The organism is Micromonospora sp. NPDC005305 (assembly GCF_040607315.1).
GTDB lineage: Bacteria > Actinomycetota > Actinomycetes > Mycobacteriales > Micromonosporaceae > Micromonospora.
The window spans coordinates 57672-115342 of the sequence record NZ_JBEXGL010000017.1 but is presented as its reverse complement, the minus strand read 5'-3'; the positions used below and the strand labels follow the sequence as shown (position 1 = coordinate 115342).

General features: G+C 69.8%; 48 protein-coding genes and 2 pseudogenes (2 of these 50 cut by a window edge). 21 read left to right on the top strand and 29 right to left on the bottom strand.

The window, feature by feature from the left end:
- A protein-coding gene (locus tag ABZS80_RS24775) for an MFS transporter (protein WP_355059417.1) crosses the window boundary here: on the bottom strand, positions 1-471 show its beginning. 882 nt of this gene lie to the left of the window's left edge; 471 of the gene's 1353 nt are visible here — the first part of the coding sequence; it begins with the start codon at positions 469-471; its stop codon lies off the left edge, out of view.
- Between the two features lie 53 nt (positions 472-524).
- Here ABZS80_RS24775 and ABZS80_RS24770 point away from each other — a divergent pair, with 53 nt between their 5' ends.
- Entirely contained in the window at positions 525-1289 is a 765-nt protein-coding gene (locus ABZS80_RS24770; protein ID WP_355059415.1) for a helix-turn-helix transcriptional regulator, read from the top strand.
- A 736-nt stretch (positions 1290-2025) separates the two neighbouring features.
- Here the strand turns inward: ABZS80_RS24770 and ABZS80_RS24765 are convergent.
- Positions 2026-3024, bottom strand: a complete 999-nt coding sequence (locus tag ABZS80_RS24765; protein ID WP_355059413.1) for an EamA family transporter — start codon at positions 3022-3024, stop codon at positions 2026-2028.
- An 80-nt stretch (positions 3025-3104) separates the two neighbouring features.
- Here ABZS80_RS24765 and ABZS80_RS24760 point away from each other — a divergent pair, with 80 nt between their 5' ends.
- Both ABZS80_RS24760 and ABZS80_RS24755 read left to right on the top strand, forming a co-directional pair.
- Positions 3105-4004, top strand: coding sequence for a LysR family transcriptional regulator (locus ABZS80_RS24760; RefSeq protein ID WP_355059411.1), 900 nt, complete (start codon positions 3105-3107; stop codon positions 4002-4004).
- Positions 4005-4083: 79 nt separating this feature from the next.
- The gene (locus tag ABZS80_RS24755; protein ID WP_355059409.1) at positions 4084-4395 is read left to right on the top strand and encodes a hypothetical protein; all 312 of its coding nucleotides are present in this window, start codon (positions 4084-4086) and stop codon (positions 4393-4395) included.
- An 86-nt stretch (positions 4396-4481) separates the two neighbouring features.
- Here the strand turns inward: ABZS80_RS24755 and ABZS80_RS24750 are convergent, their stop codons facing one another.
- From ABZS80_RS24750 to ABZS80_RS24735, 4 genes are all read right to left on the bottom strand, one after another.
- Positions 4482-4694, bottom strand: coding sequence for a hypothetical protein (locus tag ABZS80_RS24750; RefSeq protein WP_355059407.1), 213 nt, complete (start codon positions 4692-4694; stop codon positions 4482-4484).
- 35 nt (positions 4695-4729) lie between these two features.
- On the bottom strand, positions 4730-5383 hold the full coding sequence (locus ABZS80_RS24745) for an HAD family hydrolase (RefSeq protein ID WP_355059405.1): 654 nt from the start codon (positions 5381-5383) through the stop codon (positions 4730-4732).
- A 114-nt stretch (positions 5384-5497) separates the two neighbouring features.
- The gene (locus ABZS80_RS24740; RefSeq protein WP_355059454.1) at positions 5498-6631 is read right to left on the bottom strand and encodes an IS5 family transposase; all 1134 of its coding nucleotides are present in this window, start codon (positions 6629-6631) and stop codon (positions 5498-5500) included.
- A 92-nt stretch (positions 6632-6723) separates the two neighbouring features.
- Positions 6724-8004 (bottom strand): DUF4386 family protein, encoded by a 1281-nt coding sequence (locus ABZS80_RS24735; RefSeq protein WP_355059404.1) that lies wholly within the window; start codon positions 8002-8004, stop codon positions 6724-6726.
- Positions 8005-8116: 112 nt separating this feature from the next.
- On the opposite strand from ABZS80_RS24735, the gene ABZS80_RS24730 reads away from it, so the two are divergent.
- Together ABZS80_RS24730 and ABZS80_RS24725 are read left to right on the top strand one after the other, a co-directional pair.
- The gene (locus tag ABZS80_RS24730; protein WP_355059402.1) at positions 8117-8779 is read left to right on the top strand and encodes a TetR/AcrR family transcriptional regulator; all 663 of its coding nucleotides are present in this window, start codon (positions 8117-8119) and stop codon (positions 8777-8779) included.
- A 688-nt stretch (positions 8780-9467) separates the two neighbouring features.
- Complete coding sequence (locus ABZS80_RS24725; RefSeq protein WP_355059400.1) at positions 9468-9881, top strand: DUF2267 domain-containing protein; 414 nt, start codon at positions 9468-9470, stop codon at positions 9879-9881.
- A 132-nt stretch (positions 9882-10013) separates the two neighbouring features.
- On the opposite strand, the gene ABZS80_RS24720 is transcribed toward ABZS80_RS24725, so the two are convergent.
- Entirely contained in the window at positions 10014-10151 is a 138-nt protein-coding gene (locus ABZS80_RS24720; protein WP_355059398.1) for a hypothetical protein, read from the bottom strand.
- Between the two features lie 62 nt (positions 10152-10213).
- Between ABZS80_RS24720 and ABZS80_RS24715 the strand changes: the two genes are divergently transcribed.
- Positions 10214-10546: a hypothetical protein gene (locus tag ABZS80_RS24715; RefSeq protein WP_355059396.1), complete on the top strand. Its 333-nt coding sequence runs from the start codon at positions 10214-10216 to the stop codon at positions 10544-10546.
- A complete protein-coding gene (locus tag ABZS80_RS24710) occupies positions 10503-10907 on the top strand; it encodes a hypothetical protein (RefSeq protein ID WP_355059453.1) in 405 nt (134 codons plus the stop codon). The genes ABZS80_RS24715 and ABZS80_RS24710 overlap by 44 nt, the downstream gene beginning before the upstream one ends.
- Before the next feature lie 72 nt (positions 10908-10979).
- Here ABZS80_RS24710 and ABZS80_RS24705 read toward each other — a convergent pair.
- Positions 10980-11846, bottom strand: a pseudogene (locus tag ABZS80_RS24705) (sugar kinase); the annotation flags it as partial.
- A 141-nt stretch (positions 11847-11987) separates the two neighbouring features.
- Between ABZS80_RS24705 and ABZS80_RS24700 the strand changes: the two are divergent.
- Together ABZS80_RS24700 and ABZS80_RS24695 are read left to right on the top strand one after the other, a co-directional pair.
- Entirely contained in the window at positions 11988-12809 is an 822-nt protein-coding gene (locus tag ABZS80_RS24700) for an IclR family transcriptional regulator (RefSeq protein ID WP_355059394.1), read from the top strand.
- On the top strand, positions 12806-13435 hold the full coding sequence (locus tag ABZS80_RS24695) for a bifunctional 4-hydroxy-2-oxoglutarate aldolase/2-dehydro-3-deoxy-phosphogluconate aldolase (protein ID WP_355059392.1): 630 nt from the start codon (positions 12806-12808) through the stop codon (positions 13433-13435). Before ABZS80_RS24700 ends, ABZS80_RS24695 begins: the two co-directional genes overlap by 4 nt.
- A 67-nt stretch (positions 13436-13502) precedes the next feature.
- Here ABZS80_RS24695 and ABZS80_RS24690 read toward each other — a convergent pair whose 3' ends face one another.
- From ABZS80_RS24690 to ABZS80_RS24665, 6 genes are read right to left on the bottom strand one after another with little or no spacing between them, the layout of a single operon-like run.
- Positions 13503-14690: a mandelate racemase/muconate lactonizing enzyme family protein gene (locus ABZS80_RS24690; protein WP_355059390.1), complete on the bottom strand. Its 1188-nt coding sequence runs from the start codon at positions 14688-14690 to the stop codon at positions 13503-13505.
- A complete protein-coding gene (locus tag ABZS80_RS24685) occupies positions 14687-15655 on the bottom strand; it encodes a glycoside hydrolase family 88 protein (protein ID WP_355059388.1) in 969 nt (322 codons plus the stop codon). Before ABZS80_RS24685 ends, ABZS80_RS24690 begins: the two co-directional genes overlap by 4 nt.
- Positions 15652-16935, bottom strand: coding sequence for an extracellular solute-binding protein (locus tag ABZS80_RS24680; protein ID WP_355059386.1), 1284 nt, complete (start codon positions 16933-16935; stop codon positions 15652-15654). The genes ABZS80_RS24685 and ABZS80_RS24680 overlap by 4 nt, the downstream gene beginning before the upstream one ends.
- Before the next feature lie 26 nt (positions 16936-16961).
- On the bottom strand, positions 16962-17807 hold the full coding sequence (locus ABZS80_RS24675; protein WP_355059384.1) for a carbohydrate ABC transporter permease: 846 nt from the start codon (positions 17805-17807) through the stop codon (positions 16962-16964).
- Positions 17804-18751 carry a sugar ABC transporter permease gene (locus ABZS80_RS24670; protein ID WP_355059382.1) on the bottom strand — a complete coding sequence of 316 codons (948 nt, stop codon included), beginning with the start codon at positions 18749-18751 and terminating at the stop codon, positions 17804-17806. The genes ABZS80_RS24675 and ABZS80_RS24670 overlap by 4 nt, the downstream gene beginning before the upstream one ends.
- A complete protein-coding gene (locus ABZS80_RS24665) occupies positions 18748-19554 on the bottom strand; it encodes an IclR family transcriptional regulator (RefSeq protein WP_355059380.1) in 807 nt (268 codons plus the stop codon). The genes ABZS80_RS24670 and ABZS80_RS24665 overlap by 4 nt, the downstream gene beginning before the upstream one ends.
- A gap of 115 nt (positions 19555-19669) precedes the next feature.
- Here ABZS80_RS24665 and ABZS80_RS24660 point away from each other — a divergent pair, with 115 nt between their 5' ends.
- The 8 genes and pseudogenes from ABZS80_RS24660 (at position 19670) to ABZS80_RS24625 (ending at position 32483) form a co-directional block, all read left to right on the top strand.
- A complete protein-coding gene (locus ABZS80_RS24660) occupies positions 19670-22936 on the top strand; it encodes a hypothetical protein (RefSeq protein ID WP_355059378.1) in 3267 nt (1088 codons plus the stop codon).
- Positions 22936-24096 (top strand): mandelate racemase/muconate lactonizing enzyme family protein, encoded by a 1161-nt coding sequence (locus ABZS80_RS24655; protein ID WP_355059376.1) that lies wholly within the window; start codon positions 22936-22938, stop codon positions 24094-24096. The genes ABZS80_RS24660 and ABZS80_RS24655 overlap by 1 nt, the downstream gene beginning before the upstream one ends.
- The gene (locus ABZS80_RS24650) at positions 24097-24993 is read left to right on the top strand and encodes a dihydrodipicolinate synthase family protein (RefSeq protein ID WP_355059374.1); all 897 of its coding nucleotides are present in this window, start codon (positions 24097-24099) and stop codon (positions 24991-24993) included.
- Positions 24990-25712, top strand: a complete 723-nt coding sequence (locus tag ABZS80_RS24645; RefSeq protein ID WP_355059372.1) for an SDR family oxidoreductase — start codon at positions 24990-24992, stop codon at positions 25710-25712. The genes ABZS80_RS24650 and ABZS80_RS24645 overlap by 4 nt, the downstream gene beginning before the upstream one ends.
- Positions 25709-26536, top strand: a complete 828-nt coding sequence (locus ABZS80_RS24640; protein WP_355059370.1) for an SMP-30/gluconolactonase/LRE family protein — start codon at positions 25709-25711, stop codon at positions 26534-26536. Before ABZS80_RS24645 ends, ABZS80_RS24640 begins: the two co-directional genes overlap by 4 nt.
- Positions 26537-26767: 231 nt before the next feature.
- A pseudogene (locus ABZS80_RS24635) lies at positions 26768-27046 on the top strand (hypothetical protein); the annotation flags it as partial.
- Between the two features lie 212 nt (positions 27047-27258).
- The gene (locus ABZS80_RS24630; RefSeq protein WP_355059369.1) at positions 27259-28299 is read left to right on the top strand and encodes a LacI family DNA-binding transcriptional regulator; all 1041 of its coding nucleotides are present in this window, start codon (positions 27259-27261) and stop codon (positions 28297-28299) included.
- 422 nt (positions 28300-28721) lie between these two features.
- On the top strand, positions 28722-32483 hold the full coding sequence (locus tag ABZS80_RS24625) for a carbohydrate-binding domain-containing protein (RefSeq protein ID WP_355059452.1): 3762 nt from the start codon (positions 28722-28724) through the stop codon (positions 32481-32483).
- An 869-nt stretch (positions 32484-33352) separates the two neighbouring features.
- Here the strand turns inward: ABZS80_RS24625 and ABZS80_RS24620 are convergent.
- Both ABZS80_RS24620 and ABZS80_RS24615 read right to left on the bottom strand, forming a co-directional pair.
- Positions 33353-34000, bottom strand: a complete 648-nt coding sequence (locus ABZS80_RS24620) for a CatB-related O-acetyltransferase (protein ID WP_355059451.1) — start codon at positions 33998-34000, stop codon at positions 33353-33355.
- A 147-nt stretch (positions 34001-34147) separates the two neighbouring features.
- Positions 34148-34636 (bottom strand): TetR-like C-terminal domain-containing protein, encoded by a 489-nt coding sequence (locus ABZS80_RS24615; protein WP_355059367.1) that lies wholly within the window; start codon positions 34634-34636, stop codon positions 34148-34150.
- A gap of 44 nt (positions 34637-34680) precedes the next feature.
- Here ABZS80_RS24615 and ABZS80_RS24610 point away from each other — a divergent pair, with 44 nt between their 5' ends.
- On the top strand, positions 34681-34815 hold the full coding sequence (locus ABZS80_RS24610) for a hypothetical protein (RefSeq protein WP_355059365.1): 135 nt from the start codon (positions 34681-34683) through the stop codon (positions 34813-34815).
- 40 nt (positions 34816-34855) lie between these two features.
- Here ABZS80_RS24610 and ABZS80_RS24605 read toward each other — a convergent pair whose 3' ends face one another.
- The 13 genes from ABZS80_RS24605 to ABZS80_RS24545 all read right to left on the bottom strand — a co-directional run bounded on the left by ABZS80_RS24605 (position 34856) and on the right by ABZS80_RS24545 (position 53367).
- Positions 34856-35317 (bottom strand): hypothetical protein, encoded by a 462-nt coding sequence (locus tag ABZS80_RS24605; protein WP_355059363.1) that lies wholly within the window; start codon positions 35315-35317, stop codon positions 34856-34858.
- A 31-nt stretch (positions 35318-35348) separates the two neighbouring features.
- The gene (locus tag ABZS80_RS24600; RefSeq protein WP_355059361.1) at positions 35349-35840 is read right to left on the bottom strand and encodes a hypothetical protein; all 492 of its coding nucleotides are present in this window, start codon (positions 35838-35840) and stop codon (positions 35349-35351) included.
- A 114-nt stretch (positions 35841-35954) separates the two neighbouring features.
- Entirely contained in the window at positions 35955-36395 is a 441-nt protein-coding gene (locus ABZS80_RS24595) for a DUF4190 domain-containing protein (protein WP_355059359.1), read from the bottom strand.
- Entirely contained in the window at positions 36392-36796 is a 405-nt protein-coding gene (locus tag ABZS80_RS24590; protein WP_355059357.1) for a hypothetical protein, read from the bottom strand. Before ABZS80_RS24590 ends, ABZS80_RS24595 begins: the two co-directional genes overlap by 4 nt.
- Positions 36793-39282, bottom strand: a complete 2490-nt coding sequence (locus ABZS80_RS24585) for an AAA family ATPase (protein ID WP_355059355.1) — start codon at positions 39280-39282, stop codon at positions 36793-36795. The genes ABZS80_RS24590 and ABZS80_RS24585 overlap by 4 nt, the downstream gene beginning before the upstream one ends.
- Before the next feature lie 433 nt (positions 39283-39715).
- Positions 39716-40534: an RNase H family protein gene (locus tag ABZS80_RS24580; RefSeq protein WP_355059354.1), complete on the bottom strand. Its 819-nt coding sequence runs from the start codon at positions 40532-40534 to the stop codon at positions 39716-39718.
- Positions 40535-40545: 11 nt separating this feature from the next.
- Positions 40546-41232: a hypothetical protein gene (locus ABZS80_RS24575; protein WP_355059353.1), complete on the bottom strand. Its 687-nt coding sequence runs from the start codon at positions 41230-41232 to the stop codon at positions 40546-40548.
- Positions 41233-41314: 82 nt separating this feature from the next.
- Positions 41315-41842 (bottom strand): DUF4352 domain-containing protein, encoded by a 528-nt coding sequence (locus ABZS80_RS24570; RefSeq protein WP_355059352.1) that lies wholly within the window; start codon positions 41840-41842, stop codon positions 41315-41317.
- Positions 41843-42999: 1157 nt separating this feature from the next.
- Positions 43000-44574, bottom strand: coding sequence for a serine/threonine-protein kinase (locus ABZS80_RS24565; RefSeq protein WP_355059350.1), 1575 nt, complete (start codon positions 44572-44574; stop codon positions 43000-43002).
- Between the two features lie 127 nt (positions 44575-44701).
- Positions 44702-47869 (bottom strand): DEAD/DEAH box helicase family protein, encoded by a 3168-nt coding sequence (locus tag ABZS80_RS24560; RefSeq protein WP_355059348.1) that lies wholly within the window; start codon positions 47867-47869, stop codon positions 44702-44704.
- The gene (locus ABZS80_RS24555) at positions 47866-49176 is read right to left on the bottom strand and encodes a restriction endonuclease subunit S (protein WP_355059347.1); all 1311 of its coding nucleotides are present in this window, start codon (positions 49174-49176) and stop codon (positions 47866-47868) included. Before ABZS80_RS24555 ends, ABZS80_RS24560 begins: the two co-directional genes overlap by 4 nt.
- Complete coding sequence (locus ABZS80_RS24550; RefSeq protein ID WP_355059345.1) at positions 49173-51161, bottom strand: class I SAM-dependent DNA methyltransferase; 1989 nt, start codon at positions 51159-51161, stop codon at positions 49173-49175. The genes ABZS80_RS24555 and ABZS80_RS24550 overlap by 4 nt, the downstream gene beginning before the upstream one ends.
- Before the next feature lie 76 nt (positions 51162-51237).
- Positions 51238-53367 (bottom strand): N-6 DNA methylase, encoded by a 2130-nt coding sequence (locus ABZS80_RS24545; RefSeq protein WP_355059343.1) that lies wholly within the window; start codon positions 53365-53367, stop codon positions 51238-51240.
- Positions 53368-53569: 202 nt separating this feature from the next.
- Here ABZS80_RS24545 and ABZS80_RS24540 point away from each other — a divergent pair, with 202 nt between their 5' ends.
- From ABZS80_RS24540 to ABZS80_RS24530, 3 genes are all read left to right on the top strand, one after another.
- Positions 53570-54796, top strand: coding sequence for a DNA sulfur modification protein DndB (locus tag ABZS80_RS24540; RefSeq protein ID WP_355059341.1), 1227 nt, complete (start codon positions 53570-53572; stop codon positions 54794-54796).
- 99 nt (positions 54797-54895) lie between these two features.
- Positions 54896-57355 carry an AAA family ATPase gene (locus tag ABZS80_RS24535; protein ID WP_355059340.1) on the top strand — a complete coding sequence of 820 codons (2460 nt, stop codon included), beginning with the start codon at positions 54896-54898 and terminating at the stop codon, positions 57353-57355.
- Positions 57352-57671, top strand: partial view of a hypothetical protein gene (locus ABZS80_RS24530; RefSeq protein ID WP_355059338.1) — the 5' portion only. Its footprint extends 67 nt past the window's final position; 320 of the gene's 387 nt are visible here — the first part of the coding sequence; it begins with the start codon at positions 57352-57354; the stop codon falls past the right edge of the window. The genes ABZS80_RS24535 and ABZS80_RS24530 overlap by 4 nt, the downstream gene beginning before the upstream one ends.

Sequence of the window (57671 nt, the reverse complement as noted above, 5' to 3'; positions counted from 1 at the left end):
GCTCAGCCCGCCGAGGAACGTGATGCCTGCGACCATCAGCGGGGCCAGGGCGAAACCGACGTTGCCGCCGGTGGAGAAGTACGCCATGGCGGCGTGGCTGCCTTCGCTGGCTTCACGAGCGATGCGTGCGGACTCGGGATGGTAAGCGGCCACACCGATGCCGGAGAGCGCCACGAACAGCAAGGTAAAGGTGTACTCGCCGCTCAGTCCGCTCATCGCGATGCCAGCCCCACCCAGCAGGGTGCTGACGGGCAGTAGCCACGGCATGGCCCAGCGGTCGGTGAGCGCGCCGAACAGCGGTTGGGCGACCGAAGACAGCAGCGATGCGGCAAGGACGATGCCGGATGCCGCCGCGTAGGTGTAGGCGCGTTCCGCGACGAACAGCGGTACCAGCGCCGCGACGCTCCCCTGATAGATGTCGACACAGGCGTGACTGACGGCGAGCAACGTGATCGAGGTTTTCCTTCGCACCATGCAAGGGTGGCAATACACCCCCTGTCTGACTTCCGATAAGCTGACAGACAATGCCGGAAATCCGCCACAGTCCCCTGGCTCCCACTCGCGCCCAGTGGCTCGCAGCCGGGAGCGAGATCGATGCACACCGCCACGACGACCACCAAATCGTCTATGCCGCCCGCGGCGTTCTGGCCGTCACGACCGACAAGGGCTCATGGATCACCCCAGGCACCCGTGCCATCTGGGTGCCGGCCGGCACCGTGCACGCCCACCGCGCCTACGGCGAACTCGAGCTTCACCTGGTGGGACTACCCGCCACGGACAACCCGCTCGCCCTGGACACCCCAACCGTGCTCGCCGTCGGCCCGCTGCTGCGCGAGCTGATCATCGCCTACACCCGCACCCCCGGCGAACATGGGCCGGAACGCGACCGACTGCGCGCCGTACTGCTCGATCAACTACGCGCCGCTCCTCAGCAGCCGCTGCACGTTCCCACACCCACCGAGCCCCTACTGCTCACCGTGTGCGCCCTCCTGCATGCCACCCTGGGCGAGAAGCGCACCCTCGCCGACCTCGGCCGTGAGGTCGGCGCCAGCGACCGCACCCTGTCCCGGTTGTTCCGCAGGGACCTCGGCATGACCTTCCCACAGTGGCGCACTCAGCTGCGCCTGCATCACGCCCTGGTCCTGCTGGCCAACGGGACGCCGGTAACCGCGGTGGCACATCAGTGCGGCTGGTCGTCAACCAGCGCCTTCATCGACGTGTTCCGCCGCGCCTTCGGCCATACCCCGGGCACCTACCCGGCTGGAGGCACCGACTTGAAAGGTCAGTGACGGGACCGCGGCTCGTAGACACCCACCGCCCGATGCCACCTCACCGAGGTACGAGATCACGTGCACGCACATGCCGCGACGCGCGCCTTCGACCAGGCTCTCGGACGTCCGACTCTGCCGACGCCCAAGTCGCACCGTTGAGCGAGCATCGATCATGGCGGTGTCGCTTCCTCCGGCCGCCGGCCCGACCCCTTTGGCTCACCCTCCCGATTTGACGGGCGTCGTGGCACCGGGGGCGGGCATGACGATCAGTATCCTGACCCGACGCGATGTCGTCGTGGTGGATCCGGACCGATTCTTGGCCGCGGCGCGGCAGGCGCTGCGCGATCGCCACCCGAGTCTGACCGACGCCGAGGCGGCCGAGGCAGAGTCCGGGCGAGGGGCAGCGGCGTGGGCACGCCGACATGCTCCACTTGCGAAGGTAACGCTTCGGGGTGGATTCACACCAGAGCTCATAACGCTGGTCCGCGCACCCCCGCAGGCGCTGCGGAACATAACCGGAATGATCTAGGCGTGCGGTTGCATGTAGTCGTATGCCTTTGTCTGGGGAGACTTCACCACCCAGACGGTCGTCCACCTTCTTGGCCACCCATCGCGCGACGTCGCCGACTTCGTCCGCGACCACGCCGCAGCGTTCACCTCGGCCGACGGCGACTGAAACCGGGGATTCAACTGCGGTACGGGGCCGTACGCCGGCCGCCTCCTATCTGGATCGAACGCCGCGTCAGGATGGGCGTCAGCGGCGCGTCGCGAGGACCACGCCGGTCAGGCAGAGCGAGCCGCCCAGCAGGGCGAGCGGCGCCGGCACCTCACCCAGCAGCGTCCACGACAGCAGCACGGTCACCGGCGGCGCCAGGTAGGTCGCGGCGGTGGTGCGACCCGCGGTCCAGCGGGACAAGACGTAGCCCCAGGTGAGGAAGCCGATGGCGGTCGGGAACACGCCCAGGTACAGCATGCCCAGGGTGGCCGACGGCGGGGCCGTGGCGAGCTCTCGGAGGAGCGTGGGGGCGAACGGCAGCAGCGCCGCGGTCCCGGCCAGCGCGCCGAGCCAGGTCATCGTCACGGCGTCCACCCGCGCCAGTAGGCGCTTCTGGAGCAGTACGCCGAAGGCGTACAGCAGGGCGGAGAGCAGCGCCAGCGCGACGCCGACCTTGTCGGCGTGCCCGGTGAAGCCGCTGGCCGCGATCAGGGCGACGCCTGCGAAGGCGATCGCCACCCCGACGCCGAGCCGGCCGGTGAGCCGCTCGTTCAAAACGAGGACCGCGGCGACCGCGACGAGGATGGGCGCGACCGCGACCAGCAGTGCCGCCGTCCCGGCGTCGACCAGCCGCTCGGCGGCGTTGAGCGCCACGTTGTATCCGCCGAACCAGGCCACGCCCCAGACCGCGATCAGCCCCAGAGTTCCGCCACGGGGCAGGGCAGCCCGGCGGGGAGCCGCGACGTCCGGCCCGGGCAGAGCGTGCTGCGGTCGTGTGCTGCGGCGTCGGACGCCGGCGGTGAATGCCACGAACGCGCTCAACGCGATGGACGCCGCTGCCATGCGGCCCAGCGCCATGGCGCCGGGGGAGTAGTCGTGCCCGGCGAAGCGGATGCCGACGAACGCCGACGCCCACAGGAACACGGTGGTCGCGGCGGCACCGACTGTCGGCCAGGAACGGGGGTACGCTGCGCGGGCGCGGTCGCCCTCGGTGATGGCCGGCCCGGTCGGGGTGGCGGTGAGCTGTGCGCGCCTCATGGAGCGATTTTCGTGCGCCCGAATGTTCAGCACCAGCGACTCTTTCTTCACAACTCTTCAGTGGGGCTTACTGTTGTGGCGTGCTCGACGTCCACCGCCTCCGTGTCTTCCGCTCCGTCGTGGCGTCCGGTTCCGTCCAGGCGGCCGCCGCCAACCTGGGCTACACCCCCTCCGCTATCAGCCAGCACCTCACCGCGCTCCAGCGCGAGACGGGCCTGACCCTCCTCGCCCGAGCGGGACGCGGCCTGCGGCCCACGGCCGCCGGGCATGCCCTCGCCGCCGAAGCGGACCGGGTGCTCGCCCGGCTCGGAGCGGCCGAGTCGCTGATCGCCGACCTGCGCACCGGCCGCACCGGCGCACTGTCCATCGCGTACTTCGCGTCAGTGGGCGCCGCGTGGATGCCGCTGGTGGTGCGGCGCATCCTCACCGAGCTCCCCGGAGTCCGGCTCGACCTGGAGCTGCGCGAACACATCCCGGACAGCCGGGAGGAACGCGCCGATGTCCAGGTGGTTGTGGCGGGCAACGGCTTCGACCCCGGTTCGGGTTTCACCGCCCACCACCTCCTCGACGACCCCTACGTGGCCGTGCTGCCCGCCGGGCACCGCCTCGCCGGGCAGGAGGAGGTGGACCTGGCCGACCTCGCCGACGAGCGCTGGATCGACAACGACTTCGCCCGGGGCTGGTGCCGCGCCAACCTCATCGAGGCCTGCACCGCCGCCGGATTCAGCCCGGCCTTCCGGGTCGAGGCGCACGACTATCCGACGGCGCTCGCCTTCGTGGCAGCCGGCATCGGTCTCACGGTGCTCCCCGCGCTCGGCGCCGCACACCTGCCCGACGGCGTGACCCGCGTCCGGGTGGTCCGCCCGACGCCGATCCGGTCGATACGGGTGGTGGTGCACGACGCGGTCGAGCACACCCCGGCGGTGCGCACGGCGGTCGCCGCGCTGCGGGAGGCGGCCGGCTCCGCGAGCGAGCAGTAGGACGCCGGTGCGCGGCGTGCCGGGCCGGCCTCGTGCGGCCTGCCGTTCTGAGCACGGGGGTGGCTGCGGCTGACCACGCGTGGGTGGGGAGAAACTTCTGACCACGGCGGGCCTGCTGGCCGACGTGACCGGCGCGCGCGAGGCCGCGCCCTATGGGTACGTGCTGGCGGTGGCGCTCGCCGCGGCCTCGATGTGGTGGTTCGGCCGGTGGATGGCATGCTCCGGGCCGATCGTCGCGGCCGCCGTCGTGGTTCCGGCGGCGCTCGCGCTGGGCGTCGCGGGCATCAGCGCCGTACCGCCTATCGGTGAGGTACTTGGCGAGGTCCGTGCCGGATCCCCGGCTGTCCGGTCTCGGGACCTGCGTGACACATCGGTATCAGGAGCTGCGTGACGCTGTCGACGGCTACGGCTTGGCCAGCTGCCCGGCCGAACGGGCCTAAAGGACGTCGAACTCGTTGCCCTCTGGGTCGGCCATCGTCACATGGTCAGGGGCGCCGTCCGGTGCGTCGACCCGGAGTACGTCCCGCCTGCTGCCACCAGTTTGTCGACGATCGCCTGGACCCGCGGCCAGCGCACCTCCAACGGCTCGTGCCGGCCGCCGCCGACGTGGATATCGAAGTGCATCCGGTTCTTGACTGCCTTCGGCTCGACTTCATGCTGGAAGAATCGGAGATCTTTCCCGAAGCGCATTGGGCAACCTCGACAAACCAGGAACCGAACCAGCTTCAGATTCCGGCCAACGCCAGCACCTGATCGAACCCGCGAAGCTGGGCTGGCGAACTCACCATCGGCAGCACCAGGGCCGGTATGCCGACGGCCACGGAACCGCCGTCGCATCCGGGATGGTCGCCAACCATCAACGTTCGATCTGGCTGTGCCGCCAGGGCTTCGACTGCGGTGCGCCAGATCCGTACATCGGGTTTGACGAAGCCGACCTCGTAGGAAAGAACGAATGCATCGATGTAGCGGTCAAGCCCGTGCCTCGCAAAGCAGATGCGAATGTCCCAGCCCACGTTGCTGACCACGCCAAGGCGAATACCGCGGGCACTCAGCGCGGCGAGAGTGGACGCCGTGTCCGCGTACGGCGCCAGCGCTTCGGCGCGCGTTTCGTGCAGGGCTCGCGCAAACGGCAAGTCCACCCCACGGATTTGCTGCAGGACAGCCAGAATCGCCCGGTCCCACACCTGTGGGTCCAAGTCCCGGGCGATGTGAGCAGGGTCCGTAGCCGTCGTCCGCAGCAACTCAGCGAAATCCGAGGCGATGCGCTCCGCCTCACCGGCGGCCACCTCCCGGCCGATCAAGGCCGCCGCGCTGCCGACCCAGCGGTTGGGGTCCCTGGCGAACAGGGTCCAAGCGAAATCGAACAGGACGGTTGTCACGGGTTTCGAAGGCACCAGGTCACCCTAGATCAGCGGGACGATTGACATTTGCCATGATGCTCCTGACTGCGCTCGACGCAGAACAGGTCGAGTTGCCCTCCGGGCCGGCCTTGGTCACCCGACCGGGGCCGCGGGATACCGGCAGTCCCTAGGTGGAAACCGATTCTTGGTTTGCGCGACACCGGCTCCAAGCGGCTGCCACTGCTGCCGGCTGATCCTGCTGACTTGGCGGGTGTCGGAAAACGCCTGCATGCTCGCGCGATTGCCGATGGCCATCCCGACGTCGCCGAGAAGCTGACCTACGTGTTTGGCCGCGCGGACTGCCCAGCATGCGGCGAGCGTTTCCGTGTTGAAGAGGCCATTACCGCCAGATGGTCCGGCTAGATTCTGTCGATCATCGTAGCCAAATGATGGCGGCGACGAGAACCAGGCAGGCGCGGCGGGCGCGCTTGGCATAGCGGGTGGCCAGGTCACGCCAGTGTTTGAGGCGATTGAAGCAGCGCTCCACGACGTTCCGGGCCCTGTAAAACGTCCGTGTTGAAACGTGGGTGGGCGTCCGCCGGTGCTGCCTTCGGCCACGCGGCGGGCGATCTGGTCGCTGCGTTCGGGGATGGTGTGTTGGGTGCGGCGGCGGCGTAACGCTCGGCGGGTAGGGTCGTGGGCGTAGGCCTTGTCGGCAATGAGCATGTCCGGTCGTTTGCGGGGCCGGCCCAGGCCAGGACCCTTGACGCGGATCGAGTCCAGCAGCGGCAGCAGTTGTGGGTTGTCGCCGGCCTGCCCGGGCGTGAGCAGGGTCGACAGCGGCCGGCCACGTCCGTCGACCGCGAGGTGGGTCTTCGTGGTCAGTCCGCCTCGAGACCGGCCGATGGCTTCACCGTCCTGCGCCCTGACCGTCGCACCGGCTGATCCGAACCTTGCAGAGCCCCCCTTTTGCGGGCAAGCGGGATCCTGATGCGCCCGCACGTTCGAGGAGTCCACGCTGACCACCCACTCCACCGGCTGGCCGTCGTCATAGACCTGGGCCCGGGCCAAGATGCAGTCCCAAGTACCGTCCGCGGTCCACCGGCGCAGCCGCTCGTGGCAGGTCTTCCACGGCCCGTACCGCTTGGGCAGGTCCCGCCACGGGGCCCCGGTCCGCAGCTTCCACAAGATCCCGTTGATGACCTGCCGGTGATCCCGCCACCGGCCCGAGCGCGCACCCGGCTTGGGCAGCACTGGCTCGATCGCCGCCCACGCCCTGTCCGTCATCTCACCCCGACCGACCACCAACGCATAGTCAACCATCGACCCATACAAGATCGGCAGGACGCGCCCTAGTCGACTGGGCGGGGTGGCGGGTCTCAAGCGAGCTGCGGTTGGCGGGTGCGCTCCCTGGCAAGGTCGGACCGGCGCTGGCGGCGCGAGCGCGCGGCGAACACGAGCAGCCACACCATGAGGACGACCTCACCGACGAATGTGACTGCGGCGACCTGGATCGCGTATTTGGTCGAGACCAGCGCTCCGATCGAGTCGGTGAGGTAGCCCACGCCGGCGATCGCTACGAGCACCGCCACCCAGGTTGGCACAGTGCGAGACCGCCATGCCAGCCCCCCGATCATCAGCAGGTGGACGCCGAACAGGATCAGACCCAGACTCCAGATCTCCTCGAATTCGGTGGTCTGCGCGTACACGTTGGGGCTGATCTGGTCGGTCGTCGCGCCGTCACCCAGGAGACCAGCGGCGGCGATCAGGTGCGTGATCGCGACGGCGAAGACGACCGCGTACACGGTGCGGCACCAGGCGGAAAGCAGTGCGCCGGTGCGGTGGGTGTCGTCGAAGAACGCCCGCAGCGCCCAGGCGACCAGCACGTCGAGGCAGGCCACCGCGAACAGAGCGACGACGGCAAGGGCGAATGCCCGTTGATTCGACAGCAGCTGGGTGGTGGTCTCGGCGGGGTCGGTGGAGACCAGCCGCTCCACGACGCCGAAGTTGGCGAGCCCAGCGAGAACTGCCATCAGTAGCAGGCCGACCCCGGCGGCCAGCGCCGCACGGCTTGCCCGGAAGCCGCCCTCCACGGCCGCCGCTGCGGTCGACGGCCCGCCGGAAGCGGCACCGGGCTTCGCAGGGGTGGCCGGCGGGAAGCCGCGAGCGAGCAACAGCAGACCGAAGACGATCTCGAACAGGCCACCCGGGATCGCCAGCACGAGCCCGACCGCGGCCCCCATCAGCTCGGCGGCCGCGCCGGCCGCTAGCAGCGCGTATCCGACGGATCCCCAGATCGCCAGCCAGCTCGGCAGCCAGCGCTGCCGGTTCAGGGCCAGGCAGAACGGCAGGCTGCCTAGCCCCAGCGACAGCATGGCCAACTGGTATGCGAAGTCGCCGGCGCCGGCGCCGACCGAGTCCAGCAGGACGATCCCGGCGGTGAGCAGGAACCCCTCCGCGGCGCGGGCGACAAGGTACGCCCAGGCGATCCCCAGATGCGGTCGGCGCAGCGCCCGGAAGACCAGTACGCCGATGGCCGCCACCATGACGGAGTTGAGCACCACGAGCGCCGTCCCGGCGACCTGCCCGGCGAGAGCGGTGCCCATGCCGTAGGAGACGAACGCCAACAGGAAGAACGCACCGGCGTATCTGCCGGTCACGCGGAGGGTCATCTTCGCCTCGCAGGCTTTCGTACTAAGTAAGAGGTACTAAGTACGATAGTCTGCGGTGGCGAGGCCGGTCAACGGAAGCACGGAAGGCGGGAACCAGAGGGTGGGCGAGCCAGCACGGCAGCTGAGTCGCGAGCGGGTGCTGCAGGCCGCGGTAGGCATCGCCGATGCGCACGGCCTGGGGGCGCTGACCATGCGGTCACTGGCCGCCGAGCTGAACGCCAAGCCGATGTCGCTGTACTACTACATTCGTAACAAGGACGGGCTCCTCGACGCCCTCGTCGACAGGGTTTTCGCAGAGATCGAACTGCCCGAGGTGGGTGGCGACTGGCGCGCCGAGGTGCGCCGGCGATGCCTCTCAGCCCGTACGGTCCTCGCGCGGCATCCCTGGGCGCTGGCCCTGGTCGAAACCCGGACCAGTCCTGGGCCGGCCACCCTGCGGCATCACGACGCCATGCTGGGCGTGCTGCGGGCCGGGGGTTTCTCGCTACAGATGACGGCCCACGCGTACGCGATCGTCGACGCGTACGTCTACGGCTTCGTGCTGCAGGAGGCCTCGCTGCCGTTCGACAATGGAGACTCCGCCAACGCCGTCGCGGATTCGATCATGGAAGGTTTCGCGGCGGGCGACTACCCGCATCTGGTCGAGTTCGCCACGCAGCACGTCCAGCAGCCTGGATACCACTTCGGCGGGCAGTTCGAATTCGGCCTCGATCTGATCCTCGACGCACTGGCGGTACGCGGCGATGCCACCCCTCCGTCGTGAGTCCTGCTGTCAGGCTCGTCGATGAAGCTGAACTGGCCGAATTCGCTGACAGTGGCAAGGCGTGTCGACGTCAGCAACGCTCCACAGCCCGAGCGCTTCAAGCATCCTGTTACTCGCCTCTGCCTGGCTCACGCTGTCATCGTGCCCACCTGGGGTGGTCTACGACCCCAGCGGCTGGCGCCGGATGAACCCTGGCCGTACTCGCGCCGCAGCCGTTCTGATCGTCTGACGCGCGACGCCGACGGGATGACGCAGTAGATGGCCACCAGCCGGCGGTCACCGCGCCCGTGCCGACCGGGCCGGCGCCGCGCAACATCTGGTCGGCCGCCGCCAGGCAGCCCCGCTTCGCGCCGAGGTCTCCGCCTGCAGGTGGTTCGGTCACGACCTGGATCAGCGCAACACCGACACGCTCGACCAATACGCCACGGAACGGTTCCAGGCCGAATATGTCCCCGCTTGCCCTCCGCGCTGGCGCTTCGTCGGCAGCTCGCCTGCCCGTTCCCGTTCCATCGGAATGCCGAGGATGTCGCCGTAGCAGGTCACGGTGGTCGCCCGATACGAATGAGGCAGGGTCACCCGCCGTTACAGGAGGCTTGTCAGCAAGGCAGACCGAAGTGAACCTGGGCGCGAATGATGTCAGAGTTCCGTAACTGGCGGTTCGACCGGATCGGGTGGGGAGGAGATTCAGTTGGAGTACCAGGACTTCATCAATGCAGTGGCCACGCGGGCAAAGGTGTCCACCGATCAGGCGGCGACAGTCACGCGCGCGACGTTGGAGGCATTGGCAGATCGGATCAGCGCGGGCCAGGCTGAGGACCTTGCCTATCAGCTTCCCGACGGGCTTGACGACTGCCTGCGCAAACCGCTTAGACAGGACCAGGTCAAGGCGTCGCTCGGGTTCGACGATTTTGTGCAGCGGGTGGCGGATCGCCCGGACGTCGACCGTGCGCTCGCCGATGCGGCGGTCGGCGCGGTGCTCACCACGCTCCGTGAGGCTGTCACCCGCGACGAGTTCGAGAAGGCGGTGGCCCAGCTTCCGAAGGAGTTCCGGCAGGCGATCGAACCGGTGGGTGCCGGTGGCGGGCGGCGTCTCGGCTCGTAGCACGCACAGTCGAGGCAGGAGCAGGGGTACCGGCCGACCGGTTGCATGGTGAGGCAGCCGGCCGGCCGGCGCGTCGGCCCGTCGCGCCGCCAGCGCTGGGAACGGGCCGACGATGGGTCCGGACTGCGGCGGTCAGCCGGCCACGGACTGGTTGTAGTCCTTGATCGGCTCGGCCAGCGCCTGCTGCTGCTCCGGTGCCGCCCCCGGGTCGGTGCCGCTGAGCACCGGCGCCTGCATGGCCTGCTCGGCGGCCTTGCGGGCCTGCGGCATCGTTCGCCGCCATCGCGGTCACCGCGCTGACCACCGATCCCGCCGACCACCCCGCCACCGCATTGGGCTGTTCCTGGAGCGAACCTGGCGAGCCCGATGCCGATCAGCCGATCCTGGTCGACCAGAGCGGCTACAACCTCGGCCAGGGCAAGCGGTTCACCGCACCCCGCGCCGTCGACGGCGACCGGTTCCGGATCATCGACGCCGCCGGCACCGTCCGCCACGAGGGCACCGTCCGCGGCCAGATCGGCGACTTCACCGACTTCGACCAGGCCGAGCTCGGACCGTACACGGGGGAGGTGCGGGGCGCGGCCGGGACGGGCCGGTCCGTCCGTTCGGAATCGGCGCCGGCTGGATCGAGCGTGTCTCCTACCGCCGGGCGGTGCAGTTCATGACCGACGTGCGCTGCTACTACGGCGACTTCAGCAGGATGGTTTACGGCGGCACCGATCCGCAGAACTGCTACCTCGGCGTCGGCTGGCGCGACTCAAACCAGATGTCCTTCGAGCTGCCGTCGCTGATCGACATGTACCTGGCCAACCCTTCGGCGTTCACGCAGATCAAGGACCCGCAGGCACGGTACGTGCGGGCGCGGACCGGCTGGTCGGCGGACCCGGCGGCGGGACCCTGCTCGGCGGGCCGGGCACGGACGTCGTCGGCGGCCCCGGCGACGATCGGCTCTATGGCGGCGCTGATCGGGACGTGGTGGTCGGCGGCGGGAGCGACCTGATCGACCAGGACGGCCCGGACGCCTGACCCGGTCGCGGTGCGGTCGCCCGTCAGCCGCCGATGGCCCGCGCCAGCAGCGCGGCCGCGGTCGGGGAGGCCGGTGGTGTCCCCAGGGACGGCGACCACTCCGGCGGCGAGCGCAGTGCCCAGGCCGGCCGCGCCCGCCGGCAAGGCGCCGCGCGGCCGGCTGGCCAGGTAGCCGCCGGCGAATGCGTCGCCCGCGCCTACCGGATCCACCACCGTCGTCGCCGCGCTCGGCAGGTGCATCGCTGTGCCGTCGGCACGGGCGTGGTAGCAACCGTCCGCGCCGGCCTTCAGCACGGTCTCCCGCACCCCGGCGTCGGCCGCGGCGGCGAACACCTCCTCCGGGTCGTCCGGATCGCGTACGCCGAGGACTGGACCGGCCTCGTCGGTGCCGAGCAGCAGCACATCCACGTACGCCAGCCGTGCCCGCACGTCCGCGGCCTGCCGGTCGACGTCGCCGAGCGCGGGACGCAGGTTCGGATCCAACGCCACGGTGATGCCGGCCGGCCCGGCCGCCCGTAGCACCGCGTCGACCGCCGCCCGCGGGCCGGCGCCCAGCGCGAGCGTGATGCCGGAGAGCGCGACCAGCTGCGGCCGCACGGCGAGCAATCGGGCCCCGTCCGACGCGTCCAGGTGCGCGGCCGCCGACCCCGCCCGGTAGTAGTGGACCCGACGCTGCCCGTCCGGCAGCACGTCCTTGAGGTAGAGGCCGGTCGGGTAGGCCGCATCGACCGCCACCAGCGAGGTGTCCACACCGGCCGCCTGGGCCGCCGCCAGGACCCGGACGCCGAGCGGATCAGCGCCCACCCGGCTGCAGAACCCGGCGCGGACGCCGAGCCGCGCGGCGGCCGTGCAGAGGTTCAGCTCGGCGCCCGCGACGTGCACCTCGACGGCTGCGGTGTCGGCGAGCAACTGGCCGGGCGGCGGCTGGAACAACGCCATCGCCTCGCCGAGCCCGACTATCTCCAGGGCCGGCTCACCATGCCCGTCGCGTCACCCGCACCACCCCGCAGCATGGTCAATATCGTGCACAGTGCAGAATATGATGCCGCATGTCGCAAGAAGCTTCCAGGGAGGGTCAACATGGCGGCCGAACCGGGCAGTAACCAGAGCGTCGAACGGGCCCTGACCGTGCTCCGAGCCCTCGCGGCCGGCCGCACCGAACTCCGCGTCTCCGACGTCGCCCGAGCCACCGGACTCGGACTCTCCACCGCCTCTCGGCTCCTCGCCACCCTCGAAGGCATGGGCTTCGCCGACCGCGACCCCGTCAGTGGTCTCTACCGACTCGGACTCGACATGGTCTCGTTCGGCGGCGCGGTGCTCAACAGCCACCCCGTCCACCGCGAGGCCCGGCAGACCGCCCAGGACCTCGCCGCCGAACTCGGCCTCGGCGTCAACGTCGCGGTACGCCGCGGCGACCGGCTCTTCTACCTGCTCAACTTCGAAGGCCGGCAGGCACCCCGCCCGTTCGTCCTGGCCGGACAGTACAACCCACTCCACGCCACCGGGCTCGGCAAGGCACTCCTGACCGGACTGACCGGGGACGAGCGGCGCGCCCTGCTACCCGACGCGGCCATAGGCGCCTACACCCACCGCACCATCACCAGCCACGAACAGCTCGACGAGGAAATCGCCCGCACCCTCGCCCGGGGCTACGCCACCGAGATCGAGGAACTCGCCCTCGGCCGCGCCTGCGTCGCCGCCGCCATCCGCGACAGCTCGGGCGCCGTGGTGGCCGCCCTCTCGGTGTCCGGCGCGCTCTCCGCCATCGACCTGCCCGCCCGGGAAACCGAACTCGTCCGGTCGGTGATCGAGGCGGCCGACTCCGTCAGCATCAACCTCGGGTACGTCGGGCCTGCCCACGTCGTACCCCAGCAGGCGGTCGCCCCCGTGGTCGTGTCATGACCCTCCAGCTCGGCCGCGTCATCGCCATCATCCGGCTCCCCGGCCCCGAGGCCGTCGTCCGCACCGGCCGCGAGCTCGCCGAGGCGGGCCTGGACAGCATCGAGGTCACCCTCACCACGCCCACGGCGCTGGAAGCCGTCGCCGAACTGCGGAACGCGCTGCCCGGCACCTGCGCCGTCGGAGCCGGCAGCGTCCGTACCCCCGGCGACGTGAGCGCCGCCCGTGACGCCGGCGCTCAGTTTCTCGTCACCCCCACCACCCGCGTCGACGTGCTCACCGAGGCGGCTGCCGCCAACCTGCCCGTGGTCTGCGGGGCCCTCACTCCGACCGAGGTTGACATCGCCTGGTCGTCCGGAGCCGCTCTGGTCAAGCTCTTCCCCGCCAGCCACGTCGACCCGGCGTACCTGCGGGAACTGCGTGCCCCACTGCCCGACGTGCGGCTCGCGCCGACCGGCGGAGTCACGCCCGGGTCGGTGGGGGACTGGGCCGCAGCTGGCGCGGTCGCCGTCGGTGCCGGCAGCGCACTGGTCAACCCAAGCGAGGTGGCTGCCGGGGACTGGCCGGCGCTCCGGCGCCGCGCCCGTGCCTTCCTGGACGCCGCCGCAGCGGCATCCTGGCCCAGGTGAGGTCCCGCCTCGGCTCAGCTCGGGAAACCGTCCGCTCGCCGCCCGGACCTGGTGTCGGGGCCCCTGGTCAAGCGCCGGCCAGGGCCCGTACGACGTCCTCGTCGACCGCGATGCCGAGGCCGGCGCCGCGCGGCACGTCGCATCGCCCCCCAACTGGCGTGACCGCGTCCGGGGCGACGGCGGTGAGCGGGTTGGTGCCGACCCAGTGTTCGAGCACCGCGAAGTTCGGCATCGCGGCGGCGCACTGCACGCTGGCGTACCAGTGCACCGCCGAGCCGATGCTGACGTGCGGGGTGGCCTGCGCGCCGAACGCGTCGGCGAGCGCGGCGATGCGCATCGTCTCGGTGATGCCGCCGGCCCGGCACACGTCGGGCTGGAGCACGCGCAGCGCGCCGGCGCGGAGGAACTCCAGCGCCCGGTGCCGGGTGGCCAGGGAGTCCAGGGCGAGGGGGATGTCCAGGCGGGCGGCGAGGGTGGCGTATCCGTCGAGGTCCTCCGGCGGCAGCGGCATCTCGAAGAACCCGACGCCGGCCTCCTGGAGGGCGCGGCCGACCCGCAACGCCTGTGGCACCTCGTACTGGCCGGCGGCGTCGGCGTAGACACCCGCCTGGTCGCCGAACACCTCGCGGACGGTCTGCACGGACGCGATGTCGTCCTCGGGACGGGCGCCGATGGCCACCTTGACCGCGTCGTACCCCAGGTCGCGCAGCCGTTCGGCTTCCTGGCGCACCCTCCGCTGGCCCTCAACGCCGGAGCCGGCGGGTGCGGCGGGTACGCCGGAGGCGTACAGCCGCAGGGTGTTGCGGTAGCGGCCGCCGAGCAGGGTGTGCAGCGGCTGGCCGAGGGTGCGGGCGAACGCGTCCCACAGGGCGATGTCGAGGCCGGCGAGGGCTTCCAGCCAGAAGCCGCTGTCGTGGCCGCGGACCCGCATGCCGGTGTAGACGCGGTCCCAGGTGCGGCCGATCTCGTCGAGGCGGGAGCCGACGGCGAGCGGCGTGATCAGGTCGTCGAGGATCGCGGCGGTGGCGCGGGCCCCGACGGGTGCCTTGGCCTCGCCCCAGCCGACAACTCCGTCGGCGGTCTCGACCCGAACCAGCACGGCGTCGATGGTGTCGCTGTAGACGTAGCGGCGGCGTTCCATCGGCGGGTACTCCACCAGGGCGCTGCCGTGGTCGGCGCTCCACGCGCGGGCGCCCCAGTACGTCTCGGCCGGCTTGGCGCGTACCGCGTAGCTGCGGACGTCGACGACCTTCATCCGTTCTCCTCAGTGGTGGTGCGGTCCAGGGCGGCGTGCAGGAGCGGGGCCTGGCCCCAGGGGAAGACGCCGAGGGCGCGGTAGTGGTAGTCGCGGGCGGTGCCGACGGGCGTCGCCTCGGACACGGCGAGCGCTCCGCCGGTGAGCCTGCGGAGGGTGGCATGCCAGGCGCGGTCGGCCATCGCCCGGTGGGCGGGGTCGACCAGCCCGGCGTTGATTGCGTGCGGCACGACCCAGGCGAGGTACGCGGAGGTGCTCGCCTCGACCGGGGCGTCCGGGTCGTCGACGACCGTGGACCACTCGCCGTCGCGCTCGTGCGCGGCCAGCGCGTCGACCAGGCGGGTGAGTCGCTCGGCGAGCCCGTCGTCGGGGGCGTGGATCAGGGTGTCGGTGAGGCCGAGCAGCGCCCACGCCTGCCCGCGCCCCCAGGCGACGCCGTTGCCCCGTTCGGCCCGGGCGTCGTAGCCGTGTTGGAACAGGCCGTGGGGCAGTTGCAGCGCGTCGGCGTACTCGGTGGCGTAGGTGACGGCCTCGTCGGGGTGGCCCAGCGCGGCGAGGCCGGGTCCGTCGGTGTGCATGCAGTCGACCCAGACCGTTGACGACCAGGGTGGCAGGTCGGGGCGGTGCAGGCGGGGTCCGCCGGGATTGGCCGGTCGGGCGTGCCGGACGGCGGTGAGCCAGCGGCGGCAGGCGTCCGTCACGTCGATGTCGGGTCGGCGGCCGGTGAGGGCGAGCAGTGCCTCGACCGCGATGAGGTGGTCGGTGGGGTCCGGCGGTGCGGTCAGCGACGGCGTGACGAGGTCGACCACTCGCTGGGTGAGGTCGGGGCGGTGCAGCGCGTCGCCGGCGCGGAGCAGGGCGGTGAGCGTACCGCCGATGCCGAAGCCCCAGATCCGCGGCGTGGTGGCGGCGGTCGCGTCCGCGATCGCCGCCACCAGCGGGGTTCCGTGCGCGGTGGTGGTCACTTGATGAGGGCCTGCACCGCCCGGCCGGCCTCGCGCATCGCGTCCGCCGGCTTGCTCTTGCCGACCAGTACGGCTTGGACCTGCTCGGAGATGGCGGTCTCCATCTGGGCGTACTGGGGGTACTTCCAGAACGGGTTCGGGGTGGCGGTGGCGGTGATCCTCTCGCTGAACCGGGAGGTGAAGGCGTCGCTCTTCACCTGCTCGGAGGCGAGTGCCGTCGTGGTGGTGGGCGGCAGGGAGAGGTCCTTGAAGTAGCCGAGGACGGTCTGCTCGTCGGACGTGAGCCACTTCGCGAAGTCGGTGGCGGTGTTGGCGCCCTCGCCCTCGACCACGACGACGGCGTGGCCCCACTGCACGGCCCGCGGCTTGTCGCCGGCGTTCTTCACCGGGCGGGCGATCGGGTCGAGCTTGTCGGCGATGGACTTGTCTGGGGAGCCCTTGACGACGAAGTCGCGGCCGACGATGGCGTCGTCGTACATGGCGGCCTTGCCCTGCGCGAACAGGGTACGCGCGTCGACCCGCTCCACATCTGGAGCGATCAGCTTCTCGTCGTACAGCTTTTTGTACCAGGTGACCGCCTCGATGCTGGCGTCGTCGCCGACGGTGACTTTGCCGCCCTCCAGCAGCGGGCTGCCGAAGGTCTGCATCCAGATGAGGATGTCCTTGAGCTGGGCGACCTTGGTGGACGCGGCGTACGGGATGACGCCGGTGCCCTTGAGCGCCCGCAGCGCGGCCTCGAAGTCGGCGATGGTGGCCGGGGCGGTGGTGATGCCGGCCTTCTGCATCAGGTCCCGGTTGGCGATCAGGCCGATGGCGGCGGTGGTCCAGGGCAGGCCGAACTGCTTGCCCTCGACCTGCCCCGAGGTGAGGGCGGCCTGCGTGTAGCCGGCGTCCTTGGCCACGTTGCCGAGGTCGCGGAGCTTGCCGAGTGCGGCGAGGCCGGCGAGCCAGGCGATGTCCATCTGCGCGGCGCCGGTGAACTGGCCGCCGCGCACCTGGAGCGTGAGCTGGTTGAGGTAGGTGTTATACGCCAGTGGCACGCCGTTGACGGTGACGCCCGCCTTGCTGCCGTACCCGCTCATCAACTGTTCGATCTTGGCCTTGGAGGCGTTGTCGGCCAGGCTCCAGGACGCGAAGGAGAAGTTGGTGGCGGACTTGGCGGTGTCCCCCTTCGGGCCTTCCGCGCTCGGTGCGCAGGAGGCCATGCCGCCGAGGCCGAGGGCGCCGGCGCCGAGTCCGACGAGGCGGAGCATGTCCCTGCGGGACAGGTTGCTGTTCATTTGCTGTACCTCCGGGACGGGTGGGTTTATCCCTTGATGGCGCCGGCGGTGATGCCGCCGACCAGGAACCGTTGCAGCGCGATGAACGCGACCACGACGGGCAGCGACGCGAGCAGCGAGGCGGCCATGAGTTCGGCCCACTGCGCGGTCGCCTCGCCGAGGAACGCGTTGACCAGGCCGGGTGGCAGCGTCGTCTTCTCGCGTCCGGCCAGAGTGAGGGCGAAGATGAAGTCGTTCCAGCCGCGGACGAACGCGAACAGTCCGGCGGCGATGAGGCCGGGCGCCGACAGCGGCAGGATGACCGAGTGGATGGTGCGCAGCCGGGAGGCGCCGTCGACGCGGGCGGCCTCGACGAGGGTGTCGGGAATGGTGTCGAAGAAGCCCTTGAGCATCCAGACGCAGAGCGGCAGCGTGAAGGTGGTGAACGACAGCACCAGCGCGGCGTAGGTGTCGAGCAGGTGGTAGGCGCTGAACAGGGCGTACAGGGTGACCAGCAGCAGCGCCTGGGGGAACATCTGCGAGGACAGCACGAAGTACATGAGGCTGCGCCGGCCGCGGAAGCGGAACTTGGAGAAGGCGTAGCCCATGTATGCCGAGACGATGACGCTCAGCACCGCGGTGACGATGGAAACGATCAGGCTGTTTGCCAGGTAGCGGGCCAGGTCGGGTTCGTCGGCGAGGCGGGCGAAGTTGTCCAGGGTGGGCTCGGTGGGGAAGAACGACGGCGGGTAGCGGAAGGTCTGCTGCGCTGGGGTGAACGCGGTGGCGAGCATCCAGTACACCGGCAGCAGCCCGAAGCCGCCGAGGATGACGACGGCGGTCCAAGCCGCGGCGCGTGAACCGCGGCTCTCCCGTGCGGAGCGCTTGTTCACAGCTGTCCCTCCCGCTCGGACCGGCGGATGTAGAGCGCGACCATGGCGAGCAGCAGCACCATCCAGAGCAGGCCGAGCGCGCCGGCGCGGCCGAGGTCGAAGCCCTGAAAGGCGGTCTCGTAGACCGCGGTGGCGAAGGTTTCGGTGGCGCCGGCGGGGCCGCCGCCGGTCATCACGTAGATCAGGTCGAAGTGCTGGAAGTTCCAGATCAGTTCCAGCAGCAGGACGATGCCGATGATGCCGCGCAGGTGCGGCAGGGTGACGGCGAAGAACCTCTGCACCGCGCCGGCGCCGTCGGTCTCGGCCGCCTCGTGCAGCTCGACGGGTACGGTCTGCAGCCCGGCGAGGAGCATCACCATGATCCATGGGAAGCTTGTCCAGGTCTTGGCGACGATGACGGCCGTCATCGCGGTGCCCGATCCGGCAAGCCAGGCCTGCGGGGCGTCGATCAGGCCGAGGGTCTCCAGCGCGCCGTTGGCGACGCCGTAGTTCGCGTTGAAGATCCACATCCAGAGGAACGACACCACGACGCTGGGCACCAGCCACGGGATGAGCAGCAGGCCGCGGAGAGTGGCCCGGCCCCGGATGCGGGTGTTCAGGGCGAGCGCGAGGGCCAAGCCGACGAGGAACGGTGCGACCGTGGCGCCGACGGTGAAGACCAGGGTCTGCCGCAGCAGCCGCCAGAAGTCGCCGCCGAGCAGGTCGGTGATGTTCTGCAGGCCGACGAAGGTGCGGCCGGGTTCCACCAGGCTCTGCTCGAAGAACGCGGTGACCAGGGAGGCGATCAGCGGGTAGACGACGATCGCGGCGAGCATCGCCAGGGCGGGAAGCATGAGCAGCGCGGCGAACGCGCCGTCGCCGAGCCGCCGCGGCGGCCGGTCGCCGGCCGGCGGGGACGCCGGCACGCGGGCGGTGGTTCCGGGAGGGGCTGTCTCGGTGCTCATCGCACGGCCTGCATCCGGGAAAGGACGCGGTCGGCGGGGCCGAGGTAGCCCAGGCCGGTGCTGATGGCGTCGGCGGCTTCAATGACGATGCGGGACAACTCGGCCTCCCGGGTGTCCAGGGCGATCGCGGAGAGCGGTCCGGAGACCGACAGTGCTGCGCAGACGGTGCCGGTGTGGTCGAGGATCGGTGACGCGATGCAGGCGCGGCCCAGCGACAGTTCCTCGACCTCGGTGGCGTAGCGGCGCTGGGCGGCCTGAGCGACGGCCTCGTCCAGGGCGGCGTGGTCGGTGATGGTGGACGGGGTGTACGCGCGCAGCTCGGGCAGGAGCGCCCGGCGCTGTTCGGGGTCGGTGCCGACGAGCAGGCACTTCCCGATCCCCGTGGCGTGCAGCGGGTTGTGCTGGCCGATGAGGACGAACGACCTCGGGGCGAGGGCGCCCTCGAAGTTGCACAGGTAGAACAGCGTCGCGCCGCTGCGGATGGCCACGTTGGCGCCGAGGCCGAGCTCGGCGGCGAGATTCTGCGCCCGCTGGCGAGCCTCACGGTGCACCGGGTGGCTGTTCAGGGCGACGCCGGCCATCGTGATGAGAGCGGGGCCGAGCTGGTAGAGGCCGCTGACCTGGTCGCGCTGCACGAGGTCGCTGGCCTCCAGTGTGGCCAGCAGGCGGGACGCGGTCGACTGGCCGAGGCCGGCGTGACGGGCGACGTCGGAGACCCGCAGCGCGGGCTGGCCGGCGAGGAAGGCGTTCAGCACGGCGGCCGCCTTCTCGACGCTCTGGTTGGTGCCCTGATCACTCGCCATCCGGCAGCTCCTTCTGGACGTCCCATCCATTGCTGTGTCAGAGTGGCCCTCATGTTGCATCATGTCAACCGCCGATTGCATACGAGTTGCAGAAGCGTGTTGCAGGGGCGCTCCCATGGCATCTGACTATGCACAATCGCCCGTCGATCGGACCGTCGAGCCGTTCGATCGCACCATCGAGCTCGACGGTCGCGGCCACCCGGACGGGCAGCACCTGCTCGGCGCGCCGCTGCCGGTGACGATCGGCAACCACGCGGTGCGCACCGCGGTGCGGCTGCCCGAGCCGCGGCACGGCGCCGATGTCAGCACCGCCGAATTGCGGGTCAACGCGGACGCCGCGCAGTGGTACGCGGTCCGCCTGCGGGTACGCACCGGCGTGCGGTACCTGTCGGTGCTCCGCCACGCCGACGGGCGCGACGAGGTGCTCGCCGACGACATCCTGGCCTTCGACTTCGACCGGTGGCTCCCGGTCGAGGTGACCGTCGTCGACGGCCGGATCACCGTCACGGTCGACGGACGGACCGCGGCGACGACCACCGACCCCGACCCGCTCGAGGGGGGCGCTGTCGGGATCGGGGCCACCGCCACCATTGCCGGCTTCGGCCCGGTCGAGGTGATCGAGCTGGGCCCCCGCACGACACCGGCCACGGGACGTCCGGCCACCGATGTCGACCTGGCCGCCGCAGTGGTCGAGCCGCACACCGCAATCGAGGGCGCCGCGTACCGCCTTGAGGTCGCGAGGGTGCGGTGCGGTGACCGGTCGGGGTACGCCGCGCAGTTGCTGATCCGGGGCGAGCACGGCTGGGAACGCGCCAGCGAGCCGCTCGGCGAGCGGTGGCTGGTGCTGCACGGCGACGGCGGCAGCCGACGCGATCTCCAGCGGACCCTCGACGTGCACCCCGTGTGGTTCGACGCGGTCGAACCGCTCGGCGGGGACGCGGTGCGGCTGCGCGGCGGCGGCGAGCTGTTCACCCTCACGGTCACCTGGCGGTTGGCCGGGCCGCGCCCCCTGGTCGACATCGTGCTGACCCCGCGGGTCGACGGCCGGTTCGTGGTCGTCTACCGAGCGTTCGCCGCCGCGCCGGAGGACGACATCGACGAAGTGCTGTGCGGGCCGTTGCGGCACGCCCGGATGATCGGCGGGCCCGCCTCCGTCGGCCGCGACGAGCTGTTCGCGCCGATGTGCCTGGTCCAGCGCGGCTTCGTCACCGCCGGCCTGTTCGCCCCCGCCGCCGAGCTGCCGTTCGAGTACGAGTCGGCCCGCGGCGACGACGACCAGCCGTTCGGGATGACCTTGCGCGCCCCCGACGGCCGGGTCCAGCCGACCCTCTACGCTCCGCAGTACGGGCGGCGGGCCGACCTGTGCGCCGGCGAGCCGTACCGGTTCACCGTCGGCGTTTACGCCGCCCGCACCGAGCTGTACGGCGCCTACCGTGACCTGCTGCGCGGCGAGTACCGCTACGCCGCATACCGGCGCAACGTCCACGCCTCGCTCACCGAGACGGTCCACCACCTCATCGACCTGATGAAGGCCGGCCGGACCACCGACGACCGGGTCGACTACCAGGGCTCGCCGAGTGGTTGGTGGAGCCACGCCAAGGGGTTCATCGACATCGAGAACGACCAGGCCGTCCGAGCCACCACCACCTCAGTGCTGCTCGGCGCCTATCTGCTGACCGGCGACGACGAGCTGTACGAGACGAGAGCGCTGCCGACGGCCGAGTTCCACCTGTCGCGCAACGGGTACGGCTGGACGCCGAGTGAGGACGCCACGGTCTACGGCGACCCGACGAAGAACATGCTCTGCGGCACCCCCTTCGGTGCGCCCGCCCTCGCCCCGCTGCACACGCTGTCCCGGGGTACCCTCACCGCCGCATGGGATCTGGCGCTGTCCGCCCTGGACGCACAGGACTACTGGCTCAAGCGCACCCCGATGAGCGCGCCACTGGCCGCGTACCGGATGACCCGCGACGCGAAGCTGCGGCAGCAGGCGGAGGAAGCCGCCGACCGGTACGTCGCCGAGGAACTCGACCAGCCGTACGACGGCGAGGCCGACCCGCACGAATTCGCCATCTACTACTGCCGCGCCTGGGTCGACCTGCTGGAGATGTACGAGGAGACGGGCCGACGCCGCTACCTGGACGCCGCGTACGCCGAGGCGAAACGGTTCGTCACCATGGTCTTCGCCCGACCGGTGCCCGACGCCACCGTGACCGTGCCGCAGCGGCCGCTCTTCGTCGACCGGCAGATCGAACTCACCGGCTGGTGGGATCCCGCCGCCCTGTTCCCGTACCCGGTCACCGACGTGCCCCACGAGGAGGTACCGGCCTGGCAGGTGTCCCCGACAGGGCTGAGCATCGAGGCCCTCAATACCTACCGGTTCAACGGGTTCACCCTCAACCCGGCGTGGGCGCCGTTCCTGCTCCGGCTCGCCGCGCACGCCGGCGACGACCTGCTGCGGGACGTGGCGCACAACGCGTTGGTCGGCCGGTTCACGAACTACCCCGGCTACTACTACCGGCAGTTCACCGTGCACCACCTGCGCCCGGAATTTCCCTACACCGGGCCGTTCGGCAACACCACCATCTACTACCACCACGCGCCGGCCCAGCTCGGCATGGCCATCGACTACCTGATCGCCGAGCACGAGACCCGCTCCGGCGGTGCGATCCGCTTCCCGGCCGAGTTCGAGCAGAACTACGTCTGGTTCGCCTACCGCGTCTACGGCCACGCACCCGGCCGCTTCTACGGCGAGGACGGCGTGTGGCTCTGGCTGCCGAAGGGCCTGGTGCGGCTGGACTCGGAGCAGGTCAACTGGATCGCCGCCGAGGGCGGTGACCGACTGTGTCTCAGCCTCACCAATGCCGCCTCGACCGCGACCACGGTGACCGTGACGCTCGACGCGGCACAGGTGCGGATGCGACCCGCCGTGCCGTACCGGGCGACGGTGATCCGCGACGATGGCGCCCCGGAGCAGGCGAGCATGGTGGACCACCGGCTCACCGTCGACGTCTCCGGGCACGGCATCACCGCGGTCGTCATCCACGGCGTCGGCCCGCTCGACGTACCGCTGCACCCCGCCGCCGCCCCGGTCGGCGCGCACCATTTCGGCGATGGCCCGGTCGGTCCGGTGCGGGGGATCCTGATCCCCAAGCCGGATGGCAGCCGCTACCACGCCTACGTGCAGGCGGCCACCCGCGACCCCGCGACGCTGCACTGGTCCCTCGATGGCGGCGCCACCTGGCAGCACCAGCACCGGGCGACCTGTCCGAACGAATGGACCGTGGCGGTGGACGATCTCACCGCCGCGTTCACCTACCGGGTGCAGGTCGGTGAACGGTGGAGCCCACCGAACCGGCTGGCCTGCGGGAAGGAAGCGTGATGCGCGTACGCGAGGTGCACGCCCATGTGCTGAAGGTGCGCGCCGACGAGGCGTACCTGGGGCCGCTACGCGACGGGAACGCCATCGCGGACGGATACCAGGTCCGCGAGCCGTGGCGCAGCCTGTATTCGTCACGGTACGAGACGCTGTTGGTGGAGGTGGTCGCCGAGGACGGCACCACGGGGTGGGGCGAGGCCTTGGCGCCGGTGGCGCCCGAGGTGCCCGCCGCGATCGTCGACCTGCTGCTCTCGCCGGTGCTGCTCGGCATGGACGCGACCGCCCCGCGGCCGGCCTGGCACCGGCTGCGCGACCTGATGCGCGAACGCGGGCACCTGGTCGGCCACCAGGCCGACGCGCTCGCCGCCGTCGACATCGCGCTCTGGGACCTCGCCGGCCGGCTCACCGGGCTCGGCGTCGCCCAACTGCTCGGCGGCGCATTCCGCACCCGGCTGCCCACGTACGTCTCCGGGCTGCCCCGGCCCACGGACCCGCAACGGGCGGCGCTGGCCCGCGACTGGGTCGACCGGGGCGCGACGGCGGTCAAGCTGCACCTCGGTCACGGTGTCGCCGCCGACCTCGCCACCGTCGACGCGGTCCGCGACGCCGCCCCCGACCTGCGGGTCGCGGTCGACGGGCATTGGGCGTACGGGGTTGACGACGCCGTCGGGCTGGCCCGGGGGCTCGCCGAGCGGGGTGCCTGGTTCCTGGAGGCACCCCTGGCACCGGAGGACATCGCCGGGCACGCCGAGCTGGCTGCCCGCGGCACGCTGCCGGTCGCGGTCGGTGAGGCGCTGCGCAACCGGTACGAGTTCGCGCAATGGCTGGACGCCCGGGCGCTGCGGATCGCCCAGCCGGACGTGGCCCGCACCGGCATCACCGAGGCGATGGCGATCGCCGAACTGTGCGCCGCCCGACACGTGCCCGTGGCGCCGCACCACTCGGTCGGCATGGGTGTCTCCCTCGCCGCCGGCCTGCATCTCGCCGCGGCGGTCGCCGACCTCGCCGCGTTCGAGTACCAGCCGACCTCCACCGAGGTCGGATCCCGCATCCTCACCGGGCCGGTGCCCGTGCACCCGGCCGCGTTCGATCTGCCCGCGGGACCCGGTCTCGGTGTCGACGTCGACGTCGAGACGGTTCGCGCCCTGGCCAAGGAGTCCTGAGTGACCCACACCGTGCACGGCCTCGTGCCGATCCTCGCCACCCCGTTCGGGCCCGACGGCGCCCTCGACCTGCCTAGCCTGCGCCGACTCACCGAGTTCCAACTCGCCAGCGGCGTCACCGGCGTCGCCGTCTTCGGCATGGCCAGCGAAGGCTTCGCGCTCACCACCGAGGAGCGGGCCCGGATCCTCACCACCGTCACCGAGGTGGTCGCCGCCGCGGTCCCGGTCGTCGCCGGGATCAACGGCACGTCGACGGTGACCGCGATCGAACAGGCCGGCGCCGCGGTGGCCGGCGGCGCGTCCGCGCTGATGGTGCTTCCTCCGTTCATGGTGAAGCCGACCCCCGACCAGCTGCTCACCTTCTACGGCGACGTGGCCGCCGCCGCCAAAGTCGAGGTGATGGTCCAGGACGCGCCCGGCGCCACCGGCGTCACGATGCCGCCCACCCTCATCGCCGAGCTCGGCAAGCTCGACGGCATCACCTCCGTCAAGGTGGAATCGCCGCCCACCGCGCCCAAGGTGGCCGCGGTGGTCGCCGCCCGCGCCGACGACCGCTTCGCCGTGCTCGGCGGCCAGAACGCCCAGTTCTGCCTGGAGGAGTACGCCCGCGGCGCCATCGGCACCATGCCCGCCTGCGAGTTCCCCGACCTGCTCGGCCCGGTACTCGCAGACTGGCAGGCCGGCCGGCACGCCGATGCCCGCGCGGAGTTCGCCCGGCTGCTGCCGCTGATCCTGTTCGGCCTTCAGCAGGGCATCGCCTGGGCGGTGCACAAGGAGGTGCTGGTACGGCGCGGCCTCATCGCTGACGCCACGGTACGCTCGCCGGCCCGCCCGCTCGACCCGGCCAGCCGCGACTCGCTCGCCACGATCCTCGCCGACCTCGGACTTGCCCGGTGAGCGGACGCGGCATCCTCGTCATCGGTGCCTCCTCGCCGATCGGCACCGCGATCGCCCGCGCCTTCACCGATTCCGGCGATCGCGTGGTGGGCGTCTCCCTTGAACAGCACAGCGACCCCGCCTTTGCGGCCGAGCTGACGGCCGACTGCGCCGACCCGGACGCTGCGGCCCGCGCCGTCGCCGATGCCCACCGCACCCTCGGACAGCTCGACGTGGTGGTGCCCGCCGCCGCGGTCATGCCCGTCGCCGCGGCGACGCGGACCACCGACGCGCAGTGGCGGGCGGCCCTCGACGCGACCCTCGGCTCGATGTTCTACGTCGTCCGCGCGGCCCTGCCTCTGCTGCCGCGCGGCGGCGCCGTCGTCGCGGTCAGCTCCGTCAACGCCACCCTCGCCGCGCCCGGCCTGCCCGGCTACGCGGCCGCGAAGGCCGGCGTGGAGGGACTCGTCCGCCAGCTCGCCCTCGAGTACGGTCCCGCGGGCATCCGCGTCAACGCCGTGGCCCCCGGCATGATCGGCAAGGCCGATCTGCCCTCGGTCACCGAAGGCTATCCACTGCGGCGGGTCGGCCGACCCGACGATGTCGCCGCCGCCGTGACATTCCTCGCCTCTGCGGCGGCGGACTTCATCACCGGCGTGGTTCTGCCCGTTGACGGTGGCCTGTCGATCGCCTCTCCGGCGGCGTGGCTCCGCCCCGACCTGCGGGCGAGATGGCTGTGACAACCGAGGACTGGTCGGTGCTGGGCGACCTGCGCTGTGAGCTGGGGGAGTGCCCGGTCTGGGACGAGACTTCTGCCCGCCTGTACCTGGTGGATATCAGCGGCCAACGGGTCTGGACCCTCGATCCCATGGCTGGCACCGCCTCCGGCGCGACCTGCGACCGGCCGGTCACCGCCCTGGTGCCGCGGGCCGGCGGGGGATGGCTCGGCGTCTCCGGGCGGGACGTCGGCGCCCTCGACCCGGACGACGGAGCCTTCCAACCGCTGCTGTCCCTACCCGGGCCGTCCGACCTGGCACTGAACGACGCGGTGTGCGGGCGCGACGGCAACCTCTACGTCGGTTCGATCGACCGGACCCGGGCCGAACGCGCCGCCTTGTACGTGGTGGAGCCGGGCCTTAACCATCGCGTCCTCGCCGGGCAGGTGGGCGCGTCCAACGGCGTCGACACCAGCCCGGACGGGCGCCTGCTCTACCACGCTGACAGCTTCGCCGACACGGTCACCGCCTACGGGCCGCACGGCCGATCGGTTGCCGCCGTGCGGATTGCGCACCCCGACGGGATTGCCGTCGACGCCGACGGCGGAGTCTGGGTGGCCTCGTGGGGATCTGGCATGCTGTTCCGCTATACGCCCGACCTCGCTCCGGACCGCGCGCTGTGCGTGCCCGCGCCGCTGGTCACGAGCGTGTCATTCGGCGGTCCTGGCTATCGGTGGATGTTCGTCACGACCGCAAGGTCGGACGGCGCCGAGCTGTCCGGAGCCGTGTTCACCGCGGACCTCGGCGTAGCCGGTCTTCCGCCCGCCCGCTTCGACGTGCAGCGCTGACGGCCGCGCCTTCGACGACTAGGTGTTCTTGCCCAGAGAAAGGTTGGGGAGGCGGCTGGCGGGTGGGCTGAGCAGGACGGGTAGCGGAACTTGCCGGCGCGGAGGAAGTCGGTGAGCGCGCGCCGAGGGTTTCGCCGGAACGGGCTCCGGCGCAACCGCATCCGGGCCGGGAGCGGGCACGGGACCCATCTCAAAGGCGTTGGAGTAGTCACGCGAGGAGGCCGATACGAGCTTGGCCAGCGCGACCGCACCTCCGTCGTCACCGACAGCAGTTGCGCCGCCGTGTCGGGCCGCTGGTACAGCCCATACGACGGCGCCATCTGGTGCGCCGCCTCCGATGTCGACATCGGCCACGTCGTGCCTCTCGCCGAGGCGTGGCGGTTCGGTGCCGCCGGGTGGACCACCACCCGGCGGCAGAGCTTCGCCAACGACTTGAACCAGCCGCAGCTGATTGCCGTTACTGACAACGTCAGCCAAGCCAAGGGCGAGCAGTACCCGTCCACCTGGCAGTCGTCCCTGTCGAGGGCTGGCACAACACCCGCCGACGGCACTGCACTCTCGGCTACCTCGGCCCCGCCGCCAACGAAGCCGCCGCCCCCATCACGGGCAGTATGGTGGCCTGACACCACACACCGACCCTGTCCGTCACAGCGGGTCAACCCAGTCGTCGGCATTCGCCGGATCTAGGTTGGGAGACGTCCCCGTAACCTCGAGGAGGCCTGGTGGCAGCTTCGACCGGCAGTGACGGGCGGGCGGCGCCAACCATCTACGATGTGGCGCGAGCGGCGGGCGTTGCCGCGTCGACGGTGTCCCGGGCATTCGCCCGCCCGGGGCGGGTCAACGCCGACACCGCCGGGCGGATCCGCAGGATCGCGCTGGAGATGGGCTACCGCGCCAATCCCGTCGCTCGCGCGCTGCTCAGCGGGCGTTCCTCGATGATCGCGCTGGCCATCTCCGACATCACCAACCCGTACTACTTCGAGATCATCCGTGGTGCTCAGGCGGCGGCGATGGGGGCCGGCTACACGATGCTGCTCGTTGACGCGCAGGAGTCCGACCAGCTCGAGCGGGAGGCGTTGGACCGGGCCGTCCAGACGGTGGAGGGCATCGTGCTGGCCAGCACCCGGATGTCCGACACTTCGATCCGGATGACGGCCAAGCTCCGGCCGCTGATCGTGCTCAACCGGGCCGTCGCGGGTGTGCCGTCGGTGGTGACCGATCACCGGCGCGGCATGCGGCAGGCCGTGGATCACCTGCACGGCCTTGGTCACAGCCAGATCACCTATCTGGCCGGGCCGGAGGCGGCGTGGTCGGACGGGATCCGCTGGCGGGCGTTACGTGAGGCCACGGTCGAACTGGGCCTGCGACTGCACCGTCTCGGCCCGTATCCGCCCACCGTGCTCGGCGGTGTCGCCGCTGCGGACGACTTCTGGCGACGACCGACCAGCGCGGTCATCGCCTACAACGACCTGATGGCCCTGGGACTGCTGCGCGGCCTCTCGACCGTCGGCCTGCGGGTACCGCAGGACGTCAGCGTCGTTGGGTTCGACAACATCTTTGGTACCGACCTGGTCACGCCCGGCTTGACCACTCTCGCCGCGCCGCTGCACCTCCTTGGCCGTACCGCCGTACAGGGCCTGCTCGCTCTCATCTCCGGCGCCCAGCCGCCGGTCGATAAACCGGTCACGATTCCGACCCACCTGGTGGTCCGCGCTTCCACGGGTCAACGGCGCCCGGCCCGGATTGCACCCCCCGCTGACTAGGCGGAACTCCCTGGCCCGCAGCAAGACGGTCGGCCGGGATCACCACCGGATAGGCTAGGCCGGACCCCGGAGCGGACCGCCACCGGCGCGGTAGCAGCTGAGTGTGAGCGGCCGCCGACTGCCGCGCCCACTGCCCACGATGTGTGGATGTCGAGTGCTGACCTCCAGCAGACCTCACCTCCGGGTGCGACCCGTGACCTCGATCCCGACCGGCTGCTCCCGGCGGATCCGGGCGTTCGACGCCCATCCGGCCGGAAGGTACGGCAGCGTCACCGCCTCTGGCCTCTTGGCAAGGGCCAGGGCAACTCACGGCAACTGATGGTCTGCGGGCCCGCCGCGGAACTACGGTCACGTGCGACTCCTTCTCGCGGTCGGCGAGCCGACGCTGCCGGGCAGATCGAAGGTAGAGGTCGAAAATCGTGATGAACGCCAGCCGCACGACATTTCTGGGAAGCGCTCTGACGGCGCTGGTGCTGTCCATCGCCCCACCCGCCTTTGCCGCAGGCGGGCAGCTGCCTGACGCGGTGCCCGCACCGGTCAGCCGCGCCACTGCCCCGGATTCCGTGTCCGTCGTCCCCTCGGCAGAGGGCGTCCACATCCTTGACATCTCGAGCAACACGATCACCCTGGCTTCCGGTGACACGTTCATTTACACCGTGGACACTCCAGAGGGTCAGGGACGCACCACGCTCGAGGTCAACTCGGTGGACCAGCTGCTCAAGGAAATCACCGCCAAGGACGGGTCCACACAGACCTACACGGTCGAGGACTCGCAGGGTGCTCAGAAGCGGCCCACGGACCGTGTCGTGCCGGGCGACGTCCTCACCGTGACCGCAGGACACAAGACACACCACTACACCATCGAGATCGTCAAGGGCGCCGTACGCGGCCGGCTCGAGCTGCAACAAAAAGAGATCACGGCGAATGCCAATTCCGACGTGGTCGTGAACTTCACCGCCGGTATGAGAAGTCCCGCCACCGACGTGCGCGTGAAGGTGCCACGGGGAATCCGCGCCACGATGGACAACACGACTGTCAACGTCATCGGGCGGGGAGAGGTCAAACTGTCCGGGCTCGCGACGCAGTCGGTCGGCAGGGTCGGAGCGGGCTACCGGTTCCAGAGGGTGGGGACGGCCACGATCGAGGGCCTTAAAGACGGCGGCCAGATCATCACGTTCCATGGGCTCGACCTCAGGCCGTCGAACGGTGTCGACCTGCAGATCCGGTTCACGCACGTCTCGGTCAAGCAAGGCAGCTACTCGTTCGAAGCCTCCTACACCACCTCGGAGCCCGAGGAGCTAACGAGCCCGGCAGCCGCGGCCACCCTCCAGGTCGTCAGGACCGTCAGCGACCTCCACAGGGTGCTGGACAAGAGCCTGACCTACCGGGAAACCCCGGACACCTACACGAAGGCGCGATTCCGGTGGACGACGCCTGAGCACGCGGCGTCCGTCAGGTTGCTGCAGTCGACGGACCGGGGCGCAACCTGGACGCAGAGCAGGGCCACGGTCGACGCCCGCGCCGGCCAGGTGGACGTCGAGGACCTGACACCGGACACCGAGTACAACTTCAAGCTGGACGTCAGAGGCGGTCGGACCAACGGCGAGTCGAACGTCGCTTGGTTCTACACCGGCAAGCTGAACGCCAGGCTGATGGGGGCCAAGGGCGACGGGCTCGCCGACGACACCGATGCGATCAATCGGGCGATCCGCTACCTCAACGACATCGGCGGCGGGACGTTGCTGTTCGACAACGGCACGTTCAACGTCCGGACCGTGCATCTGCTGAGCAACGTCTACCTGTATGTCGACAAGGACGCGACCATCTCCGCGATCAAGGGCGCCGACGCGCCTGAGGCCCTGTACTTCTCCGACAAGGCCTATCGCTCGGGTACGTCGCCGACCGACCCGGGGCCCTACGAGGATCCCGAGAACTACACGACCAAGCAGGATGTCGGCCACACCTACTTCCGGAACAGCATGTTCTTCGGTGAGAGGGTGGACAACATCAAGATCATCGGGAACGGCCGGATCACGGGCAACGGCAACATCGTGACCACCGACAAGGTCATGGACAATGCCCCGGATCTCAGGGCCGACAAGATGGTGACCCTGAAGCTCAGCACCAACGTCGAGTTCGGCGGGCTCAACAACGGCTTGGACCTCTGGTACGAGGAGACCGACTCACCCACGACCGACCAGCCGTACTACATCAAGAGCCTGACCAAGGACGGCACAACCGAGTCGAAGCAGACAGACATCAGCAACATGCTGAAGGTCGACAACGCCGGACACTTCGCCCTTCTGGCCACCGGCACGGACCACATCAACACGCACGACTTCTACTACGACAAGGGCAAGGGCGGCCAAGCCCGGGACGTCTTCGACTTCATGCAGAGCAGCTACGTCACCGCCAAGAACATCTACGCCAAGGGGACATCCGACGACATCGTCAAGCCCGGTAGCGACTCCTCCCTAGGGTTCACCAGGCCGGCGACCGACTTCTACGTCCGGAACGTCATCGGCGACACGAACTGCAACCTCTTCCAGATCGGAAGCGAGACAGCCGACGACATCAGGAACGCCTACGTCGACAACATCTATGTGCTGGCCGGCAACAAGGCCGGTTTCTCCATCTCCACGAACGACGGCGCGACCGTCGAGAACATCTACCTGAACTCGGGTAGGACCGGGCCGGTCCACCACCAGGCGCAGATGCGACGCACACGGGCACCCTTCTTCATCTCGATCTCCAACCGCGGCCGGGTGATCGGCGGGCAGGCGCAGCGAACGAAGTTCATGGAAAACGGCGTGCAGCGGGACGAGTTGCTCAGCACCAACGTCAACATCGGCCATGTCCGCAACGTCCACATCAAGGACGTCAACATCGAAGAGGTCTACGGGGGCAGCCAGTACAGCGACCCCTCGAAGCGGTGGGTCCCCTACACCAACCAGAACAAGGCGACGCCGATCATCGCCGGCTACAAGGTCGGGGAGGGCGGACCGGCCCTCCCGGACGGTCGCAGCATCGGCTACGTCGAGAACGTCACGTTCGAGAATGTGAACCTGCTGGTCAAAGGCGGCAACAGCTACGAGGACTCGCAGATCAGCCCTCCGGAGCTGGGCGTGGGCAAGTACAACGTCGCTGACTTCGGGGTGCAGCCCTCCTACGGGTTCTGGGCGAGGCACGTGCAGGGGTTGAGCCTCAAGAACGTGACGACGAACTTCGAGAGCAACGACGACCGCTACGCGTTCGTGCTCGACGACGTCAAGAACGCGGAGCTCGACGGTCTGACGATGGTGAGGGGAACGAACAACCCCAGCGTCATCCAACTGAAAAACGCCAGCAACATCACCCTGCGTGACTCCGCCTTCTACGACGGCACCTGGGGGCAAGAACTGACCCCCCTGCAAGACCTCACCAACGTGACGGTGCCGGACGCCCAAGCCTATCCGCCGAGCGTGAAAGACCCGCACAACATCGCCATCCAGCTCAAGCGGAGCGGGCACGAGAACGTGACGGGCTTGGACACCCAGTCGAGGGTCGTCACGACGGTGCTTGGATCCACGGTGGCCGACCTGACCACGCAGATCGAGTCGACGGACGGCACCGCCCAGACGTATGCGATCGCCGATCCCGACGGCAGGCCGAGGAGCGCGGACGCGTCGCTCGACACCGGGGACACCCTGGTCGTCACGGCGCAAGACGGCACAACGCGAGCGCAGTACCGGATAGTCGTCACACCTGACTTGGTGATCGAGGGGGAGTCGCAGCTCGGCTCGGTCGAGAGGAGCATCCCCAGCATCACCCTGTCGACCTCCTCGACGAACGGGAGGACGTACCTGCAGACCAGCTCGGTGCCCGCCGGGGAGTGGATCCAGTTCCTGGTCGATGTTCCCATCGCGGGCAACTACGACGTCTCGTACCAGTACAAGACGAACACGGCCGGGAGGGCGACGGTCCAGGCGTACGTGGACGGCGCCGCGAGAGGGGCGGCGGTCGACCAGAACAGCTCGACGGCCAACCAATACGTCCCGGTGAACCTGGGGCGGCTCACCTTCGCGGAGGCCGGGCAGCATCCGGTCCGCTTTGAGGCCGTGAGATCAGGGTCGATCGTCATCGACTACATCAAGCTCACGAGGGTGGGCGCACAGGGAGGTTCCGCGGCCCATAGCCAGGCGTAGCCCGTGTTGGGAACGTTCTGTGTCGATCCTGGCACACGAACCGCATCCCAACGGCATCGCCAGTCCGTTGGCTCTCGCTACCCGGGGCGCCAGTTGCAGGCCACGGTTGATGGCGACCATGGATGTCCGGTTGCCGTCGCCCCTCGGACACAAACCATTACCCCACGGTGCTCGCTGAGATCCACTGAGGCGTGCACCGTTTGCGTTCCCGGCTGGTAGGTGAGCCAAGGGCCAAGCGGGCGGTGGCGTTACACCGATCCTTCGACAGACCGATCGTTTTCACGCATCAAGTGAAGCCACGATGTACGCATCTGTGAGACTCGCGGTGGCGGTCCTGGTTGGACTGGTGCCAGGATCGGTGTCGGGTGATCTCCACGGTCAGGTCGATGTCGTCCCCGGTTGCCACTGGCGCTGCAGCGACGAGGGCGTGCCCGACCGGCAGTGGGGGGTGTCGGCGGTGTTGCCGACAGCGGCCGGCGGGGCTCGGGAATGGTGTTGGTCAGCGCCGGCGGAAGCCGCAGAGGCAGCTGCTCCTCGGCAGGCTAGGCGGTGAACCGTCGGCCGGGGACGCAGGCACTGGTGCGGCCGTCGCGTGTTGTATTCGTGCCGGGAGACGTCGATGGCGGCCCGGCTTCCTCCGGGGTGGCCCAGACCTCAGTGTCGTCGAGGAGCTCCCGTTGCAGGGTCTGGTGGAACCGCTCGACCTTGCCAAGTGGTGGCTGAGCGGGGCTCGGTCAGCCGGTGGGTGATGCCGCTTCTCCCGGCCGATCCGGTTGAACGTCACCTTCCCGCCGCCTCGGCCGAACAGGGCCGTGAACTGTTTGCCGTTGGCCCGCCATTTCTCCCGGCCGGGGGGCCTTGAGCTGCCGCTACCGATGTTTGGGTGCCGCGGCCTCGAGGTCGGCGATGCTCCCGGACATGATCGTGCGGATGTGCTCGGTGATGTGCTGATGTGGCCAGTCCCACCAGGCGAGCGCCAGAAGGCGGGTGATGTCCTCCTCGCTGTAGCGGCGGCGGATGAGCCTGCCCGGGTTGCCACCGATGATGCCGTAATCGGGGACGTCATCGACGACGACGGATTCGGAAGCGATGATCGCTCCGTTGCCGATACGGACGCCGGGCATCACCGTGGCGCGGTGTCCGAACCAGACGTCGTTGCCCACCACCGTGTCACCCCGTCCAGGTAGGCCGGTGATGAGATCGAAGTGCTTGACCCACGAACCACCCATGATCGGGAAAGGGAAGGTCGAAGGGCCGTCCATGCGGTGGTTGGCGCCGTTCATGATGAAGCGCACGCCCTCGCCCAGTGCGCAGAACTTCCCGATGATCAGCTTCTCCGGCCCGTAGTGATACAGCACGTTGCGGGTCTCGAAGGCAGTCGGATCATCCGGGTCGTCGTAGTAGGAGAACTCTCCGACCTCGATCAGCGGAGAGGTGACCAGCGGCTTCAGCAGCACCACACGCGGCTGCTCGGGCATCGGGTGCAGCACGTTCGGATCGGCGGGAACATCTGGCATCACGAGTTGCCTCCTCTCGGTCGCAAAGTGATGTGTGACGTAAGCATGATCGCAAGCCCCGCACCGGCTGTCACCAGATCAAGATCGTCAAGTCGGACGTGTCACGTACGTCCCGAGACCGATCCGCCACGGGCGCGTCCCGAAACGTCAGTTGGGACCGCTGGCGGGCGCGTAGACGCCGGCACGGGCGGCTGCCACTGCCGCCTCGGCGGCCCGGTCCGCTGCAGCCGCGTCAACGGGATCTCCGCTGATGAGCAAGCGGTAATAAAGGGGTGCCGAGACGGCGCGGACAACTTCGGCGGCATCCGTACCTGGCGGCAGCTCCGCGCGCTGTACGGCCTGCTCAACGCAGGGAGCCCATTCGGCCCCTCGTGTCGGTGGATTCCAGGTCATGGCCACGGTGCCGGCGGTGAAGGCGTTGTCGGCGGTGGAGGTGTTGCTGTCCAGCTTGGGCGCCAGCTCCTCGTAGCGGATCTTCTTCCGCCGAGCGAGCGGCTTGACGTGGTCGTCGGGAGCGAGCTGCACGGTCGTGCCCCGGTTGCGGCCGTTGCCTTGGTCGCAGTACTCCTGGTTAAGGGCGACGGTCCACTGCTTCAGGATCCGTAGAGTGCGGCGCCGGAAACCGTGCTGGCCCACCTGCCCTGGATCCTGCTGGCCGGCCAACCGCCGGGCTCAACCGGGTGCTGCTGATGCTCGCCGGCCGGGTGATCAACCTGGCCGTCGTTGAATGGCCGCTGGGCAGGCGGCCGGCCAAGCCAACCCGCGGCATCCAGCGCCGTGCCGACGCTCCCGCCGGCGTTCCTGCCAGCCGATGACGGGGATGCGCATGCAGCTATCCGGATATCTCGACGGCGGTCAGGTCAGTCGCTCGTCTCCGAAGAACACCCGGACCGCCGTCAGTACCTCCTGCGTGTCGTTCGCCATGGCCGTACGAGCCTGGGCGAGCAGCGCCTGGGGTTCGGCCTGCCGCTGCCGGTCGAGGTCGGCCAGCAACTGGTCGATGTCTGGCACGTGCCGTTCGCCGGTCAGTGCGCGGGCTGGTGGCCGGAGTTCCATGAGGTGGCAGAGCAGTCGCAGCGGCCGGTGCCCGTACACCCGGGTGCCGCTGGGCAGCGCGGGCAGGCCGTAGGTGCGCAGCCGCGTCACGGCGCCGTCGAGCAGCGAGGTCGCCCAGTGGGCGTTGTCGAACAGGCTGTTCGAGGTGGCCCGCGGCAGGCCGAGGCCGGCCACCACCTGGTTGACCTGGTCCGCTGCGGCTTGGGCGACGACGAACACGTGGGGTGAGATGCGGCTGCGGTGGAAGACTTCCGACCACACGCGGCCCGGCTCTGACGATGTCACCGTGGCTCTATGCGAGGCGCTCACGTGAGGGTCCCCCCTGGTTGTTTCGCTGACGGGCGATGTCGAGCAGGCGGCCGAGGGCTGCGCGGGTCCGGCCGGTTGCGGTGGCGAGGGCACCGAGCGGGTCGGCGTGCCGGCGGCTGGCGAGGTCCTCGTAGACCGCGAGCAGGTCGGCCTCGAAGCCGTCCGCGGTCGCACCGCGGGTCTGGGCCAGCTCGGCGAGCCGGTTCTCGATGTATCGGCCCACCATCACCTGGTAGGCGCCGACGCTGGGCATGTCGTGGAACTCCGCCACCATGTCGTCGACCTGCCGGCCCGTCCGGTGCAGGACCGCCGAGGTGATGCCGTGCCGGCGTACCTCGGGGCCTGCCTCGTCTTGGATGCGGATGACGACCTCGTCCGGTCCGTTGATCTCGTCCGATCCGGTGTCGCTGTGCCAGCGGGCCGTGACGACAAAGCCGTCGTCCCGCCGGGACAGTTCGAGGGACGGGTCGGGCACGGCGTGGAGGGGATTCTTCGGAGACATGCATTCCTGTCTTTCCGGCGGCCTTGTGGGCGCCTGTTGCCGGGCCGCGGTGGCGGCTGCGTGTCACACCTGTTGTTCCGCCCCGGTTCAGGACGTCGGGGTTGCCGCGGTCAGGACGCTGCCGAAGAAGACCATGACGGTGAAGAGGATCATCGGGCCGACGAAGACGTAGCCCAGGACGAGACCTGCGACCGCCATGCCGTGCCCCGACCGCATGCCGTCCCGGGTTTCCCGCAGGGCGAGGTGGCCGAGGATGACCGCCAGGACGCAGGGCAGCCCGAACAGGCACCAGCCGCCGAGCACGCCGAGGATCCCGAGCACCAGCGACGCCGTCGCCATGCCCGAGGCCAGGATGGGCTGGACGGTGAGCCGCTGCCCGCCGGGCGGGTAGCCGCCGCCCTGGTAGGGCAAGGCCGGGACCGGCGCGTACGCGCCGGTGGGCGCGGACACCGGGGGATAGGGGCCCAGGACGGCGGGCAGCGGCGGCTGCGGGCGGGTGGGGTCGAGGCCGGGCTGCGGGTAGGTCATCGGTGCGGTTCCGTTCTTCCATCGAGGTGGGTGAGCAGGGCGCTGACCTCGGTGTGCAGGCGACGCAGCTCGGCGGCCGTCGGCGCCAGCTCGTAGCAGTGGTGGTGGGCGGCGGCCGACAGGGCCGCCCAGGCGAAGGCGACCCGCCGGGCGACGGCAGGGCCGGGCCCGAACCGGCCGCGCAGCATCAGCTGCTTCGCCCGGCCCTGCCGGCACGCGGCCACCACTGGTCGGGTACGCCGCCAGTAGGCGTCGATGCCGCCTTCGAGGGCGAGCCGGATCAGGCAGGCGCACGCCCGCGGCCACCACCCGGCAGTCACCGCGGCCGCGCCGAGCGGGCCGGCGCCGCGCAGCATCTGGTCGGCCACCGCCAGGCAGCGCCGGGGCGTCGGCGCGGTCACGACCGCACCTCGGCGCCGTCGCGGGGCGCGGGCACGGCGTTGACGTGGGCCCGGAGCGCCTCCGCGAGGTGGCGGGCGTCGGAGACCAGGACGGGCAGGTCGAACAGGTACGCCCCGTGCACGCCCTCCTTGCACGCCTTGTACGCGCCCACCGCCCGCGACCCGTGCCGGCGACTCAGATACCCGAGGACGTCGCCGCCCCGGTTGGCGTCGTCGAACAGCGCCAGCGCGACGATGGTGGTGAGCCGCCGGGACGCCGCCACGACGGTGTGCTCGATGTCGTCGTGCGGCACACCGCGGGCCACCCGTCGCCGCCACACGATCCGGTGGCAGGCCGCCTCGATCGCCGAGCGGCACAGCTCCGCCACCACCGGCCCGCGCACCTCGGAGGCGATCTCCTCGGTGCGGGCCAGCGCGTAGGCGTCGTCGAGGTAGCGGGTCACCGGGTCGGAGCCGGGCCGCAGGGTCACCACCGACCGCTCCGCGCGGGTCACCTCGACGATGCGGGACCGGCCGAGGTCGAGGCGGGCGAGGGCGTCGGGCAACCGGGTGTCGTGGGTGAACACCACCACCTGCCGCTGCTCGGCCAGTTCGGCGAGCACCCGGGCCAGCCCGTCCACCTTGGCCGGGTCCATGCTCTGCACCGGGTCGTCGACGACGATGAACCGGAACGGGCTCTCCGGCGCGCAGCCGCGTGGCAGGAACGTCGCCAACCCGAGGGCGTGCATCTCGCCCTGGCTCATCACCCCGAGGGCGGTGCCGTTGTCGGCGCCGTCCACGCTGACCGGGATCACCACCCGCCGCCGGGTGTTCATGCCCGCCAGGGTCATCGCGCCCAGCTCGACGTTGCTCTCCTGCCGCAGCTGCGCCCAGATCCGCTGCGAGTGCTCCGCGAAGGGCGCCACCCGCTGGTTGCGCAGCTCCGCCCCGGTCTCCTTCAGCCACACCCGCGCCGCCTTCAACCGGGCCAGCGCGTGCTCCTGCTCCGGCAGCGTTGCGGCCGACGCGATCCAGGCCCGCAGCTCGCCGGCCACCGCCTGCCAGCCGGTGTCGCGCTGGCGGAGCAGACCCTTCGCGTACGCCTGCGCGGTCTCCGCCGCCGCGAGCACCGCCGGGTACCGGGCGGTCAGGTGGTCGGCCAGCTCCTCCGGCCCGCCCGGTGTCAGCCGCAGCGCCGTCACCGCGGCGTGCAGGTCGGCGACCGGCACCCCGTCGGCGTCACCGGTGGGCACGTCCAGGTCGTCGATCAGGTAGTGCGCCCGCTGCAGCAGCGCGGTCAGCCGGGAAGCGGCGGCCTGGGCGGCGAGGGTCCGGTCGCGCAGCTCCGCCAGGGACGCCGCCGCGCTGGCCCGCCAGTCGCCGTCCAGGCGGCCCGTCGCGCAGACCGGGCACGGCCCATCACCCCGGTCGTCGTGGTGCTCGATGGCCAGCCGGAGCAGCTCGGCGCTGCGCAGCGACGCCCGCGACCGGCCGCCGTCGTGCCGGCGCGCCGCCGCGGCGGCCTCCCGCAGCTGCCCGGCCAGCCGGGCCACCTCGTCGGCGTCGGGCAGCTGCATCGCCACCAGCCGCCGGCAGAGCAGCACCGCCTCGTCGGCGGTCGGGTCCTCCGGCTCGTCGAGGATCGCCGTCAGCATCGCCAGGTCGGCCGCACCCCGGGTGCGCAGCAGCGCTGCGGCCCCCCAGGCCCGGTCGCCGTCGATCCCGGCGAGGCTGGCGGCGAGGGCGGCGCGCTGTCCGCGTACCTCCCTGATGGCGGTGTCGATCGGGCGCGCGGCGGCCATAAGGCGGCGGTCGGCGTCGGTGATCGCCTCCAAGCCGAGGATCGCGGAGATGGCGTCGAAGAGCTGGCTCTGCGTGCCGGCGGTGAGCCGGCCCAGCTCCGCGGCGGTGAGGAACGGCCGGTACAGCTCCAGCGGCCGGGCCAACCCCAGCTCGGCGAGGTCCCGGTGGGTGCCGCGCGCGCTGGTGACCGCCACCTCGGCGTCGCCCAGCTCCGCGTCCGGTGCCCAGGAACGGACCACCCGGGTGGGCGTGGCCACCCCGTCGACCCGCAGCTCGACGGCGATCCGGCACGGGTCGCCGGCGTGCAGGTTGCGCCACCCGGTACGCCACACGCTGTTGCGGTCCGCCCAACGCGCGCTGTCCCCGGTCAGGGCCAGCTCCACGGCCTCGGCGAAGCTGGACTTGCCGGAGCCGTTGCGACCCACCACCACAGTCAACCCCGGGCCGGGCTCGATGGCGAGGGTGCGTTCCGGGCCGACGCCGCGGAACCCGGCGACGGTGACGGAGGAGAGCCAGATCCGCTCCCGCGGCTCGTCCGCCGCCGGACGCTGCGGCTCCAGCGCGGTCGGCGCGCCGGCGAGCGCCGCGGCCAGGTCGGCCTCGCCGCTCAGCGCGGCGAGGACCACCTCGGCGGTGTCGTCGGGTACGTCGTCGGTGGCGAGCCGGTCGAAGATCAGCTCGACCAGGGGTTCGGTGTGGTTCATCAGGCGACCTCCAGGGAGGGCAGGGAAGGTGGATGACTCCGACTCGGGCCGGTTCGCTGGCGGTGGTGGTGCGACGACGGTGTGCAGTCGCCTTCTGTGGAGTGATCGGCGTTCAGGCCGGCAGTGCAACAGGACAGTCGGGGCCGGCCGACGGCGTGAGCAGGCCGGCGACGGCCTGTCGACTACCGCAACGACCCGCCGAGCCGGACGGTCGGCGCGGCGCCCGGCACTCCGACCGACTGGTGCGAGTGGAGTCCCGGAAAAGCCCAGAGGGCTTGTACAGAGGTCATCGTCTTTTCCTCCAGGCGCGTGGTGTCCGCGGGCCGATGACTCGTCGACCCGCCCGGTGGGTGGTGGGGAAGCTGGTGCGCTGTGGTGATCTGTCGGCAATGGATCAGCCGGCGGGCCCGGCGGATCGACCGGCGGGGCTGGGTCAGTGGGGGAGGGCCGCGTGCCAGTCGTGCAGGAAGGCGTCGACCAGGGCATGTGCCCGTGGACGAACGTCGAAGGTCTCCTCGAGCCGGCGGCGGGCCATGTGCGACAGGCCGTCGGCGGCCTCGTTGAGGGCGTGCCCGCTGTGCCCCTTCACGTGCTGGAAGGACAGGTCCGGCCGGTGGCTTACCGTCTCGGCGAGCCGGACCAGCGTCGGCCGGTCGGCCCACCGGCGCTGGCGCAGGCTGTAGCCGGCCGGCATCGCCGACACCTCGCCGGCCTGCCACCGGCGCAGCCAGCGCAGGGCGACCGTGCTGTCCAGCAGCAGCGTCATCCCCGCCGGCGCATCCTCGTACGCCGAGAGCAGGAAGTCGACCGCGCGCAGCTCGTTGATCAGCACTCGGGACGCGCCGGTCGGGTCGAGCCGGCCGGTGCCCCGACCCTGCAGGCCGTAGTGGCCGTCGCTTACCACGTACGCGATGCCGCCGGCGCGGCCCTTCCAGCTGGCGTCGGTCGCGGCGACGACCGGCGCGGACGTCGCCGCCCAGCGCCCGATGCGGCCGCGACCACGCTCCTGGTCCGGCTGCGGCCGGCAGGCCGTGCCGTGCGCGGCGGCGAGCCGCTCGGCGGTGTCGAGAAGCTCGCCAGCGGAGTCGAGCTCGTCGTAGTTCGCCGCGGTGAGCGCGAGCGTGACCGCGTCGCCGATCCGCTGGCAGTCCGTGCAGGTGGTGCGGTGGACGTAGCGGCGCAGGGGGAGGGCGCGGGCGTTCAGGGGACCGGGGAGCAGGTCCAGGGCGCGGAGGAACTCGTCGGGACGCACGAACTTCTCCCTCAGAACTCGGCGACGTCAGTGACGGCGGCGGTCAGCTTGTCCCCGGAACGCTTGGTGCTCGCCATCTCCTCCTCCTGCACGGAGGCGGATTCCCCGGTCACCTCGAAGGTGTTGATGATCGGGTCCTCGGCACCCTTCACCTGATAGGTCACCTCGTACGTCTTGGACGGGTCGAGACCGCTGCCGGTGTACGTCACGTCGATCCGGTAGGTGACGTTGCAGCCGGCGCTGCCGAAGCACTGCTTGCGCAGGATCTTGACCTTGAGCTTGAAGTCGTTCTTCGTGGGCGTGTCGTAGAGAGGAAGGGCGGGGGCCGTCGTCGCGGGCGCGGTGGTCGGTGCCGACGTCATGGGCGCCGCGCTGGTCGGATCGGCCGTCGTGATGCTCGGCGCGGCCGACGACGCAACATCGGCGGCCGGCTCGGCATCGCCGTTGCTCAGCGCGGCGATCCCGACCCCGCCGCAGCAGAGGGCGATGACGAGGGCGATGCCGCCGACGATCCAGGCTCGGGCGCTGGAGCGCTTGGCCGGAATGGTCGGGCTGGGCGAGCCGGCGAGCGTGGCGTCCTGCGGCTGGGCGGCGAACGGGGGAGCGGGGGCACCGGGCGGGGTCGGCGCCGACTGTGGCGGCATGGCGGCCTGGTTGTCAGGCTGATGGGGCGGCATGGGCTGGGTCGGGTCGGTCACGACGGTCTCCTCTGTGAACAGTGGTGGGGATAGGAGAAAGGGCGGGGCGGGCGGTGGCGCCCGCCCCAGGCCGAGCGGTGGATCAGGTGAGGGACACGGTCACGCCGCCGGAGAACATCGAGTCGTGGAGCTCGAGCTTGGTGAGCTTCACGTTCTTCGGGATGTCGAAGACGAACACGCCGGTCACCTGGTTGCCGGGGTTGATCTCCTCGAAGAAGGTGCTCGCCTCCTTGTTGGCGTAGAGGCCGGCCTCGGTGTCGGAGGAGTACTCGGTGCCGTCGGCGGCGAGGGCCTTCTGGCTGCTGCCGTCGAGGGTCTGCGCCTCCTTGCCGATGTTCTTGACGTTGACCGTGATCAGGCAGAACTGCCCCTGGGCCTTGTCGCCGATCATCGACGTGCCGACCTTCGCGACACCGCACTTGGACGACTTGACGGTGAACTCGAACTTCCCGTCCCGGGCCGGCTGGCCGATCTTCGCGCTCTTCGGCTTGTCGTCGCCCTTGGTGCCGCCGTCGGACTTGCTGCTGCTGCCCTCGCCGGTGCTGCCCGCGCCGCACCCAAGGGCGACGAGGCCGGTGGCGATCAGAGCCAGAGTGGTGGTCTTGCGCATCGTTTTCCTCCTGCTTTCGACGTGGCGATGTCAATAAGACCAGAGCGTGTTAACAGTGTCAACACGCATCTTGGCTGACGGGTATGACACCGCGGAGGTTGCGCGGAAACTTGACCATCACGGCAGCGGAGATCGCCAGGCTCGCGGGGAGGTTGGTCGTGCGGCGGTGGAGCAACTGGCGCAAGCGGTACGCCGGCTTCCCCGCCCGATGGGCGGCACGACGGCCAGCCTGGAGTTCGACCTGTCCCAGGTCGAGCAGTGGCTCCGCAATCCAGGGCAAGGTTCCCCAGGGTGTTCCGAGCCGACCGACTCTGGCGGCACCTCCCCCGTGGCGAAGGAAAGCCGTGCCGCGGCGTTCGCCAGCATCGGGAGTACTTGCTGGCGCGGCAACGCGGCGAGCGACCAGCTCCCAGGCAGGTCGACAAGCAACTCGCCGACCTGCTCTCGAGGTCGACGCCTTGGTCGACGAGCTGGGTCCGCAGGGCGCCTTCGGCGAGCTGTGGCAGGGCTTCTCCGCCCCCGGCCCGGGTCGCCCCTCGCCACCCCCGATGACCTGGCCGACCTGATGGCCCGACTGGCCGATGTCGGTGGAGGCGCGGTCCTCGATCCGGCTGCCGGCACCGGTGCTGCCCTCCGTGCCGCCGTCCGCGCCGGCTGTACCGCCCCATACGGCCAGGAATTCGACGAGGACCTCGCCAAGCTTGCCGAACTCTGGCTCGCACGACGCGAGGTACCCGGAGAGGTCCGCCCTAGCGACTCACTGCGCGCCGACGCGTCTCCGTGCCGACGACACCCGGATCTCTGAACTGCAGCGTGATATCGGACCGCTGCAACTTAGCGTGGGCCGGCGGAAAAGCGCGAGGTCCGCCGTTCCACATGCGACCGGCTGCCCACAAGTACCGCCGTGACGGCGTTCTACACGAAAAGAGCCCATGGGGGAGCAGGTTCGGCCCGCTCACATGACACGCGCCGCCTGCTGGTCGGTGTGGCAACGGTTGCCAACGCCACGCCCACCGGGGTCCACCGCACCCGTGGTGGCGAGCGGGTTCCAGGCGTGAATGTGGGAGACCACGATCAAGCAGCATTGTCGTGCTGCCCGCATGCGGCGTGGGTCCGAGCCTTGCGCTGCTCTACGCGGTGACCAGGCAGAGCGGTGGTCATCCTTTGCCGGCGAGCTTGAGGCGGGTCAGGATGTCGCCGATCTCTCGGCTCTCCTCATGGTCCGGCCCGTACACCAGGCAGAGGTCCTCGTACAGCGGAAGAAGCACCTCGTTGGCCTGGTCGACGTTGCGTTCGCCGAGCAGGAGCATGCCAATGTCGCGGCGTAGTTCCAGGGCCGTGGTTGAGGCATCGCCCTCGACTGCCCGTACATGTGCAAGAACCTGCCGGAACTGACGCAGCGCCGTGGTGGCCTGACCAAGCCCCGCCCGGCAGTGTGCTGCCTGCCGTAGGCATGCCATCGCGTCGTCGCTGTTCGGACCCTCAGTACGTGCGAACGCCGCGGCGAGCGAGTCGAACTCCGGCAGCGCCTCACGGAAGTCTCCACCGATGACGAGGATCGCCGCCCGGCGCTGACGAAGCTGAAGGACGCGGGGGTTCTCCAATCCGAGTGCTGCGGCGGCAGGTTCGATGACGTGCTGCAGGGCCTCGGCGGCCTGGGCGTAGCGTTCGTCGGCGAGCAGGTCGTTCGAGTGCGCTACTGCGTCGTTGATCGCGTGGCCCAGTGCCGTGGCGGGGACGGCGTCCGGCGCTTGGGAGGGAGTGCCTGCGCCGTGGGCGACCCGGGGCGACAGGGCCGTCCGCGGCCGGGGTGAGTTGGGGCGGCGGTACAGAAGCGTCGGGTCCGGGATGCCCGCGGGCAGCTGCTCCGCCGGCGGCGATGCGGCACCTGGCGGTGGAAGATAGGGCAGCAGCCGTTCGTAGACGTCGTACGCATCCCTGGGCCGCTGTTCGGCGCTCTTGGCCGCCAGTTCCAGTACCAGCTGTTCCACGGACTCCGGTACGTCGGGGCGCAGCTTGCGCAGGGGCATAGGTGCGTCGTAGACGTGCTGCTTCATGAGCTCGAATTCGTTGCCGCCCTGGAACAAGGGCATGCCGACGAGCAGTTCGTGCAGCAGGCACCCGAGCGCGTACAGGTCGCTCTGGGGGGTGATCTGGGCGCCCTGGATCTGCTCGGGCGGCATGTACCGGTGGGTGCCGAGCGCCTGGCCGGTCGCGGTGAGGCGGGTGATGTCGGTGCGCAGGATGGCGGCGATGCCGAAGTCGAGAACCTTGACGGCCCCGGCATCGGTGACCAGCACGTTGTCGGGCTTGAGGTCGCGGTGCACCACGGGGATGGCATGGGCGTGGGAGAGCACCGTGCAGATCTGGGCGGCGACCGCGGCAGCCCAGGAGACCGGGAGCGGCTGAGCCGGCTTGATGTAGGCCCGCAGGGATGTGCCGCGCACGTACTCCATGACCAGGTAGACCCGGTCGTACGACTGGTCGAGCACCGCGTCGTAGACCTGCGGGACGCCGTGGTGTTGGATGCGGGCGGTGATGCGTGCCTCGCGGCGGAAGCGCTTGGCGAACTCCTCGGCTTCCTCGGCGGAGGAGATGACATCGGTACGGATCAACTTGACGGCGATTTCCCGGTCGAGAACCCCGTCGTAGCCCCGCCAGACCTGCCCCATGCCGCCGGAGCTGATCTGCTCGACCAGCTCGTACCGGTCGGCGATCGGCTCTGGCCGCACTGCTACCCCCAAGCACCTCGCTCAGCACTATTGCGTTGACAGTTTTCCCGCTTGCAAGTCAACAGTCCAGAGCCGCCGGGTCACCCTAGGTGGACGAAGACCCGGCGGCTCCGGTAAGTGGCAAGCTTCATGCTGCGTCGTCGACCACGCCTTCCTGCTGACGGATCATCCGCCAGGCGGCGCTACGGGCACTGCGGTTGAGGGAGCTGCGGAAGTCCGGCTCGCTGTTGCTGAAGTACCTGTTGCCGAGGTCCGCGACGGTGTCGAAGTGGTCCATCATCTTCTCCTCGAAGACCGGCTCGAAGACGTGCCCGAAGCCGTCCTCGTCGTTGGCGACCGCGGCAAGACGCACCTTCGGGTCGGCCAGCGCCTCCTCGAAGGGCTTGATGACGTCCTGGTCGGTGAAGTCGGTGCCGTACTTGTCGTTGAACTTCTCGATCAGCTCCGACAGCAGCGACTTTTCCGCGTCCTTGGCGCCGCCGGACCCGTCGCCGAAGCCGGGCAGCTCGGCGGTGCCCTCTGTGGCGAGGCTGACGTCGTGCTCGCCGGTCCTTTCCACTCGCAGGTGGCTCAGGTCGACCTCGCCGATGTCCACGCCGCCGTCATCACGACGGGGCAGCCGGTTGAGCAGGTGCCGGCCGTAGAGGTAAAGCCGTTCCAGTTCGGCGTCGGCGTAGGGGACGATTTGCGACAGAAAACTGTATTTGCGGATATAGTCGTTGAGGTTGGACCGGAACGCCTCAGCTGTCGCGTGGTCCTCCTCGTCGTCGCTGTCCACCAGCCTCGTGAAGCGCTCCACCGCCAGCCCCATGTGCCGGTAGAGCTCGGCGTGCAGCTTCTCCCACTTGGCCGTGTTCCCGGCGGCCTGCTCCTCGGCTGCCAGGTAGGCCTCGACGAACTCCTGCATTTCCGACTCGACGAGCAACGCCGCCTGCATCACCTTGCTCTGCGCGGTGTAGAGCAGGTTGGGGTCGGTCGGCAGTGTCTCGGCATCCTCGTAGTACGGCCGGAACGACTCCTTGATCTCCTCGGCCTCGTTGACGAAGTCCAGCACCGCTAGGTCGGCCTGGCTCTTGCGCTCGGCGGTGCGGTTGAGCCGGGAGAGGGTCTGCACGGCGGCGATGCCGCGCAGCTTCTTGACGACGTACATGGTGGTGAGCAGCGGCTGGTCAAAGCCGGTCTGGTACTTCTCGGCGACGACCAGGATCCGGTACTCGGGTTTGCTGCCGGCCTGACCGGTCTTGTCATCGGCGCGGGTGTAGGCGAACTCCTTCGGCAGGGCGCTCTCCGACAGGCCACCGTTCTCCTTGACCTCGGTGGTCTCCTCGCCCTCATAGGTGAGGCTGTCCGAGAAGGCGACCAGCACGCCGGGGTCTGAGTAGTCCCGGTCGCCGATGTAGCGCTTGATGGCGCGGGCCATCTGCACGGCGCTGTGCCGGGACGCGGTGACGACCATCGCCTTGGCCCGGCCGCCGAGCCGGCCGAGGGTGTGGGTGCGGAAGTGCTCGACGATGATCTGCGCGTGCTGGGCGACGGTGGAGTCGTGGGTCACCGCGTACCGGGCGAGAAGTGTGTTGGCCTTGCCCGGGTCGACCTCCCGCTCGTCGGGGTTCTGGTTGACCAGCTTCCAGTACGTCTCGTAGGTGACGTAGTTTCGCAGCGGGTCGAGGATGAACCCTTCGTCGATGGCCTGCCGCATCGAGTAGGTGTGGAACGGGTGGTACTTGCCGTCCTCACCGCGAGTGCCGAAGAGCTCCAGCGTTTTGGCCTTCGGGGTGGCGGTGAAGGCGAAGTAGGAGAGGTTCGCCGCCCGCTGACGCTTCCTGGCGTTGGCGGTGAGCTTCGCCTCTGTGTCGGGTTCTGCGTGGGCGGTGGTGGCGCCGGCGTCGTCGGAGTCGGAGTCCAGCCCCAGGTCCCGCAGCACCTTCCGTACGGAGGTGGCGGCGTCGCCGGACTGGGAGGAGTGCGCCTCATCGACGATGATGGCGAAACGGCTGCCCTGGATCTCGGTGGGGTTGCGCTGGAGGTAGTCGACCAGGGCCGGGAAGGTATGCAGGGTGACCGTGACGATCTTGCCGGTCTCCCGCGAGAGCGCCCCGGCGAGCTGTTCGGACTTCGCGCCCTGCTTCTCGTCGATCTTCACGACCAGCCCGGCGGTCTGCTCGAAGCTGCCGACGGTCTCGCGCAGCTGGGCGTCCAAATTGCGCCGGTCGGTGATGATGACGACCTTGTCGAAAACGGGGGAGCCGGGCTTGAGTCCGGCGGCCACGGCGTCCGGATTGAGGTCGGGGACCTTCGTATGGGTGTGCAGGGATGAGAGCCGGTGGGCGAGCCAGGCGATGGTGTTGGACTTGCCAGAGCCGGCCGAGGCCATCACCAGGTAGTTGTGGCCGGCGCCGTGCCGGGCGGCGTGGGCGGTCAACCGCTTCACTGCGTGCCACTGGTGGTACCGCGGGAAGATCACGGTCTTGCGGGTACGCCCATCCGCGCCCTTCTCCTTGGCGAGGTGGACGAAACGCTCCAGCAGGTCGAGCCAGTTGTCCCGCTGCCAGATCTCCTCCCACAGGTAGGAGGTGGCGTACTTGCCCGAGAGAGTTGGGAGCGGGTTGCCCTGGCCGCCGGGCCTGCCGGGACCGTCGGAGCCGGTGTTGAACGGCAGGAAGCGGGTCGACTTGCCGCGAAGCTGGGTGGTGACGAAGACCAGATCCGGGTCGACGGCGAAGTTGGCGACGACCCGCCGGGAAAAGATCAGCTCAGTCGGGTCGCGGTCGATGCGGTACTGCTCCTTGGCCTGCTCGACGCCCTGCCCGGTGAGCGGATTCTTCAGCTCGGCGGTGGCGACGGGGATGCCGTTGAGGAAGAGCGCCAGGTCGAGCCGGTTGCCCTGGTCGGACTGCTTGGTGGCGTACGCCAGCTCCTTGACGACCGTGAGCCGGTTTGCCCGGTAGTCGTCGAGGATGCTGTCCGACTCCACAAGCGACGGCTTGAAGTACGCCACCCGGATGCGAACGCTGTGGTCCTTGACGCCCTTCCGGAGTACCTCCAGCAGCCCGTCATTCGCGATCGCCTTGTCGAGCTGCTTCGCGAAGCCGGCCCGCGCGGCGCCCTGGTCGTCGCCGTAATAGGTGACCAGCTGGTCCCACTCGGTCTGTTGGGTAGCACTGATGAAGGTGAAGAGCTGCGCCGTGTCCAGGCCGAGGTCGGGTCGGTAGTCGGAGTTGCTGCCCAGCTCCCAGCCGTTGTCGAGGAGCGAGGCAACGATGGCGTCTCCGAAAGCCGACTCGTGATGGATCATCGCAGCCCCTCTTCGGTTACTCGGCCACTGGCGGCCGAAACGTCGAACTGGCCAGTGACGGCGGCCGTGATTAGCCCTTGCCGTCGTTCGGCAATGAGCTTCCGATGTCTTGCAACCCGTGTCCGAAGAGCCTCGTGTTTGTCGAGCACTCTCGAAGCTTCGGCAGCAAGCGTAGTCTGCTGAGCTGGCTCAGGCGTTGGAATCAGCACCCGCTTCAGGTCCCAAATGTTGATGCCCTTGATCGTGGCGCCTGTCACTCTCTGTTGGATCTGGTAGACGACGGCCGGGGACTCAAGGATGAGGCGGAGCCAGGTCGGGCTTACGCGGGAGCCGATAGATATCCTTGCCGCGTCCTGAGTTAAGTTCGCGCCGGTCAACTCGTCTGGAACGACTGCCACCTCACCCACGCTGCCCCGGATCGCGATGACGAGGTCTCCTCCTTTGAGGCGTGACCGAGCGTAACCCGCCTCGATTTCCCTCGTGGTTTTGTTCAAGCTGGCTAGGGAAAGGCGATTTGCGGCCACATCCCCACCCTTTACGATCGGCACGCCATCATCTACATTCGGGCCGGGTAGCACGATGCCGTACATGATCTGGCGAAGCTGATCGGTCAGGTGCATCAACGGAGTCCAGCGCCAACCGTCCGGCAGGGACTCGCCTACACGAGCGCTCTGGCCATTGAGAAGCGTTCCCAGGATGGCTCGCTCCCGCTCTTGAACGTCTCGGTCGAACTGATTTAGGCGGCCGCTAAGTCGATCCATGCGGGCTGTCTCGTTGTCGAGGAAGTCGGCGACGCGGATCTGCTCCTCCAACGGCGGTACAGGAATCGGCGCACCTGCCAGTCGGTCGCCATTGAGCTCGATCTGGTTGGTTGCACCTACCACCAGAGCTGCATAGACGTAGCGCTGGAAAGGCTCCGATCGCATCCAGTAGTAGCCGAATCGCGGATGTACAACGTCGGGCGCGAAGCGGCTGATTGTCACGTGACTGTCGGCCATGCACGGCATCTCGTCTGGGGCCACGTTGAAGAACCCGACTCGTCCCAGCGTTCCCGTACCTGTCGAGTTGACAATGATGTCTTCAGGCTTGAGATAGCCCTTGAGCTTTGTGGGGTCGCCGCTGTAGTCATGGAACCTGGTCCTTGACCAGTCAATACCACCGTCTTGGTTCGCGGCTTGACTGAGAGCACGAACGGGCCCGATATCAACGTAGTTAGGGGCCGAGCCGCGGTTCAGCATGACCGTCACTCGCTTCAACGGCGAAACGGCCCAGTGTTCCGGCAGAGACGCTCCGAGGATCTGGCTCACTCAGTCACCTCACTGAGGAGCGACTGGATTTCGGCTTCCAGCGCCTTCAGTTCGGCGTCGATCTCGGCGAGCGGTCGCGGTGGCTTGTAGACGTAGAAGTGGCGGGTGAAGGGGATCTCGTAGCCGATCTTCGTCTTGCTGTCGTCGATCCAGGCGTCGGGGACGTGCGTCAGCACCTCCCGGCGCAGGTACTCGTCTACGTCCTCGTTCAGCGGCACGTTCTCGAAGTCGCGCAGGTCGGCGTCCGGCTCGGGGGCGCCCTTGATAAGCTGCGCCTCGCCCTCCGGATCCCGCACGCCGATGGCGTCGCGTAGCGCCTTCTGGAACGGCGCACCCGACGGCCAGAGCACGCCGGCCTCAGCCATCGCCGAGCGAACCGCATCCCACGCCGCCCGCTTCGTTGTCCAGACCTGACCGAGCAGCGGCTTCAACGCCGCCGTGAACGCCTCGACGTCCAGCGCCTTCTGAATCGGCTTCGACTCGCGGACCTGGGCCAGGGTCTCGTCGGTGATCTCGAAGCGAAGCTTGAGCGGCCGTTCGACAGCGATGCGGTGGTAGCCGAAGTCGTCGTTGTCGAAGACCTTCACCTTGCCGTGCTGCGGGTGCTCCGGGTCCTGTGCGGCGTGCAGCGCCTGCCCGTAGAGCCGGGTAATTTCGGCGATCTGGTCGTTCGTCAGGTACTTGCGCTTGTCGCCGAGCGACTTACGCATCCTGGCGAAGTGCTCCCGCGCGTCCAGCAGGATGACCTTGCCCTGGTGGTCCTTCGACTTCCGGTTGGTCAGGATCCAGAAGTACGTCGAGATGCCGGTGTTGTAGAAGAGCTGGTCCGGCAGGGCCACGATCCCCTCCAGCCAGTCATTCTCGATGATCCACTGCCGGATTCGGGACTCGCCGGACTCGGCTGCTCCGCTGAAGAGCGGGGAGCCGTTGAAGACGATCGCCACCCGGCTACCGCCCTTGCCGTCAACGACCGGCTTCATCTTCGACAGCATGTGCTGGAGGAAGAGCAGCGAGCCGTCGTTGATCCGCGGCAGGCCGGCGCCGAACCGGCCGCTGAAACCGAGGGCCTCGTACTCCCGCTCGATCTCGTCCTTGACCTTCTTCCACTCCACACCGAACGGCGGGTTGGCGAGCAGGTAGTCGAACTGGCCGCCGCGGTGGCCGTCGTCGCTGAACGAGTTGCCGAACTTGATGTTCTCCGGGTCCTGACCCTTGATCATCATGTCGGATCGGCAGATCGCCCAGGACTCCGGGTTCAGCTCCTGACCGAAGACCTGCACCGTGGCATTTGGATTGTGCTGGGTGATGTGCTCCTCAGCCGCACTCAGCATGCCACCGGTGCCGCAGGCCGGGTCGAGAACGGTGCGCACCACACCGGGAACGGTGAGCGCGTCGTCGTCCGGGGCCAGCAGCAGGTTCACCATCAGCTCGATGACCTCGCGCGGGGTGAAGTGCTCACCGGCCGTCTCGTTTGACTGCTCCGAGAAGCGGCGGATCAGCTCCTCGAAGATGTAGCCCATCTGGTGGTTGGAGACGACGTCCGGCCGCAGGTCCAGGTCGGCGAAGCGCCCAACCACCTGGTAGAGCAGGTTGGCGTTGTCGAGGCGCTTGACCTGGGCGGCGAAGTCGTACCTGTCCATCACCTCTTGCGCGTTCTCGGAGAACGCGCCGATGTAGGCGAGCAGGTTCTTCGCCGCGTATGCGGGGTCGTTGGCGATCGCCTTCAGCGAGTATCCGCTGACGTTGTAGAAGCTGTGCCCCGACGCCTTCCGCAGGAACTTCGAGACGTCGATGTCCTTGTCCTTGAACTTCTCGTGCGTCTCCAGGACCTTGTCCTTGGTCGGCGCGAGCACGCACTCGAGGCGGCGCAGCACGGTGAATGGCAGGATCACCTTGCCGTAGTCGGACTGTCGATAGTCGCCACGGAGGAGGTCGGCGACCGACCAAGCGTGGTTCGCCAGTTCGGTGTGCTTACTGGTGTTCAAAGGGTTCCTTCCGCTGTGCCGTCCCGGCAAGGACGGGTGGGGGTAAGTGGTGCTCGTCCAGGCCCGTCGGCCGGCGTCAGGTTGAGGGTGGGGCAGTGTCTGGTGGGAGGAGTGCACCGCCGGTGAGGCCGGCGGCCAGGGTGCGGGCTGCCTCGTCGGCGAGGCGGTTTGCGATGTCCGCCGCGAGTCGGAGCGCGTGGAGTTGGCGGAACGCCTTGCCGTACCGCTGCTGTTCGGCGAGCGGGAGCAGGGGGATCCGCAGGCGTCGAGGGTCGACCCGGACCACGGTGGTGCCGGACGAGGCGGCGCTGAGGTTGTCCTCGGCGGCCAGGAATCCGGCAAGGAACCACGGGTCGATGCGGGCGGGGTCGGGGCGCAACAGGTAGAGGTGCCGGCCGAGGAGATGGCCGACGTCCCGCGCGTCGGCGACGCGGGCGGTGCCGACGCCTTCGTGGAGCATCTCGGGGAGGATGACGTCCCCCGACTGGATGGTGATGTCCTCATCCGAAGGTTCCTCCTCGGCGGGGGCGCCGGAGGCCGGCCGGCGCGACACCACGTCCCGGGCGGTGAGCGTCCGAGGCGCGTCGGCGTCCTGCATGGCGGGGGTGGAGCTGCGGATCGCGCCTGGAGGGCGGAGGAGCGTGAGGGCGTCGCCCCGCAGGAGGTCAGCGACACTGGCGGTCCGCCAGGACAGGGAAGTGGCACCGGCCGGGGGCCAGGCTTGGCCGCCGCTGAGGGTCATCAGCCCGGTGGCGGCCCGGCGTAGCCGGCTTCGTAGCTCGTATGTCATCTCGGCGAGTTCGTCGGGCTTGGCGGGAACCGGGGCGGCCCGGATGTGGCGGGCGGGGCTGAGGTCGACCGACTCGTCGAGCAGGTCAATGACTGGGACGGCCCGCGCTGTGCTGGGGATTGGTTCGAAGTTGTCGGGGTGCCGGTCGAAGTCTTTCCAGGCATCGAGCACTGCGCCGTGAAGCGCAGACCAGTCCGACGGCGGGCGCCTACCCGAGCTTTCCTCGGTCCCGAGAGCGTCGATGGCGGCGGCGTCCACCAAGAGAACCGTCGACGGCAGGGTCGCCTGCGGGTGCGGCCGTTCAAGCAGCCACAGCTGCAGGCCGATGTGCAGCGGCTGAGCGACACCGACGGGTAGAGCGATGACGGCTCGTAGCGCTCCGCTGCGGACCATCTCGGCTCTGATTCGCCGCCCTGAGGGCCGAAAGGCGGAACCAGGCGGCATGAGCAGAACAGCTCTGCCACCTGGGGCCAGGTGGGCGAGACAGTGCTGCAGCCACGCGAGTTCCGACTCACCCTTCGGTGGCAGGCCGAACACCCATCGCGGGTCGTACGCTAGGTCCTCGTGGCCCCAGTCGCGGTGGCCGTAGGGCGGTGCGCAGAGCACGGCGTCGGCGGCCAGCGCCGGGAACGCGTCGATACGTATGCTGTCGCCGACCTGAATCTGCGGCTTTGTTCCCTCGGTCTCTACGGCGAGGCGAGCGGCGGCTTGGGCGGCCACCAAAGGCACGATGTCCTGGCCGTACAGCTCCCGGGCCCCGCGGCCCGCGGCGGCCAGAAGCAGTCCGCCAGCACCACACGCGGGGTCGAAGACCTTGTCCGGGTACGGCTCGCCGGGGCCACCGAGGAGATCGGCCATCAGATCAGCTATTGGCGTCGGCGTTCGATAGGCGCCACCGGCCTTGGTGTCGTTGACATCGCCCTCGGCGAACACCTCCAGCGTCCGCGCCGCGCCTTCTTCGGCGACGCAGCGCAACAGCGTGCGAAGCAGTTCGGCATCTTCGGGTTGATAGGCCAGGTCATCGGTGCCCGGGATGTCGTCGGCCTTCGACCCGGTCGTCTGCTGCGCCCATTCGGACAGCCGGTCATCGGGAAGCCCGACAGCCTTGCCCACCTCGGCGTCGGCAATGCGACTCGCCGCGACAATGAGCGGGAGCAGTCTGCTTCGGTGGGCGAGGTCGGATGCGCTGGCGCGCAGGGCGGTGCGCAAATCGTCTGCGGGAGAACTGACAGGCAACTGTCCGCGCGCGGCGAGCCAAGCCCGGACGGCGTCCAGGTCGTACGCCGGGCTGGCCTCCGTCCCACCTGTCGGGGTTGGGAAGTCCGGGTGACGCCGGCGCCAGTTGCTCACCGTGGCGCGCGTGACGCCGGCCAGCCGGGAGATCTCGGCGGCGGTCAGCTGGGCGGGTTGCGGCATGGCTTGTTCCTGTCGGTTGGCGCATGGTCCTGCTCGCCGCTCACTGTACACGATGCTCGAGCCGTTTAAACGCGTTGACATCGCTTTCACTCGTGAGTGTGCTACTCTCGTTTTCAGCGAGCCGAGCTTGTCCGGCGGCTGTCGATCCCCCTGCCTACGTCTCCAGCGTGTGGGCGTTCCACCCCTTCAGGAGGGCCTCTTCGTGTCCATCACCATGCCCACCGCGCCCGTCGAGGGCATCCAGCTGACCGTCACCCCCTTCCGCACCGATGCGGTGATCGGCACGATCGGGCTGCCTGCGCTCCTGCAGCTCGTCCCCTCGCCGAAGCTGGAGGAGGACAAGCGGGCGATGAAGTTCTCGCCCGGTGCGATGCGCCGGCACGCCGAGATCCGCTCCCTGGTCCAGCGCACCCTCAAGTCGACCCAGAAGGGCCGCAACGTCGCCGGCTACGCCCGCTACATCGCCTCCGGCATCAACGGCGACTTCGGCTCCGGCTGGTCCACCCCGCCGATCACTCTCTGGCTCGCCGGCGAGCCCGGCGCGGTCAGCGACGAGCTCATCCCTGGCAGCGGCATCCGGAAGATCACCCTCCTCGCTGGCTCCCCGGTAGTTGCGATCGACGGCGAGACCCAGGTGACGGCCCTGCACGAGCTCTACGACGACCCCGAGCAGTACGGCATCACCTACGAGGCCCTCGGTGCCGTCCGGCTGCCCTTCGAGCTCTACTGGGGGCTCAACGTCGAGGACGCCCGGCAGATTTTCTACGACCGCAATGTCGAAGGCGTCCCGGTGGCCAAGAACCTGGCCATGTCCATGGACCAGCGGGACTTCGGCACCCAGCTCGCGCACCGCATCGCCGAGGCCGTCAAGGTCGAACACGACGGCAAGATGATCCCCTTCAGCAAGCTCGTCCAGTCCCGCAAGCGGCAGCTCACCAAGACCGACCCCGAGCTGATCACCCTCTCCGCGCTGCGGGTCCTCGTCATCACCACGATCTACGGCCGGGCCGGGCTGGGCCTGTCCTCGACCACCATCCGCCCGACGGACCTCCCCACCGGAGCGACCGCCGAGCAGATCGAGCGCCGCGTCGTGCCGCTGCTGTCGGCTCTGCTCACCCACCTCTACCCGCAGCTCGCTGCCCGGTCCGCGGCCTCCGCGCCGGCCGTTTTGGCCGGCATCGGCATCGCCGCTCACCAGGCCACCGACTGGGCCACCGCCGGCATCCCGCTCACCGACACCGAGCTGCTGAACCTGCTCTCCGGTATCCGCTGGGAGCGGGAAGCCCGCTACTGGGACGGCATCGCCGCCAGCGCCAACGCTGCTGGCGTCCTGAACTTCGGCGGCGGCGCCAAGGACTCCGGCGGCCGGGTCGCCGACGCCGTTCTCTACCCCGACACCGAGAGCGGCCGCAAGATCCGCGGTCAGTAACCTGCCCCGCGCCACCCCCGAGACGCCGTGCGTCGCGCCACCAGCCACCCGCTGGTGGCGCGGCCACCCGTCCCCTCATCCCCCGTGAGGAGGAACGACGTGACAGACGACCAGACCGGCACCGTCGACCAGCTCATCCTCGACCACCTCGACCACGCCAACCTGCCCGAGACCGCCGAGGACCTCATCATCGCCGCCCTGCTCGGCGACGAGGACCTCGCTGCCGTACTCGGCGGAACGGCGCCGCAGCGGCCCGAAACACCCGCCGCAGACGAGGCGGCGTCCGAGCCGATCGGCACCTATCTCGCCAGCATTGAGGTGACCGGCTTCCGCGGCATCGGCCCCACCGCCACCCTCAACCTCATCCCCGGGCCGGGGCTGACAATCGTCACCGGCCGCAACGGCTCCGGCAAGTCCAGCTTCGCCGAAGCCGCGGAGTTCGCCCTCACCGGCAACAACAAGCGCTGGGCCGGCCGAACCGCTGTCTGGCAGAAGGGCTGGCGCAACCTGCACGCCAGCACCGACCCGCGTATCCGCGTCCGCTTGGGGGTCGAAGGCCACCGCGACGGGGCCACGGTCGAATGCCACTGGGCCAGCGACGCGAACCTCACCGAGTGCACCACCTTCCTCCAGGCCACCGGCCAGCGCCGCCAGAGCGTCGCCGACCTCGGCTGGGCCAAGTCCCTGGAGCTCTACCGCCCGTTCCTCTCCTACTCAGAACTCGGCGGCCTCCTCGGTGGCAAGGACAGCGAGATGCACGACTCCCTGCAACGAATCCTCGGACTCGGCCGCCTCGTCGAGATCGAAACGATGCTCAAGACCGCCCGCCGGGAGATGGACCAGCAGCGCAAGCGGGCCGCCGAAAGCATCCCGCCATTGAAGGCGGCACTGGCGGAGCACCCGGACCCCCGCGCCCGCCTTGCCGAGCACGCCCTCACCGGCCGGCTCGCCGACCTCGACCAGCTCGAAACCCTGACCACCAGCGGCGAAGCGACCGACGACACGACCGTCGTGCCGCTGCGCCAGCTCGACGTCCTGCACCTTCCCAGCCACACCGAACTCAGCACCGCAGTCGACCGGCTCCGCACCGCGCTGCGCCAGATCGACGCCCTGGCCGGCACCCCGGCCGAGGAGGCCAGGGCACTGGCCGGGCTGCTCCGCGACGCGCTGCGCCACCGCACCAACCACCCCGACCAGCCTTGCCCAGTGTGCGGGGGTCGCACCCTGGACGAGGAATGGGCCGCCCAGGCGCAGACGCAGCTACACCGGCTGGCCCAGCGTGCCGAGCAGCTCGACGGCGCCCACCGCACCGAACTCGAGGCGCGGCGCGCCCTGCGCCAACAGGTGCCCGCCCTGCCGGCAGCCCTGAACCTCGACCTCTCCTCCGAGCAGGTCCACACCGGCGACGCTCGGACGGCCTGGCAGAGCTGGGACGACCTGCTCGCCGCCGCGGACTCCACCACGATCGCCGAAACCGCAATCGGCGCCTTCGACACTCTGGTCAACACCCTCAGCCCGGTGCGAACCGCCGCCCGGGACGCCCTGGAGCGTCGTCGGCAGGCGTGGCAGCCGGTCGCCGACCAACTCCGCACCTGGATCGACACCGAACACGCCAGCCGGCACGCCGCCACCATGTTCGCAGCCCTCAAGACCGCTATCGCCAAGCTGCTGGAGTTCGGCAACGAGATCCGCGCCGACAAGCTGGCGCCAGTCGCGGCAGAGGCAACCACCATCTGGAACACCCTGCGGCAGGACAGCAACGTCCAACTTGGCGCGATCAAGCTGGCCGGCACAGGCACCACCCGCCGGGTCGACCTCGACGTGGAGGTCGACGGCGTACCCGGAGCGGCCCTCAGCGTCATGAGTCAGGGGGAACTGCACTCCCTCGCCTTGGCGCTGTTTCTTCCGCGCGCCACCATGCCCGAGAGCCCGTTCCGGTTCCTCGTCATCGACGATCCGGTGCAGTCCATGGACCCGGCCAAGGTCTACGGCCTTGCTCAGGTCCTCGCCCAGGTCGCGAAGCACCGGCAGGTCATCGTCTTCACCCACGACGACCGGCTCCCCGCCGCCGTCCGGCACCTGCAGCTCGACGCCCGGATCCTCGCCGTCAGCCGCCTCGCCCGCTCCCAGGTCACCGTCACCGGTGACCGGGACGGTGATCCCGGACAGCGCTACCTCACCGACGCCCTGGCCATCACCCACGACGAGAACATGGCCGCCACGGTGCAGGCCACCATCGTCTGCAACCTCATCCGCGATGCCCTCGAGTACGCCTGCCACGAAAGGATCCGGATCCGTGGCTTCCGCGCCGGAACCTCGATCGCCGACACGGAAGCCGCCATCAGCGAGACCGAGGGGCTGCGCCCCACGCTGGCCCTCGCTCTGGTGGGCGACCGCAAGCGCGTCGGTGCCCTGCCTGCCGAGTTGAGCAAGCTCGGTCCCACCGCCGCTCGTGTGGTCAAGGCGGCGAACAACGGCTCGCACGGCGGTGCCACCAGCGACCTCGCGGTCCTGATCGAGGAAGCACGGCACCTGGTGGGGAGGCTGCGCCGCCCATGACCCCCGAGCAGCTCCTCGACGAAGCCTCCACCCTGCTGCACCGTCCCAGCCGCAGTATGCGCCGCTGCTGGCAGCGCGGCTGCGCCTGCCTCACCCGCCTCGCACTCGAACAGGGATTGCGCATCTATTGGGACCAGGTCGCACCCAGCGTCATCCGATGCCCGATGCGGCACCAACTGCTGGCCCTGCCGGCCTTCGTCGATGCCTCGACGGCGCTCCTCGCGAGGACGGCATGGCACGGCCTCTCCCGCGCCATGCACCACCACGTGTACGAGCTGGCGCCCACTGTGGCGGAACTTGAGAGCTGGCACCGGGA

Excerpts from the sequence above, each read along its gene's own strand:
- ABZS80_RS24770 (WP_355059415.1), top strand. The coding sequence starts at position 525 with ATGCCGGAAATCCGCCACAGTCCCCTGGCTCCCACTCGCGCCCAGTGG.
- ABZS80_RS24765 (WP_355059413.1), bottom strand. The coding sequence starts at position 3,024 with ATGAGGCGCGCACAGCTCACCGCCACCCCGACCGGGCCGGCCATCACC.
- ABZS80_RS24750 (WP_355059407.1), bottom strand. The coding sequence starts at position 4,694 with ATGCGCTTCGGGAAAGATCTCCGATTCTTCCAGCATGAAGTCGAGCCG.
- ABZS80_RS24740 (WP_355059454.1), bottom strand. The coding sequence starts at position 6,631 with ATGACGGACAGGGCGTGGGCGGCGATCGAGCCAGTGCTGCCCAAGCCG.
- ABZS80_RS24720 (WP_355059398.1), bottom strand. The coding sequence starts at position 10,151 with ATGCCGCAGGCCCGCAAGGCCGCCGAGCAGGCCATGCAGGCGCCGGTG.
- ABZS80_RS24700 (WP_355059394.1), top strand. The coding sequence starts at position 11,988 with ATGGCGGCCGAACCGGGCAGTAACCAGAGCGTCGAACGGGCCCTGACC.
- ABZS80_RS24695 (WP_355059392.1), top strand. The coding sequence starts at position 12,806 with ATGACCCTCCAGCTCGGCCGCGTCATCGCCATCATCCGGCTCCCCGGC.
- ABZS80_RS24690 (WP_355059390.1), bottom strand. The coding sequence starts at position 14,690 with ATGAAGGTCGTCGACGTCCGCAGCTACGCGGTACGCGCCAAGCCGGCC.
- ABZS80_RS24680 (WP_355059386.1), bottom strand. The coding sequence starts at position 16,935 with ATGAACAGCAACCTGTCCCGCAGGGACATGCTCCGCCTCGTCGGACTC.
- ABZS80_RS24670 (WP_355059382.1), bottom strand. The coding sequence starts at position 18,751 with ATGAGCACCGAGACAGCCCCTCCCGGAACCACCGCCCGCGTGCCGGCG.
- ABZS80_RS24665 (WP_355059380.1), bottom strand. The coding sequence starts at position 19,554 with ATGGCGAGTGATCAGGGCACCAACCAGAGCGTCGAGAAGGCGGCCGCC.
- ABZS80_RS24660 (WP_355059378.1), top strand. The coding sequence starts at position 19,670 with ATGGCATCTGACTATGCACAATCGCCCGTCGATCGGACCGTCGAGCCG.
- ABZS80_RS24655 (WP_355059376.1), top strand. The coding sequence starts at position 22,936 with ATGCGCGTACGCGAGGTGCACGCCCATGTGCTGAAGGTGCGCGCCGAC.
- ABZS80_RS24625 (WP_355059452.1), top strand. The coding sequence starts at position 28,722 with ATGAACGCCAGCCGCACGACATTTCTGGGAAGCGCTCTGACGGCGCTG.
- ABZS80_RS24620 (WP_355059451.1), bottom strand. The coding sequence starts at position 34,000 with ATGCCAGATGTTCCCGCCGATCCGAACGTGCTGCACCCGATGCCCGAG.
- ABZS80_RS24595 (WP_355059359.1), bottom strand. The coding sequence starts at position 36,395 with ATGACCTACCCGCAGCCCGGCCTCGACCCCACCCGCCCGCAGCCGCCG.
- ABZS80_RS24585 (WP_355059355.1), bottom strand. The coding sequence starts at position 39,282 with ATGAACCACACCGAACCCCTGGTCGAGCTGATCTTCGACCGGCTCGCC.
- ABZS80_RS24570 (WP_355059352.1), bottom strand. The coding sequence starts at position 41,842 with ATGCGCAAGACCACCACTCTGGCTCTGATCGCCACCGGCCTCGTCGCC.
- ABZS80_RS24560 (WP_355059348.1), bottom strand. The coding sequence starts at position 47,869 with ATGATCCATCACGAGTCGGCTTTCGGAGACGCCATCGTTGCCTCGCTC.
- ABZS80_RS24545 (WP_355059343.1), bottom strand. The coding sequence starts at position 53,367 with ATGCCGCAACCCGCCCAGCTGACCGCCGCCGAGATCTCCCGGCTGGCC.